Raw genomic sequence first — 41,645 nt, 5'->3', positions numbered from 1 at the left:
GCGTCGCCTCCCTCCTCCGCCTTGCGATCGCACGCACCAGACCCCGCCAGCCCCGCCCTTCGGGCGGCCGACGCGACTTTGACGACACTCCCTAGCGGGTGGTCCACTTCGGGCTCAGCGCGATCTCCTTCAGCTGCTCCATGGTCAGCAGCGGGACCTTGCGGGTGGCGGGCTTGTTCTGGTCGCCGGTGTTGAAGGCGGAGACCACCACCCGGAAGCCGTCCGGACGCAGGGTGTCCACGCTCCACCAGACCACTCCCGCGCCGCCCTTCTCGCCCTGCTTCTGCTCCACCTTCACCTTGGTGCCGTCCGGCAGCGTGGTCACGCCGGTGCCGTCCATGTGTCCGGCCAGCAAGTCCCCCATTTTCGGCTGCGCGTTGACCTGGACCAGCGATTTGCCCTTGCCGTCGTCGAGCACGGCATAGGCGTAGCCGCCCTCGCCACCGGTGGAGATGACGTTGACCCCGTCCTTCGGCAGCAGGGACCGCAGGATGGGGCCGGCGTCCGGGCCGGTGCTCGGCGGGGTCTGGTCGGCCGGACGCGGCTTGACCGCCGGCAGGTCGTTCAGCGCCGGGTGCCACTTGTCGGAGGTGACCAGGGCCGTCAACTGGGCGTTGGTCAGCGGCGGGTTGGTCCGGGAGACGGCCGCGCCCTTCTCGGCGGGGGCGTTCCACTCGGACGCTTCGACCTGGAAGCCCTGCGGGGTCACGAGCACGGCCCGCCAGAGCTTGGTGTCCACCCGGCGGTCCGGGTACTCGTACCCCTTGTAGAGGAGCACCTCGGAGCCACCGGCCAGCTGCTCCGTCTTGCAGTCGTCGTAGTCATGGATGTTCTTGTCGGGGCACTGGGTCAGCTGACGGGCGTTGCTGCCGTTCGGGTCCACCCGGGAGAGGGTGACACTGATCGCCGCCTTGCCCTTGCCGTCGTCGTACACGCCGGACACGAACGGGGGCTCGTCGGTGCCGCGCGCCGCAGTGTCGGTGAGCGTCCCGCCGGGCAGCAGCTCCTTGAACACGGTGACCATCTGCTCCGCGGTGACCGCGCCCGTGCCGCCCCCCGGCACCTTCGGCTCCGGGCTCTCCCCGGGCTGGCCGCTCGACAGGGTCGGCGGCGCAGCGACGTGGACCGCGCCCGAACCGTCGGAACCGTCGAGCAGGCCGCCCGAGTAGGCACCCACCGTCCCGATCAGGGCCAGGGCGAGCACGGATCCGCCGACCATGGCGGCCCGGCGGCGCGCCACCAGCTGCCGGCCGCGCTGCTCGCCGCCGGCCGTGAGGGCGTGCTGGTCGGCCGTGAAACCGTCCCCCGCACGCCGAAGGGCTTCTCCGAGTTCATCTTCAAAGGGCATGGGGAACCAGACCTTCCGTTTCAAGGGTGAAATGAATCAAGGGAACGGAGCACGTCCGATCAGCGCGGCACGGCGGCCCGAGCGACCGCAGCGGCCTCAGCAGCCTCAGCGGCCTCAGCGGCCTCAGCAGCCTCAGCGGCCTCAGCGGCCTCAGCGGCCAGCGAACTCCGCGAGGCTGCCGCCCAGTTCCTCCCGCAGCCGGGCCAGCGCCCGCGAGGTCCGGGTCCGGACCGCCGCCGAGCTGACGTTCATCGCGTCGGCGGTCTCCTCCACGCTGCGGTCCTCCCAGTAGCGCAGCACCAGCACCGCCCGGTCCTTGGGCGCCAACCGCCCCAGCGCCTCGAGCAGCGTCAGCCGCAGCACCGGATCGGTGCCGCGGGCCACCGACGCGCCCGACTCGGGGAACTCCCCGACCGGGCGCTCTTTCGACGACCGGCGGCGCTGGTGCGTGAGGAAGGCCCGTACGAGCACGGTCTGCGCGTACGCCGCAGGATTGTCGATACGGGAGACCCGCCCCCAGAGCAGGTACATCCGCCCCAGGGTCTCCTGCACCAAGTCCTCCGCGAGGTGGGTGTCCCCGCTCGCCAGCAGACATGCCGACCGGTACAGATGGCCCGACCTGCCCGCCGCGAATTCGCGGAACCCGTCTCTGCGACCCTGCCGCATTTACTCCCCCTCGACGCCGTCTCACCCCATTGACGCGACGGCAGTACGGAAATGTTTCACCCCAGGTCGTGGAAGTACATGTGGAACTCCTCGCGGACGAAGCCCTCCGCCTCGTACAGCCCCTGCGCGACGGTGTTGTCGTACGCCGTCTCCAGCTGTACGCCGACCACCCCGGCCTCGCGGGCCCGGCGCAGCACCTCGCGCAGCAGCGCCCGTCCGGCGCCGGTGCGGCGGCCGGACGGCGCGACGTAGAGGTCGTTGAGGACCCAGGCGGTCCGCAGCGAGAGCGAGGAGAACGCGCGGTAGACCTGCGCGAAGCCGACCGTCCCGGCCCCCGGCACGTCGGCGAGCAGGACGAGGGACTCGTCCTTCGCGATGCGCTCCGCCAGGAAGGCCCGCGGGGCATCCGGGTCCTCGACGTCCACCTCGTAGAAGTCGAGGTACCCACGGAACAGCGCGGCCGCGGTCTCGACGTCCGCCTCACCGGCGGCGCGGACCTCGACCACAGAATGCTGCGCTGCTGCCTGACCGTTCATGTACGTCTCCCTGGCTCCTGATCCCGCACGACGAAAGCCATTGTGCGGTTGCCCGCCCGGCGCCGGGCCGGGCGGGGAAGCCTGAAGGAGTCGGCACGTACGTACCCAACCACCCCCAGGACACCGTGCGCGGTTACGGGTAGTCAGCACGCCAATCTGCTGATCACTCTTCGTACTGGACTGCCGCTCGGGGCAGCACCCCGAGCGGACGAGCAGGAGTTCCAGTCCCCAGACACACTCCGTCAGAAGGGGACACAGATGGGCAAGCTCCTCACGGCCCGCGTCATTGCCGCTCTCACCATTGCCGCGGCCGCGACCGCCTTACCGTCCACCCAGGCGCACGCCGGTGCCATCGGCTCGACGCCCGTGGTCACCTTCGACTACCAGGTGGGCGGGGTCACCATGAAGGTGCCGACCGGCTGCATGTTCACCCACATCATCCGCGGCGAGGGCAAGAACATCACCTACCAGAACGCAGGGGTCGACTGCGGCTTCGTAGGAGCCCTCAACACCGGTTTCTGCAACGGGCGCATCGACTTCACCTACGCGGACACCGACAGCAAGATCTACCGCACCTCCCGCGGCAAGGCCCACACCGAATGCAAGATCAACCCGATGCGCGACAACGCGCCCCAGAAACTGCCCCGCTACGGCAAAGCGTGCGCGCACCTCAACATCAACGGCGTGCGACGGGCCAGCCAGTGCCACCACATCACGAAGTGAGCCGCACATGAGCACCCAGCCCACACCCGAAGACCCCGCTTGGGAAACCAAACTCCGCCGGGCCGGCATCAGCGCCTTTCTGGTCGGCGCCGCTGCGGGCTTCGCCTTCTTCGCCCTCTTCCCCGGGCTCCCCCACGTCATCGACTGGGGCGCCATCGCCGTCTCCCTCGCCATCGGCGCCCTCGCCCGCTGGGCCTACCGGGCTCGCCTCACAAGAAGGCGGGATCAAGGGGCTCGTACGTGAGCACCGCGCGGTTCTTGCGGTGCAGGAAGCGCGCGGCGGCGGCGCGGACCTCCGCCGCCGTGATGGTGAGCATGTTGCCCAGTGCGCTCCTGACGAGCTGGGCGTCACCGTGGAGCACGGCGTAGCGGCAGAGCTCGTCGGCTCGTCCCATCACCGTCGACACCCGGTCCAGCCATTCGCGTTCGAGCTGCGCCTGGGCGCGCTCCAACTCCTCCGGCAGGGGACCCTCGGCGGCGAAGCGGGCCAGTTCCTCGTCGACGGCCGCCTCGATGGCCTCGGTGGTCGCGTAGCCGCTGGCCTTGATGTCCAGCCAGCCCATGGAGGGCGCACCGGCGAGCCTGAGCAGCCCGAACCCGGCCGAGACGGCCGTTCGGTCGCGGCGCACCAGGCGGTTGTGGAGCCGCGAGGACTCCCCGCCGCCGAGGATGCTCAGGGCCAGGTCGGCCGCGTCGCACGCGCGCATGCCGTCGCGCGGCAGGCGGTAGGCGGCCATCACGGCGCGGGCCGGCACCGCCTCCTCGACGACCTCGCGCAGCTCCGTGCCGATGATGTCGGGCAGCGAGCCGTCGCGCCGCGGCGGCTTGCCCCCGTACGACGGGATGGAGCCGAAGTACTTCTCGATCCAGGCGAGGGTCTGCTCGGGGTCGATGTCACCGACCACCGAGAGCACGGCGTTGTCGGGCGTGTAGTACGTCCTGAAGAACGCGCGGGCATCCTCCAGCGTGACCGCATCCCGGTCGGCGCCCGACCCGATGGGAGTGTGGTGGTAGGGGTGGCCCTGCGGATAGCACATGGCGGTCAGCTTCTCGAAGGCCGTGCCGTACGGCACGTTGTCGTAGCGCTGGCGGCGTTCGTTCCGGGTGAGGTCGCGCGCCCACTCCATCGACTGCTCGTCGAGGGCGACGAGCAGCGAGCCCATCCGGTCGGCCTCCAGCCAGAACACGAGCTCCAATTGGTGGGCGGGCACGGTCTGGAAGAAGTTGGCGCGCTCGAAGCTGGTGGTGGCGTTGAGGGAGCCGCCGGCTCGCTGGACGTACTCGAAGTGGCCGTTTCCGTTCACCGAGGCGGAGCCGAAGAACATCAGCTTGCAGAAGAGGTGCGTCAGGCCGGTGCGCCCCGGGACCTCGTACCGGGAGCCGACGTCGTACCAGAGGTTCACGGCGGTGACCGGGGTGTTGTGGTCCTCGGAGAGCACCACCCGCAGGCCGTTGGCGAGCCGGTGCTCGGTGATGTCGATGCCCCGCAGGTCCGCCGGGACCGGTTCGTGCGCCGCGCGGGCCGGCGCCCCCCGCGCCCTTCGCAACTCGTCCAGTTCCTTGCGCAGTCGGGCGAGTTCTGCGACGGGGTCGAAGACCGTTTCGGGTGGAGCGGCGTTGCGGGCGAAGACGAAGTCCCGGGCCGCGTCGACGCTGCGTTCCTGGGGGACGGGCCGACGGTCCCGGGTGAGGTCGTCGTGCAGCCTGGTGAAGAGCGGGTGCAGCTTCAACCCGGCCGGCTGGCCGGGGATCCCGGCCTCGACCAGGTCGGCGAGGTACTTGGTGAAGTAGGTCTGCGGCGCCGGCAGGTCGGGGTCGGCCTCGAACCAGGCGGTGGCATCCGCGCTGCTGGCGGTCATCGTGTACGCGCCGGTCCGGGACGCCCGCTCCACCACATCCTCGAGCGGCCCGGCCAGGGCGTGCTCCCGATGGGTGGCCAGCCCGGAGAAGCAGCAGTCGAGCATGACCACCTTGGTGGCGGCGGAACAGTGGGCCAGGGCCCGGCGCACGGCCGCGAACGGCAGGCTGGTGGCAGCCCGGCGGTGCGGCTCGGTGCGGGAGCCGACCAGGCCCAGACACAGCTGGTCCTCGTCGTCGATCTGGCCGTGCCCGACGTAGTAGAAGAGCGCCACGTCCGTGGTGTCCTCGAAGAGGTCGAGCAGCCGGTCGTACAGGTCGCCCGGTCCGGTCTCGTTGCCGAGCACCGTCACCCGGTCCTGCGGCCAGCCGCACCACGGCCCGGTGAGCGTCCGGTACATGCGGTTCAGGCTGTGTTGCGCGGCAGGTACCGGGGTGAGGTGGCGGTAGTCCCACGTGCCGATCAGCACCGCCCGCGAACGGGTGTAGTCGCGCAGCGACAGCAGGTCAGTCATCGAGGAGCCGCTCCAGGATCGGCATGACCTCCTCGACGTTGCGGGCGTCAACGGTGATCTTCTTCCCGCGCACCGACACGGTGATGGACAGATCGCTGCGCTTCGCCCGCAGGTACTGCGGAAGGATCTTGATCGCGGTGACCAGTCCGGTACTGGCCGCCAGCACGCTCAGCACGTCGAACGCACCCTGCTCCCCGGGACCGGGGGTACCGGAGACCTGGCGGACCTCCACACCCGGCACCGAGGCCAGTGCGAGCCACTTCCGCAGCGAGCTCAGCTCGCCCTGCTGGGAAACGGCCAGCTCCACGCTGCGAAGCTCCTCGGCGCCCATGGTGACCCCCACATCCGAGTGATGCCCGCCGACACCGACGGCACCGACTTCACCTCGGAGTCGATCACCCGACCAGATCAAATGTCAAGCAGATCAGACGAGTTGAGGATCGAAGGACGACACGATCCCGGCCACACGACGGCCACACTCACACCGGCCCCGCAACCCCCGCCGACCACCGCGCGGCATGAGGACATGAAAAAGCCCCAGGTCACGGCGAGTGAGTCCTGGGGCTGATCCGAGCCGCCTTCGGGATTCGAACCCGAGACCTACGCCTGCGGTCGGCGTGGTCCCGGATTCTGCCTGTTTCCTTGCCTGTGTGGGAGAACGCAGGTCAATTGGGGGGGACGGGTTCTACCCTCGGAGGTTCAATGCGGTGGCTGGATTCGGGGGATCGGCATGAACGGCGTTGAGGTGTCTGACGGGGCGTGGTTTGTCAGTCATGCGGGGGCGGATCGGGCCTGGGCGGAGTGGGTGGCGTGGCAGTTACTCGATGCCGGTTTCCAGGTGGAGTTGGACTACTGGGACTGGGGTGCGGGTGACAACTTCATCCTGAAGATGAACGCCGCGTTGGAGCGAGGACGCTTTCTGGCGTTGTTCTCCCCGGACTACTTCGAACCGGACCGGTTCACCACGCCGGAGTGGTCCTCCGTCGTGGCGATGAAGGAGAAGATCACCCCCGTTCGTGTGGCCCAGGTCGTCGCGCCGGCGATCCTGCGCCCCCTGATCGCCCGGGACCTGTTCGACATGGGCGAGGAGGCCGCCCGCCGGGCCCTGTTGGCGGCGGTCAACGGCCCGTCCCGTCCGACCGTTGCGCCGGCCTTTCCCGGGGCGTTGCGGCAGCTGGGCGGCAGTGGGCCCCGACTGCCCGGGTCACTGCCGCGGGTGTGGAACCTGCCCGCCCGCAACGCCTCCTTCACCGGCCGCGACACCCTTCTGGTCCAGCTGCGCCAGACCCTTGCGGCCGACAGCCGGGTGGCCGTGCAGGCGCTGCACGGCCGCGGCGGGGTCGGTAAGACCCAGCTCGCCGTCGAATACGCGCACCGTTTCGCCGGCGAGTACGAGCTCGCCTGGTGGATCGCGGCCGAGGATCCCGCCCTCATCCCCGACCAGCTCGCCCAGCTCGCCGCCCGTATCGGCGCCGCACCTGCGGGTGCCCCATCCGCTGAGGCCGTGGACGCGCTGTTGGGTGAGCTGCGCACCCGGTCTCGCTGGCTGCTGGTCGTCGACAACATCGAAGACCCCGCGGTCCTCGCCCCCTATCTGCCGGGCGGCGGCGGCCATGTGCTCATCACCTCCCGCAACCCTCACTGGCACGCCCACGCCAGCCCGTTGAATGTCGACGTCTTCAGCCGCGCCGAATCCGTCGCCCTGCTGCACGGCCACGGTGCCGTCCTGGACGAGACCTACGCCGACCACCTCGCCCAGGCCCTCGATGACCTCCCGCTCGCCCTCGCCCAGGCCGCCGCCCTCCTCACCCACAGCTTGTCCGCCGCCGACTTGATCGCCGAACTGGCCAGGAGCACCGCCGAGGTGTTGGCCGAGGGCCGCCCCGTCGGCTACCCCGTCTCGCTGGCCGCGCAGGTGCGTCTGACCACCGTCCGCCTGGAATCCGACCACCCCGGCGCGGCCGCCCTACTGTCCGCCCTGGCCCTGCTGGCTCCCGAACCCTTCCCCGTCACCACCTGCGCCGGCCACCTTCCCGACCACGCCTCCACCCCCCTGACGGAGGCCCTGGCCACCCGCTTGACCGGCAGCACCACGCTGCATGCCATCACCCAGCACAGCCTGGCCCGAACCCAGGACGGCACCATCCAGCTCCACCGCCTCACTCAGACCGTCCTGCGCGACCAGCTCACACCCGACCAACGCCACCAGGCAGGTCAGGACGCCGAAGCCCTCCTGACCGCGACCGCTCCCGGGCATGCCGAGCAGCCCTCGACGTGGCCCGCCTGGCGGGTGCTGCTGCCCCACCTCCTCGGTGTGGACCCGGCCCTCATCACGACTCAGGCGGGGCGGGACAGTGTCCGCAACGCCTGCTGGTACCTGCTGGACCGCGGCCAGGCCCGCACCGCCCGAGACCGCCTCCAGCAGCTGTACGAAACCTGGTCCCGGCAACTCGGCCCCGACCACGAAGGCACCCTGGCGACCGCTCACTGCCTCGCACGCGCCTACGACGACACCCAGGACCACGCGCGTGCGCGCGCCCTGGACGAGGACACTTTCCAGCGCCGCCGCCTCCGCCTGGGCGAGGACCACCCCGACACCCTGGCCACCGCCTGCAACCTGGCCATCCGGCTGGCGGCGCTGGGGCAGACGCAGGAGGCCCGCGCCCTAGGTGAGGACACCCTGACCCGGCAGCGACGGGTGCAGGGCGAAGACCACGCCAACACACTGCGTACCGCCTCCAACCTGGCCATCCGGCTGGCGGAGCTAGGGCAGACGCAGGAGGCCCGCACCCTCGGTGAAGACACCCTGACCCGGCAGCGGCAGGTGCAGGGCGAAGACCACCCCGACACCCTGACCACCGCCTCCAACCTGGCCATCCGGCTGGTGGAGCTAGGGCAGACGCAGGAGGCCCGCACCCTCGGTGAAGACACCCTGACCCGGCGCCGACGGGTACTGGGCGAAGACCACCCCGACACCCTGATCACCGCCTCCAACCTGGCCATCGATCTGGCGGAGCTAGGGCAGACTCAGGAGGCCCGCACCCTCAGTGAGGACACCCTGACCCGGCGCCGACGGGTACTGGGCGAAGACCACGCCAACACACTGCGTACCGCCGCCAACCTGGCCATCCTGCTAGCGGATCTAGGGCAGACGCAGGAGGCCCGCACCCTCAGTGAGGACACCCTGACCCGACAGCGACGGGTACTGGGCGAAGACCACCCCGACACCCTGATCACCGCCTCCAACCTGGCCATCGATCTGGCGGAGTTAGGGCAGACGGACGAGGCCCGCACCCTCAGTGAGGACACCCTGACCCGACAGCGACGGGTACTGGGCGAAGACCACCCCGACACCCTGATCACCGCCGCCAACCTGGCCGTCCTGCTGGCGGATCTAGGGCAGACGCAGGAGGCCCGCACCCTCAGTGAGGACACCCTGACCCGGCAGCGGCAGGTACCGGGCGAAGACCACCCCGACACCCTGTTCACCAGAAGGTTCTTGGAGCGGTTGGATGAGATGCGAGAGGATCCCGGCCTCGGCGAGTGATCAGTCAGGGCACCGACGGTCCCCAAATTACGAGTTGTCAGATTTCGTTCCACGGTCCGTAGCCCTACGCGCCGCCCCTTCCGCTGCTGCTCAGGGCCGGTCCCGTACGCGGGGTGGACGCTGCCGCACGATCGTGGATTCAGCATCAATCGAGCCCGTAACTGAGACCGTCCCTTCGCCATGGAGGAGGGCTCGGAGGATCTCGAACCGCTGCCGTCTGCCTTGCGAGTTCATAGCCTTGAGGGCGTTGCTCATTCACGCCGTTGGAGCCACCGCCTCCTACTGCGGGACCACCAGCTCATGACTTTTCCGGCGCCCGCACCGTCCCCATGCACCAGGTGCGGCACGAGGTTGAGCCGAGCGACTCCGCGACCTGGAGAAGCTGCGCGACGGGGGCCGGGCCACGAAAGCTGGGCGGAAGCGGACACGTACCTGACCACGATCGCGAGTCTGAAGCTCAAGCCGCGGTCCCTCGACGCCTACTGGTCGAAGACCCGCAGCGACATCATTCGCGGTGTCGGCAAGCACCGCCTCGACAAGCTCGCCCCGGAGCACCTGGAGGTGATGTACGCAGCCATGATGGAGGAGAGGTACGCCCCGTCTCACGTGGTCAAGGTGCACCGGATCCCGTCCCGCGCCGTGAGAATCGCCCACCGCCGCAGGCTCATCAACGAGAAGGTCGCCACGCTCGTAGATCCGCCGTCCGTCGACGAGACAGAGGCGAACCCCTTCTCGCGGGAGGAGTCAAGGCGTTCCTCGCAGCCGCAGCGAAGCGCCCCACGTTCATGCGGTGGGCCATCGGCGTCGGCATGGGCTTCAGGCAGGGCGAAGCCCTGGGTCTGCGCTGGCAGTACGTCGACCTGGAGCAGGGTTTGTTCCACACCCCTGGCAGCTCCAGCGCCTCACCTGGAGGCACGGCTGCAGGAACGCGCACGCTTGCGGAGCCCGACTTCACCGCTTCGAGCCCTGCCCCGGCCCAAGACGAAGAAGAGCCAGAACCCTGTGCCGATCCCGCCGGCCTTCCTGCCCTACCTCCTGGAGCACAAGGCGAAGCAGGACGAGCAGCGGCAAGCCGCCGGCGAGAAGCCATGCACCGGATGGGCGAGGCCTTCATGCCTGGCCTCAATCCGCCGTCTGAGACCAGAATTGAGACCGATAGCACCCGGGCAGCCCGTGCGCGGCGCCGTCGCAAGATCCCGGAAATAGCAAAAGCCCCAGGTCACGGCGAGTGAGTCCTGAGGCTTCTACAGAGCCGCCTTCGGGATTCGAACCCGAGACCTACGCATTACGAGTGCGTTGCTCTGGCCAACTGAGCTAAGGCGGCACCGCTGGTCAGACAAGTATTCCCTCGAAGAGGGGCTCTCATCAGCAGCGGCGCCAAGTCTACAGGGTGTGAGGGGGTGCCCTGAACCGGGTTCCGTGCGGGTGAGGTACACATCACAAATCCGGGTACTCATCGCATATCCGGCACGTGTCGGCTACCAGGCCGGGCGCGGGTCCCGCAGGTGTTCCGGGGTTTGCTCGGGCAGCCAGGAGTGTCCGACGTCCGTGCGCCACAGGTACCCGGGGCTCGGCGCGAACCTCTGCGTCGGCGGCGCCGGCTCGTGGAAGCGCTCGGTACCCGGCAAGGGCACCTCCACCAGCGCCCCGTCACGGAACATCCACAGGCCGAAGCAGTCGTCCTCCTCGTCGTGGAGCATGACCTGCACGCACTCCGGCTGGTTCCACGGCAGCGCCTCCAGGTCCTTCAGGACCCCGGTGCGCTGACCCTCGCGGATGAACTCGATGTACCAGCCGCCGATGAACCAGTCGGGTATCTGCTCGAACCGCCCGCGCCAGCTGCGCGACGCGTCGTCGCGCGTCAGCGGCTCCATCACCTCGTCCTCGTACCGGGCCAGCACGAGGACCTGCGCCATTCTGCTCATGCCCGCATGTGATCGCGCACGGCCGCCTTCGGGCAAGCGGTTTACCGCCGCCGCCTCAGCACTTCTTGCCGTCCTCCGGTGCCCTGCCCTCCAGCAGGTAGCGGTTGATCGAGGAGTCGATGCAGTCGCTGCCGCGCCCGTACGCCGTGTGGCCGTCGCCGTCGTAGGTGAGCAGGGTGCCCGATTCCAGCTGGGCCGCCAGCGCCTGCGCCCACTTGTACGGGGTCGCCGGGTCGCGGGTGGTGCCCACCACCACGATCGGCGCGGCTCCCTTCGCGCTCAGCGCCTTCGCCTGGCCCGTGGCCTTCACCGGCCAGTACGCGCAGTTCAGCGAGGCCCAGGCCAGTCCCTCGCCGAAGACCGGGGAGGCCTTCTCGAAGGAGGGCAGGGCGGCCTCGACGGCCTCCGGGCCGGTGAAGGCCGGGGGCTGGTCGAGGCAGTTCACGGCGGCGTTCGCGAACATCAGGTTGGCGTACTTGCCGTCCGCCTCGCGCTCGTAGTAGCTGTCGGCCAGGCTCAGCAGGCTGGACCCGTCGCCGTTCATCGCCGAGGTGAGCGCCTCGCGCAGCTGCGGCCAGGCGCTCTCGTCGTACAGCGCCGCGATCACCCCGGTCGTCGCGAGGGACTCGCCCAGCGGGCGGGCCGCCTCCCCGGTCGGCACGGGCTGCGCGTCGACCTTGTGGAAGAACTCCTTCAGGCGCGCGGCCACCTCCTGCGGGCCGCCCTTGCCCAGCGGGCAGTCGGGCTGCTTCACACAGTCCTCGGCGAAGGCGGTGAAGGCGGTCTCGAAGCCCTCGGTCTGGTCGCGGTTCAGATCCACCGCGGACCGGGCGGGGTCCATCGCCCCGTCCAGGACCAGCCGGCCGACCCGGTTCGGGAAGAGGTCCGCGTACGTCGCTCCCAGGAAGGTGCCGTACGAGGCCCCGACGTACGTGAGCTTCTCGTCGCCGAGCACGGCGCGGAGCAGGTCCATGTCCCGGGCGGCGTCGACGGTGGAGACGTGCGGCAGGATCCGCTGCGAGCGGGTCTGGCAGCCCGCCGCGAACTCCTTGAAGGCGCTCACCAGCAGGGCCTGCTCCGCCGGGTCGTCCGGGGTCTGGTCCACCTGCGTGTACTCGTCCATGGCCGGGCCGGTCAGGCACTCGACGGGGCTGCTGCGGTCCACCCCGCGCGGGTCGAAGGAGACCATGTCGTACCGGGCGCGGACCGGCGCGGGATAGCCGATGCCCGCGTACGCCTGGAGGTAGCCGATGCCGGAACCCCCCGGGCCCCCCGGGTTGACCACCAGCGAGCCGAGCCGCTTGCCGGGACCCGTGGCCGCTCGGCGCGCCACCGCGATGTCGACGTCCTGACCGGAGCCGGGGTTCGCGTAGTCCAGCGGGGCCTTCATGGTGGCGCACTGGAAGCCGGGGACACCGCAGTCGCGCCAGGCCAGCTTCTGCTCGTAGTACGGGCGCAGCGCGGCCTCGTCGGGGGACGGCTGCGGCGACGGCGCGGCGGACCCTCCCGCGGAAAGCGCGGCGGCCCGGGGTCCCCCCGACCCGCCCGAGGTGCACCCGGAGAGCAGCAGCCCGGCGGCTGCGATCACGGTCCCGGTGGTACGCAGCAGGCGACTGGTGTCCATCCCCGGAGCGTACGGCCTGCCGGAGCGGGCCAGGAGGCCTCTCTGCACCGGACGGCCGCGCGCCTTCCGTGGCCCGCGCCGGGCAGGGCACGGACCGGGCCCGTCCCGGCCCGGGGGCCGGTCCGCCCGTACGGGTGAGCCCGTCAACCGGGTGTGGACCCGGTCGGGGCAGCCCGAGCGGGACAGACCGAGCGCGGGCAGCCCGCGCCCAGTCAGCCCGCGCGCAGCGACATCGTCATCGCCTCGACCGCGAGGAGCGGAGCCACGTTCCGGTCGAGGGCGTCCCGGCAGGCGATGATCGCCTCGATCCGGCGCAGGGTCCGCTCCGGGCCCGAGGCCCGGGCGATCCGGTCGAGATCCGGCCGTATCTCCTCATTGGCGATGGCCACGGACGAGCCGAGCTGCAGCGCCAGCACATCCCGGTAGAAGCCGGTGAGGTCGGTCAGCGCCAGGTCGAGGGTGTCGCGCTGGGTACGGGTACGACGGCGCTTCTGCCGGTCCTCCAGCTCCTTCATCACGCCCGCCGTGCCGCGCGGCATCCGGCTTCCGGCGCCCGCTCCGGCGCCGAGCGCGGCCCGCAGCTCCTCGGTCTCCTTGGTGTCGACCTCCTCCGCGACCTGCTTGGCGTCCTCGGCGGCGGCGTCGACCAGCTCCTGCGCGGCCTTGAGGCAGCCGCCCACGTCATCGACGCGCAGCGGGAGTTTCAGTACGGCGGCTCGGCGGGAGCGGGCGGACTCGTCGGTCGCGAGCCGACGGGCCCGGCCGATGTGGCCCTGGGTCGCCCGGGCGGCGGCCGCGGCGACGGCCGGCTCGATGCCGTCGCGCCGGACCAGCACCTCGGCGACGGCGTCGACGGACGGGGTGCGCAGCGTCAGGTGCCGGCAGCGGGAGCGGATCGTCGGCAGCACGTCCTCCAGCGAGGGCGAGCACAGCAGCCACACCGTCCGCGGAGCGGGCTCCTCCACTGCCTTCAGGAGCACATTGCCGGCGCCCTCGGTGAGCCGGTCGGCGTCCTCCAGGACGATGACCTGCCAGCGGCCGACGGCCGGCGAGAGCTGCGCCCGGCGGACCAGGTCGCGGGTCTCCTTCACGCCGATGGACAGCAGATCGGTGCGGACGACCTGCACATCGGAGTGCGTGCCGATCAGGGCGGTGTGGCAGCCGTCGCAGAACCCGCAGCCGGGCTCACCGCCGAGGGCGCGGTCGGTACTCGTGCACTGCAGGGCGGCCGCGAAGGCCCGGGCGGCGGTGGACAGCCCGGAGCCGGGCGGTCCGGTGAACAGCCAGGCGTGGGTCATCTTGGACGCCGCAGGCGGTGCGGTCCCGTCCGTGATGGCCGTGACCAGCGCGTCGGCATCGCGGGCGGCGGCGGCCAGCTGCGTCTGGACCCGCTCCTGTCCCACCAGGTCGTCCCATACGGGCATCCCGCCCACCACCTTTCACTCTCCGTGCACCCATTGTGGCGGGCGCCACTGACAATCCGGTCCCGCCGAGATCAGCGGCGGCGGCGCGGTCCGCGTTCGCCGTGTCCGGCGTCGTCGCCGTCCTCGTCGTCCCGGTGGCGGCCCAGCAGCTCGTCCGCCAGCGTCGGCAGGTCGTCCAGCGGGGTCTCCTCGGCCCAGTCCGGGCGCGCGCGGCGCGGGCGGCCGTCCTCGCCGAGGACGGGGAGCTCCCGCGTCCGGTCGTTGCCGGAGTCCCGGAAGATGTCCGACGGCACCCGGTCGGCCGGGTTCTCCTCGGGGCGCCGGGCCGTCGGCCGCGATGCGGACCGGGCCTGAGCGGTGCCGCTGCCGCGCGGGCCCGCCTGACCGCCGGTCTGCGGGGCGGCAGGGCGTACGGGCGGCAGGACCGCGGTCTCATCGGTCGGGCCGACCCGCGGCAGCACGGAGGTCTCCTCAGCGGCCGAGGTCTCCGCGGCGGCCGCCGGGTCGGCCTTGGGCACCGGCACGGTCTGGGTGACATCGTCCGGCCGGACGACCCGCTTGACCAGCGGGGTCTCCACCGTCACCGCGTCGTCCGGGTGCGGGTGCTCCGGTTCCTTCGTCATGCCGACCTTGGCAGCAGGCGCAACCGCGGGAGCGGGCGCCACCACGGGAGCAGCCTCAGCCGCCGCTGCGGCAGCTGCGGCCGCCGCGGCCGCAGCAGCGGCCTTCGCCGCCGCCTCCGCCGACGCGGCCTCGACCAGCCGGCGCGCCTCCTCGGCCTTCAGCAGGGCCTCCTCGGCCCGCCGCTGCTTCTCCAGCCGCCGCTCCTCGGCCTCGGCCCGCAGCCGGGCCTCCTCCTCGGCCTGCTTGCGCAGCCGCTCCTGCTCTGCCGCGCGCGCCTTCTCCTCGGCCTCCAGGCGCAGCCGCTCGGCCTCGGCCCGGGCCCGGGCCTCCTCCTCGGCCCGCAGCCGCTCCTCTTCCGCCTTGCGGGCGGCCTCGGCCTCGGCCTTGATCCGCGCTTCCTCGGCCTCGCGGGCCTTACGTGCCTCCTCCTCGGCCCGCAGGCGTTCTTCCTCCGCCTTGCGCGCCGCCTCTTCCTCGGCCCTGCGCCGGGCCTCCTCCTCGGCGAGGCGCCGGGCCTCCACCTGGGCGGCCACCTCGGCCTCGGAGAGCGGAAGCATCCGGTCCAGCCGGTGCCGTACGACGGTGGTCACCGACTCCGGGTCCTGGCCCGCGTCGACCACCAGATAGCGGCCGGGGTCGGACGCGGCGAGGGTCAGGAACCCGAACCGCACCCGCTGGTGGAACTCCGCCGGCTCCGACTCCAGCCGGTCCGGCGCCTCCGTGAACCGCTCCCGCGCCGCCTCCGGCGATACGTCGAGCAGCACGGTCAGGTTCGGAACGAGCCCGTCGGTGGCCCAGCGCGAGATCCGGGCGATCTCCGTCGGGGAAAGGTCGCGGCCGGCGCCCTGGTAGGCCACCGAGGAGTCGATGTAGCGGTCGGAGATGACGACGGCGCCGCGCTCCAGGGCCGGGCGCACCACCGTGTCCACGTGTTCCGCCCGGTCGGCGGCGTACAGCAGCGCCTCGGCGCGGTTCGAGAGTCCGGCCGAGGACACGTCGAGCAGGATCGAGCGGAGCCGCTTGCCGACGGGGGTCGCCCCCGGCTCCCTGGTCACCACGACCTCGTGGCCCTTGCCCCGTATCCACTCCGCCAGTGCCTCGACCTGAGTGGACTTGCCGGCTCCGTCGCCGCCCTCCAGGGCGATGAAGAACCCGGTGGCGGACGCCGCCTGTACGGGCTCCCCGCCGCGCAGCGCATCGCGCAGGTCACGCCGCAGGGGCACGCCGCTGCGGTCGTCGGCCTTCGTCAGCACCACCACGGCGACCGGCAGCAGCAGGGCGCCGACCAGCATCAGGGTGAAGGCGGCGCCGCCGTGCGCGAAGACGATCTCGGCGCCGGTCAGCCGGTGCGGCCCGATCACGGCGGCCAGGACCGGGGCGAGGACGGCGCCGAGCGCGACGGCCACCCGTACGGCCGCCTGGAGGTGCTCGGTGACCCGGGCCCGGCGGAACTCCTCGGTCTCCTGGTCCAGCAGGGTGTGGCCGGTGTTGGCCGCGACGCCCGCGGCGGTGCCGGCGAGCAGCGACAGGAACAGCACCGTCGCCGTGTCCGGGACGAGGCCCGCCAGCAGCAGCGCGAGCCCGGCCACCGCTATGGCCAGCGCCAGCAGGCGGCGCCGGGACAGCCCGGGCAGCACCTTGCCGGCCTGGCTGGCGCGGATGCCGGCGGCGGTGCCGCCGACCAGCGCGAGGACGAGCAGCGCGAAGGTGGCCGGGCCGCCGCCCAGGTCGAAGGCGTGCAGGACGGACACGGCGACGGCGCTGGACACCGCTCCGGCGACCGCGGCGCAGGTCAGCACGAGGAGCGGGGCGGCCCCCGTACGGCCCTTGTCCGGCCGGTCGCCCGCCTTGGGGGCGCGCAGGCCCTCCAGCGGGGACCGCGGCCGCGGGGTCGTCGCGGCGGGCAGCACCAGCGGGAGCAGCAGCGAGACCGACGCGGCGAAGAGGCCGGAGGCCACGTACGAGCCGAGCGCGGCCTGGTTCGCGGCGAACCAGGCCACACCGAGCCCGAGGGCCTTGCCGACCAGGGTCGCGGCGAGCAGCGCGGCGGCCGCGACGGGGAGCGCCGCGAAGGCCGTACGCAGCGTCAGGCGCCGCAGCGTGTCCAGGTGGTCCGGGAGCGGCCGTACGGTCGCCCCCTCCAGCGGCGGCGCGGGCAGCAGGGCGGGCGCCGCGCTCTCCTTGGCCAGCGTCCACAGCCGCTCGGCGGCGCCGGCGACGAAGATGGTGCCCAGCAGCGCGGTGAGCGCGTGGGCCGGGATCCAGTCGAGCCACAGCGGGGCGACGACGAAGAGCCCGAGGCGGACCCCGTCGGCTCCGATCATCGTCCAGCGGCGGTCCAGCTTGCCGCCCGGGGCGAGGAGCCCGGCGAGCGGGCCGAGGAGGACCGCGCCGAAGAGCAGGGTGGCGAGGATCCGGACCCCGAAAACGGCGGCGACGGCGAGGGCCGCGCCGCGGTATCCGCCGCCGAAGGCCCCTTCCGAGGCCGCTGCCTGGAGTGCCAGGAGTACCAGCACCAGCAGGGCGAGGGCATCGCCGATGCCGCTCACCAGCTGGGCGCTCCACAGCCGGCGCAGCCGGGGGGTGCGCAGCAGTGCGCGCACCGCACGCTCGCGGGAATCCGCGGCTAGGGCGTCGTCGTAGGTGGGGTTCGCCGGGGCGGTCACGACCGCTGGCTGCTCGGCTCGCGTCATCCGCCCAGCCTATCCGCTGCGCTTGGCGGCTGCGGAAGCCTGTGGACAAGGTCCGGTGTGACCCCGCACCCACCTTCCGGGGCTCCGCCCCGGACCCCCCAACGGGTTGCGGCTGCGCGGCACCCCCGAAACCTGGAAGTGCCGCGCCGTTGCGGGGGCGCTGCCCCCGAGCCCCCGCGCCTCAAACGCCGGCGGGGCTGAAATGGCTACTCGTCCGTCGAGGACGCCGCTGCCTTCTTGGCCACCGTCTTCTTGGCGGTCGTCTTCTTGGCGGTCGTCTTCTTGGCCGCCGTCGTCTTCTTCGCGGCGGCGGTCTTCGTCGCCGTCGCCTTCGTTGCCGTCGCCTTCTTCGCCGGGGCCTTCTTGGCGGGGGCCTTCTTCGCCGTCTTCTTGGCCGGGCCCTTCGCGCGCTTCTCCGCGAGCAGCTCGTAGCCCCGCTCCGGCGTGATCGTCTCGACGTCGTCGTCCCGCCGCAGCGTCGCGTTCGTCTCGCCGTCCGTCACGTACGGACCGAAGCGGCCGTCCTTGACGACCACCGGCTTCTCGCTCACCGGGTCCGTGCCCAGTTCCTTCAGCGGCGGCTTGGCCGCGGCGCGGCCCCGCTGCTTCGGCTGCGCGTAGATGGCCAGGGCCTCGTCCAGCGTGATCGAGAAGAGCTGGTCCTCGGTCTCCAGGGACCGCGAGTCCGTGCCCTTCTTCAGGTACGGGCCGTAGCGGCCGTTCTGGGCCGTGATCTCCACGCCCTCGGCGTCCGCGCCCACGACCCGCGGCAGGGACATGAGGCGAAGCGCGTCCTCCAGCGTGACCGTGTCCAGGGTCATCGACTTGAAGAGCGAGGCCGTCCGCGGCTTGACCGCGTTCTTGCCCGTCTTCGGCGTGCCCTCGGGCAGGATCTCCGTCACGTACGGCCCGTAGCGACCGTCCTTCGCGACGATTTCGTTCCCGCTGATCGGGTCCTTGCCGAGCTCGAACTCGCCGCTCGGCTTCGCGAACAGCTCCTCCGCGTACTCGACCGTCAGCTCGTCCGGAGCCATGTCGTCCGGTACGTCGGCCCGCTGGTGGCCCTCCGCGTCCTTCTCGCCCCGCTCCACGTACGGCCCGTAGCGGCCGACCCGCAGCACGATGCCCTCGCCGACCGGGAAGGAGGAGATCTCCCGGGCGTCGATCGCGCCGAGGTCCGTGACCAGCTCCTTCAGACCGCCGAGCGCGTCACCGTCGGCCGGCACGACCGCGGTGGCCTCCTCCGAGCCGAAGTAGAACCGCTTCAGCCACGGCACGGACTGGGCCTCGCCCCGCGCGATGCGGTCGAGGTCGTCCTCCATCTTCGCGGTGAAGTCGTAGTCGACGAGCCGCCCGAAGTGCGTCTCCAGCAGGTTCACCACGGCGAACGAGAGGAAGGACGGCACGAGCGCCGTGCCCTTCTTGAAGACGTAGCCGCGGTCGAGGATCGTGCCGATGATCGACGCGTACGTCGACGGGCGGCCGATCTCGCGCTCTTCGAGCTCCTTGACCAGCGAGGCCTCGGTGTAGCGGGCCGGCGGCTTGGTCGAGTGCCCGTCCGCCGTGATCTCCTCGGCGGCGAGCGCGTCGCCCTCCGCGACCTGCGGCAGCCGCTTCTCGCGGTCGTCGAGCTCGGCGTTCGGGTCGTCCGCGCCCTCGACGTACGCCTTCATGAAGCCGTGGAAGGTGATCGTCTTGCCCGAGGCGGTGAACTCGACGTCGTGCCCGTCCGAGGCGCGGCCGCCGATCTTCACGGTGACGCTGTTGCCGACCGCGTCCTTCATCTGAGAGGCGACGGTCCGCTTCCAGATCAGCTCGTACAGGCGGAACTGGTCGCCGGTCAGACCCGTCTCGGCGGGCGTGCGGAAACGATCACCCGAAGGCCGGATCGCCTCGTGCGCCTCCTGCGCGTTCTTGACCTTGCCGGCGTAGACGCGCGGCTTCTCCGGCAGGTAGTCGGCCCCGTAGAGCTGCGTGACCTGCGCCCGCGCCGCCGACACCGCGGTGTCGGACAGCGTGGTGGAGTCCGTACGCATGTAGGTGATGAAGCCGTTCTCGTACAGCTTCTGCGCCACCTGCATCGTCGCCTTCGCACCGAAGCCCAGCTTGCGCGAGGCCTCCTGCTGGAGCGTCGTCGTACGGAAGGGGGCGTACGGAGAACGGCGGTACGGCTTGGACTCGACCGACCGGACCGCGAACGAGGTGTCGGCCAGGGCGGCGGCGAGCGCCCGCGCGTTCGCCTCGTCGAGGTGCAGCACCTCGCTCTTGAGCTGCCCGTTCGAGCCGAAGTCGCGGCCCTGCGCGACACGCTTGCCGTCCACCGTGTTCAGGCGGGCGACCAGGGTCGAGGGGTCGGAGGCGTCACCGGCACGCCCGGTGGAGAAGGTTCCGGTCAGGTCCCAGTACTCGGCGGAGCGGAAGGCGATGCGCTCGCGCTCCCGCTCGACGACCATGCGGGTGGCCACGGACTGGACGCGACCGGCCGACAGCCGCGGCATCACCTTCTTCCACAGGACCGGCGAGACCTCGTAGCCGTAGAGGCGGTCGAGGATGCGGCGGGTCTCCTGGGCGTCGACCATGCGCTGGTTCAGCTCGCGCGGGTTGGCGACGGCGTCGCGGATCGCGTCCTTGGTGATCTCGTGGAAGACCATCCGGTGGACGGGGACCTTGGGCTTGAGGACTTCCTGCAGGTGCCACGCGATGGCTTCGCCCTCGCGGTCCTCATCGGTGGCGAGGAAGAGTTCGTCGGAATCGGCCAGCAGCTCCTTGAGCTTCCTGACCTGGGCCTTCTTGTCCGCGTTGACCACGTAGATCGGCGCGAAGTCGTGCTCGACGTCCACGCCGAGGCGGCGGACCTCGCCGGTGTACTTGTCGGGAACCTCGGCCGCGCCGTTCGGGAGGTCGCGGATGTGCCCGACGCTCGCCTCGACGACGTATCCGGGGCCGAGGTAGCCCTTGATCGTCTTCGCCTTGGCTGGGGACTCGACGATGACGAGTCGGCGGCCGCCCTTTGCGGTCTCGCTAGTCGGGGACAACTTGGCTCTTCTCTCCGGTCGGCACTCGGTCGCGGTACGGCGACGCTGCGGAGTGTGACGGTACAACCCGCCCCCGTGTCAAACGGCAGAAGCCCGCAACGGCCACTCGAACGGTAACCCGACAAGTGCCGTTTCTGCCGCCCGGATGTCGCGGCGGAGCCTTCCCGATCACCGGGCCGGGTGGCCGGGGGGCCGTCTGGCCCCGCCCCCGCACCCCGCCCCGCGCCGGCTTTTCCCGGCCGGATCCACGCCGGTCAGGGCCCCGTGTCGGAGCCGCGCGGAGCGCCACGATCCGAAGGGCGCCGGCGTCCCGCCGCCGGGCCGGACCGGCGGTACGACCACGACGGGGCGCGCGCCCTCGGCCACCGGTGCACGGTGTGGGGCGCGCGCCCCCGTCCTGGCCTGCAGAGCGGCCCCGAACAGCGGGAACACCGTCGCGGCGAAGATCGCCGGACCGTTTTCCCCGCGGTTCCCCTTTACCCCTGGGCCACCCTCGGGATCCCCCCGGATCCCGCTGCACAGGACACTGCCAGCCGGTGGGATACACCGGGCGAACCCCGGGTTACATTCCGGTGCCGGCTACTGCCCGGGGCCCGCCACGGGCTCCAGGAAGCCCTGCTCGACCAGCATCCGGATGGCCTCCGGAGTCCGGTCCCGCAGGACGACCGGGTCCTCCTGCATCAGCTGCGCGATCGCGTCCAGGATCCGGCCGGCGGTCAGTGAGCCGTCACACACTCCGGCGAAGCCCGCGCCGACCGTGTCGACCTTGGTGGCGCGCCGCATCCCGCGGTGCTGCCGGAGCACGACATGCTCCGGATCCTCCGCGCCGGGCGCGCCGACCTGCTCCTGGACCACTTCCGCGGCCAGGGTGAAACGAGCCTCCAGCAGGGCCGCGTCGTCGTGCTCGCGCAGGTAGTCCTGGCGGGCGAAGTGGGCCAGGACGGTCTCGCCGAGCGGCTGCTCCACCGTGTGCGGCCATTCCTCGATCACGATCGAGGGCTCGGGCGTGTCCGACCGGCGCAAGGTGATCCAGCCGAAGCCGACGGACTTGGTCTTGCGGGCCTCGAACTCGTCCAGCCAGTCCTCGTACCGCTCCGCGTACTCGGCGGGGTCGCTCCGGTGGTCGCCCGCATCGCGCAGCCACAGCTCCGCGTACTGCGTCACGTCCTGCACGTCGCGCTGCACGATCCAGGCATCGCAGCCGCGCGGCACCCAGGAGCGGAGCCGCTCGTGCCAGTCCTCGCCGTCCACGTGCTGCCAGTTGCCGAGGAACTGCGCGTACCCGCCCGGGTTGAGGCGGGCTCCCGCCTCCTGGACCAGGGTCCGGCACAGGTCGTCGCCGCCCATGCCGCCGTCCCGGTACGTCAGCCGGGCGCCGGGGGAGATCACGAACGGCGGGTTCGACACGATCAGGTCGTACGTGGCCTCGCCGACCGGCTCGAAGAGCGACCCGGTGAGCAGTTCGGCCTCCGCGGCGCCGGACAGGGCCAGCGTCAAACGGGTGAATTCCAGAGCCCTGGGGTTGACGTCGGTGGCGGTGACCCGGGTGGCGTGCTGGGCGGCGTGCAGCGCCTGGATGCCCGAACCGGTGCCGAGGTCGAGGGCGGAGCCGACCGGGGTGCGGACGGTGATCCCGGCCAGGGTGGTGGAGGCGCCGCCGACTCCGAGGACCACGCCCTCCTCGCGGTTGCCGATGCCGCCGGCCCCGCCGACGGCGCAGCCGAGGTCGGAGACGATGAACCAGTCCTCGCCGTCCGGGCCGCCGTACGGGCGTACGTCGACGGTGGCGTGCACCTCGTCGCCCTCGCTCCGCAGCCAGCCGTCGGCCAGGGCCGCCTCGACGGGCAGCGCGGCCGTGGCGTGCACGTACGGCACGGGCTGCTGGAGCAGGAACAGCCGGACCAGGCTCGCGAGCGGGGTGTCGCCGGCGCCACGGGTGGCGCGCAGGGCCGGGACGGTCTCGCTGCGGGCCAGGGCGGCGTAGGCGGGGGCGCCGAGCAGGTCGAGCAGGCCGTCGGCGGTGAAACCGGCGGCCAGCAGGGCGCTGCGGAGCTCGGCGGCGTGGTCGGGCGTGGGAAGGCTGGTGGTACTCACGGGTCCATTGTGTCCGCTGGGGCCCGTCCTGCCGGTCAGCCCGGGCCCGGACGTGCGAAAGGGCGGCCGCGGTCCCCTTCCGGGACCCCCGGCCGCCCTGACGGGCGTTTCGGCTCGCCTGGGTCGGCGTACCGGCTCGCCTGATCGGCGTACCGGCTCGCCGCGTTACTTCGGCGAGGGCGACGGCGCCGCGACCTGGCAGCCCTTCTGACTGTTGATCGCCTTGTCCAGACCGCCCGCGTTCAGCGTGGACACCGCGTCCTTGCCGCCCTTGGTGGCTTCCTCGAGGCCGCCCGCGACCTCCTTGAGGCCGTCGGCGAACTTCGTCTGGTCCTTGGGGTCGAGGGCGTCCATCTTCGTCTTCAGGTCGGCGTAGCCCTTGGAGGCCGCCTCGAAGCCCTTGACCGCCGAGTCCAGGGTCGCCTGGCCGTTCTTGACCGGCGGAACTCCCGCCTCCTGCAGGGCGCTCCCCATCGCCTTGTACGACTCCGTCATGGTCCCGAAAGCCGCCGAGTCGGCCTTCTGGACCTCGTCGGGCTTACTGCTCTCGGTCGCCACCCGCTTGATCTCGGCGTTGGCCGTCTCGATCTTCTTGAGTTCGGGCTGCCACTGGTCGCAGACCTTCTTGGCCCAGGCGTTGGCCTTCTCGTCGCCGTCGTCCCCGCCGCAGCCGGACAGGACGAGCATCAGCACCGCACCGCCCGACAACGCGGCCGCAAGCTTCTTGTTCACCGGATTGGTCCCTTCGAAGGCTCTCGGCCCGGAAGATACACGGCTCCCATCCGGCCACGCACAAAGGCGGACAGACGGCGCGTCAGTCCGCGCCGCCTGTCCGCCGTTCGGGCGTACGGCCGGCCCTGCCCGGCTCTGCCCGTCCCGCTGCCCGACCTCCGGTCAGGAGACCGTCGCGGGGTCGGCCTGCTGGGCCACCCGCTCGGCGGCTCCGCCCTCGGTCTCGTCGCCGACGGCGATGCCGCGGCGCTTGGAGACGTACACCGCGCCGACGATGACGCCGATCGCGACGATCGCCACGACCGCCCGCACGGTCGGGTTGGTGTCCGCGCCGTAGCTGAACTGCACGACGGCCGGGGCGATCAGCAGCGCCACCAGGTTCATGACCTTGAGCAGCGGGTTGATGGCCGGACCGGCGGTGTCCTTGAACGGGTCGCCGACCGTGTCGCCGATGACGACCGCCTCGTGCGCCGCACTGCCCTTGCCGCCGTGGTGGCCGTCCTCGACCAGCTTCTTCGCGTTGTCCCACGCGCCACCGGAGTTGGCGAGGAAGACGGCCATCAGCGTGCCGGTGCCGATGGCGCCCGCGAGGAAGGAGCCGAGCGCGCCCACGCCGAGGGAGAAGCCCACGGCGATGGGCGTGAGGACGGCGAGCAGGCCGGGCGTGGCGAGCTCGCGCAGCGCGTCCTTGGTGCAGATGTCGACGACGCGCCCGTACTCGGGCTTCTCGGTGTAGTCCATGATCCCCGGGTGCTCGCGGAACTGGCGGCGCACCTCGTAGACCACGGCGCCCGCGGAGCGGGAGACCGCGTTGATCGCGAGGCCGGAGAACAGGAACACGACGGCCGCGCCCAGGATCAGCCCGACGAGGTTGTTGGGCTGTGCGATGTCCAGGCTGAGGTTCATCTCCCCGGCCTTGGCACCCACGTCCTTGACCGCCGTGGCGATCGCGTCGTTGTACGAGCCGAAGAGCGCGGCCGCGGCCAGCACGGCCGTGGCGATGGCGATGCCCTTGGTGATGGCCTTGGTGGTGTTGCCCACGGCGTCCAGGTCGGTCAGGACCTGCGCACCGGCGCCCTCGACGTCGCCGGACATCTCGGCGATGCCCTGGGCGTTGTCGGAGACGGGCCCGAAGGTGTCCATGGCGACGATGACGCCGACGGTGGTGAGCAGGCCGGTGCCGGCCAGGGCCACCGCGAAGAGCGCGAGCATGATCGACGTACCGCCGAGCAGGAACGCCCCGTAGACGCCGAGGCCGATGAGCAGCGCCGTGTAGACGGCGGACTCCAGGCCGACGGAGATGCCGGCGAGGACGACGGTGGCCGCGCCGGTCAGGGAGGACTTGCCGATGTCCCGGACGGGACGGCGGTTGGTCTCGGTGAAGTAGCCGGTCAGCTGCTGGATCAGGGCCGCGAGCACGATGCCGATGGCGACGGCGACGACGGCCAGGACGCGCGGGTCACCGGAGTGGTTGGTGATCGCGGGGTTCTCGACGCCGACGAGCTCCTTGTAGGTGGCCGGCAGGTAGGCGTAGACGGCGATCGCGACCAGCACGAGGGAGATCACCGCGGAGATGAAGAAGCCGCGGTTGATGGCGGTCATGCCGCTGCGGTCGGACCGGCGCGGGGCGACCGCGAAGATGCCGATCATCGCCGTGATCACGCCGATCGCGGGGACGATCAGCGGGAAGGCGAGGCCCAGGTCGCCGAAGGCGGCCTTGCCGAGGATGAGTGCGGCCACCAGGGTGACGGCGTAGGACTCGAAGAGGTCGGCCGCCATTCCGGCGCAGTCTCCGACGTTGTCGCCCACGTTGTCGGCGATGGTCGCGGCATTGCGCGGGTCGTCCTCCGGAATGCCCTGCTCGACCTTGCCGACCAGGTCGGCGCCGACGTCGGCGGCCTTGGTGAAGATGCCGCCGCCCACGCGCATGAACATCGCGATCAGGGCGGCGCCGAGGCCGAAGCCCTCCAGGACCTTGGGGGCGTCGGCGGCGTAGACCAGGACGACGCAGGAGGCGCCGAGGAGGCCGAGGCCGACGGTGAACATGCCGACCACGCCGCCCGTACGGAAGGCGATCTTCATCGCCTTGTGGGAGACCTCGGTCAGGTCCTTGGCGGGTTCGCCCTCGGCCGGGGTGGCCTCGCGGGCGGCGGCGGCGACGCGGACGTTGGCACGGACCGCGAGGCGCATGCCGATGTAGCCGGTGGCCGCCGAGAAGATGGCGCCGACGAGGAAGAAGGCGGACCGTCCCGCCCGCTGGGTCCAGTCGTCGGCGGGGAGCAGGAAGAGCAGGAAGAAGACCACGACGGCGAAGACGCCGAGCGTGCGCAACTGCCGGCCGAGGTAGGCGTTGGCGCCTTCCTGGACGGCCGCGGCGATCTTCTTCATGCTGTCGGTTCCCTCGTCGGCGGCGAGGACCTGGCGGACCAGGATCTGCGCGACGACGAGTGCGGCGAGTGCCACGGCCGCAATGACGATCACGATGAGCCGATTGTCATCGGTGAGTACTGCGGATGCCAGATCAGTGGTGCGATCCGACGCGATAGGGGTGAAGAGCCCCGTCATTCGTCCTCCTTGACGTGATGAGCTCAAGATGTGGACGGATTGTAGGGAGCGCGCCCTGATCAAAACAGTGCGCAGGAACCGGAATTGGCGCGCTCTTGCTCCTCAGCAATAGATCGCGTCACTCCATTACCCCCGAAAGCGGTAACGGGGCAAAAGCATTGACGCCTGATCATTGATCTAGGGAAAATGAAAAAGGCCCTGCTCGGCAGGGCCTTGATAAAGATCGGAAGATACGATGTTCGTGCGCGCGGTGGATCTTACGGAAGCTCGGAAGCCCCGGAGACGGGCCAGCTCATCCGGATGGTCCCGCCCGATTCCCCACTGGTCACCTCGACGTCGTCGACGAGCCCGCTGATCACGGCGAGACCCATCTCGTCCTCGGCTTCGACATCGGCGTCCAGGACGGCGTCGATGCCGGACACGGTGTCGGCCGAGCCGCCGCCCGGGCCGGGAACCTCGTCGCCGACCTCGATGGAGAACAGCTTGTCCTCCTCGGTCAGCACCACCCGGACGGGCGCGGTCAGCCCGTTGCTGCGGTGGAGCCCGACGGCACGCGAGCAGGCCTCGCCCACGGCGAGGCGGACCTCGTCGAGGACGGCTTCCTCCACGCCGGCCCGGCGCGCCACGGCGGCCGCGACCAGGCGGGCCGTCCGGACGTGTTCGGGCTGGGCGCTGAAGCGCAGTTCAACGGTGGCCATGCGCGTCCCCCTCGGACTACGGGCGTGCCTTGACAGGGGCCCGGGCCATCCATGGCCCGGTGCCCCATATCTCCTCGTCGGCTCCGTGCGGCCCGGAGGCTGCCGGAAGACCGCCTGGAGCCGTCAGTCGGTGGCGTTGACGGCGTCTTCCACAGTGGTGTGGATAGGGAACACCTTGGTCAGACCGGTGATGCGGAAGATCTTCAGGATGCGCTCCTGGTTGCACACCAGACGCAGCGAACCCTCGTGCGCGCGGACGCGCTTGAGGCCTCCCACGAGCACACCAAGTCCGGTGGAGTCGAGGAAGTCCACTCGCTCCATGTCGACAACCAGGTGGTAGCTGCCGTCGTTCACCAACTCGACCAACTGCTCGCGCAGCTTGGGCGCGGTATACACATCAATCTCGCCACCGACCTCTACGACCGTACGGTCGCCGACAGTGCGAGTCGACAGGGACAGGTCCACGGATCCTCCAGCACCTTGCTATCGAGCGGCGCCCCCCAGGGGCCTCCCCACCCGAAGGTAGGCGAGGGATTGGCTGCCGCGATGGCATTCAATCACTTACCGGCAGGCGCGCACGACGCCTTCGGACCATTGTCCCGCACGCCGGTGACACACTCGGTTCCGATGGCCAATACTCACCGTCCCGGTCGGCCCACGGCAACCGCGGACCCTCGACCCACCCCCGGCACGGTCCTGGACCGCCTGTCACGGGGGCCTTCCCGAGCTGCGCGCATCACCCATACGGAGCACTTGCCCCCTCGGGAGGGCCGTCATGCAGTCTGGCCCGACCGCATCCGAACGGATGTCGCAGCCGCCATCCGGTCCGCCGGAATCGAACACCCGTGGGAACACCAGGCCGCGGCCGCCGAGCACGCCCTGGACGGCGAATCCGTGGTCGTCGCCACCGGCACCGCCTCCGGCAAGTCCCTGGCCTACCTCGCGCCCGTGCTCTCGGCCCTGGCGGACGGCGCGGAGGCCCCGAACGGCAGGGGTGCGACCGCCCTGTACCTGGCCCCCACCAAGGCCCTGGCGGCCGACCAGCGGCGCGCCGTACGGGAACTGGCCGCCCCGCTGGGCAACGCCGTCCGCCCCGCGGTCTACGACGGGGACACGCCCGTCGAGGAACGCGAGTGGGTGCGCCAGTACGCGAACTACGTCCTGACCAACCCCGACATGCTGCACAGCGGGATCCTCCCGGCCCACCCGCGCTGGGCCTCCTTCCTGCGGGCCCTGCGCTACGTCGTGATCGACGAGTGCCACACCTACCGCGGGGTCTTCGGCTCCCACGTGGCCCAGGTGCTGCGCCGGCTGCGGCGGCTGTGCGCCCGCTACGGCTCGGAACCGGTCTTCCTGCTGGCCTCCGCCACCGCCAGCGACCCGGCCGCCGCCGCGTCCCGGCTGACCGGCGTACGGGTGATCGAGATCACCGACGACGCCTCACCGCGCGGCGAGCTGGTCTTCGCCCTGTGGGAGCCGCCGCTGCTCACCGAGCTGCGGGGCGAGAAGGGCGCACCGGTGCGCCGCACCGCCACCGCCGAGACCGCCGACCTGCTGACCGACCTGGTCGTCCAGGGAGTCCGTACGGTCGCCTTCGTCCGCTCCCGGCGCGGCGCCGAGCTGATCTCCGTGATCGCCCAGGAACGGCTCGCGGAGGTGGACCGCTCCCTCGTCCGGCGTGTCGCCGCCTACCGGGGCGGCTACCTGCCCGAGGAGCGCCGGGCCCTGGAGCGGGCCCTGCACTCCGGCGAGCTGCTGGGCCTGGCCGCCACGACCGCCCTGGAGCTGGGCGTGGACGTCTCCGGCCTGGACGCCGTCCTGATCACCGGCTACCCGGGCACCCGGGCCTCCCTGTGGCAGCAGGCCGGCCGGGCCGGGCGCTCGGGCCAGGGCGCCCTGGCCGTGCTGATCGCCCGGGACGACCCGCTGGACACCTACCTCGTCCACCACCCCGAGGCGCTGTTCCGCCAACCGGTGGAGGCCACCGTCCTGGACCCCGACAACCCGTACGTCCTGGCCCCCCACCTGTGCGCGGCGGCGGCGGAGCTGCCGCTGACCGAGGCGGACCTGGAGCTCTTCGGCCCGGCGACCGAGGACCTCCTGCCCCAGCTCGAAGCGGCGAAGCTGCTGCGCCGCCGGGCGACGGCCTGGCACTGGACCCGGCGGGAGCGGGCCTCGGACCTGACCGACATCCGGGGCGGCGGCGGCCGCCCGGTGCAGATCGTCGAGGCCGCGACCGGCCGGCTGCTGGGCACGGTCGACGAGTCCGCGGCCCACACCGCCGTCCACGAGGGGGCCGTCCACCTCCACCAGGGCCGCACGTATCTCGTGAAGCACCTGGACCTGGAGGACTCGGCGGCCCTCGTGGAAGAGGCGAACCCGCCCTTCTCCACCACCGCCCGCGACACCACCTCCATCTCCATCCTGGAGACCGAGACCGAGATCCCGTGGGGCTCGGCCCGGCTCTGCTTCGGTTCCGTCGAGGTCACCAACCAGGTCGTCTCCTATCTGCGGCGCAAACTGATCACCGGCGAGGTCCTGGGCGAGACCAAACTGGACCTCCCGCCCCGCACCCTGCGCACCCGGGCCGTGTGGTGGACGGTGACCGAGGACCAGCTCGACGAGGCCCGAATCAACCCGGAGATCCTCGGCGGCGCCCTGCACGCCGCCGAGCACGCCTCCATCGGCCTGCTCCCGCTGTTCGCCACCTGCGACCGCTGGGACATCGGCGGCGTCTCCGTGCCGCTGCATCCCGACACCCTCCTCCCCACGGTCTTCGTCTACGACGGCCACCCCGGCGGCGCCGGCTTCTCGGAGCGCGCCTTCCACACGGCCCGCGCCTGGCTGACGGCGACCCGGGACGCGATCGCCTCCTGCGAGTGCGAGGCGGGCTGCCCCTCCTGCATCCAGTCCCCCAAGTGCGGCAACGGCAACGACCCCCTCCACAAACGCGGCGCCATCCGCCTCCTCACCCGCCTCCTCTCGGAATCCCCACAAACCCCTCCCATCGGGCCCTGACCGTGCCCTGGCCCGCCCGCTGACCCGTGCGCTGCCTCCGGGCCCTGCCCCGAGCTCCTGGGCCCTGAGCCGGGCGCTCAGGGCGGCGCCGCCCGGGGCGGACCCGCGGGCGCGGGCGCTCAGGGCGGTGCCGCCCGCGGCGGGCCCGCGCGGGCCGCGATCGTGGCGGTGAACGGACCCGCCGCGACCCGGGCCCTGACCTCGGCGACCTCGCCCCACAGATGGCACCCGCCGAGTTCCGCGCCCTGCGCCCGGGCCACCCGCAGCGCCGTGGCACAGGCCGTCTGCGGCCCGTGGGCCCAGGTGGCCGCCGCCGCGAGCGCCGCCAGGTCGGCGGCCGCCGCCGCACGGTGGCGGGCCACGACGGCCTGGCCGAGGAGCAGCACACCGCCGAACACCGTGCCCAGCACCGTCGCCACCAGCGCCGCCCAGACCGTGGCCGAGCCCCGGTCCCGGCCCCCGTAAGGGCTCACGGCGGCGGCCCCACGCTGTCCTCCGCCAGCGCGACCGCCCGCGCGCCGAGCCGTACCGGCAGCCCGCCCGGACCCGGGGCCGGCGCCGCCACCCGGACCTGCCAGAGGTCGCCCACCCGCTCCAGCTCCACCTGCGACCCCGGCGGGGCGGCCGCCCGGGCCGCCGCCACGGCCCCCTCCGCCGACTCCGACCTGGACGCTGCCCGGGCACCGGCCCGGGCCGCGTCCACACACCGGATCTGCGCGGCCGCCGCCATCAGCGCCCACACCAGCAGCGCCGCGAACAGGACCAGGGCCGGAATCACCAGGGCCGCCTCAGCCGTCACATATCCCCGGTCCCGCATTTCCCGGGCGCCCCGCGACTTACCCTCAGAACGGCACATCGAGCGCCTTCCCGATGGTCGACTGAAGGGCCGTGGCCACGACTTCGCTCGTCACCACCTTGTAGAGAACGGCCGCGAATGCGCAGGCCGCGATCGTGCCCATGGCGTATTCCGAAGTGGACATCCCCGCATCGCTCCCGCGACCGCTCAGCGCCGTCCGCACGCGAAACCAGATGATCCTCATGGCAACCTCCTGTGGAATTTCCGTTGTTGATGTAGGTGGTCAATGCGACTTCAGGTGTTCGAGAGAAGTCCCGAGGCCATACCGATCACCACCGGCGCGACCCCGATCGCGAGAAATGCGGGGAGGAAACACAACCCGACCGGTGCGGTGACCAGCACCGCAGCCCGCTGCGCCCGTGCTCCCGCCCGGCGGGCCCGGTCCTCCCGGAGCCCGGACGCGAGCCGGGAGACCGGTTCCGCCGCGGGCGCCCCCGTCCAGGCGGCCCGTTCCAGGCATTCCGCGAGCTCCCGGGCGCCCGGTATCTCCGCCAACCTCCCCCACCCGGCGCCCGGTTCGCCGCCGAGCCGCAGCTCCGCCCCGGCTCGCGCCAGCCGCTCGCCCACGGGGCCGCCCAGCGACTCCCCCACCACCTCCGCGGCCTCCACCGGGCCCGCCCCGGCCGCCAGGCACGCGGCCAACAGATCCGCGGCGAACGGCAACTGACGCTCCGCCTCCCTCGGATCCACCCCGGCCGGGGGTCGCGCCCGGGCCTGCCACCGCCGCACCCCGAGCGCGGCCAGGACTCCGACGGCCACACCCGCCATCCCGCCGACGAGCACCCAGCCCGCCAGCAGCGCCCCGGCGGGCCCGGCCCACACCGCCGCGACACCCCGCGCACCGGCGCCGAACACCGGCCCACGAAGGCCCCCCTCCGCCCCCAGCAGGGCCCCGATCCTGCGCCGGGCCGCCCGTGCCCGGATCCGCGCCGTCACCGCCGAGAGCGCGCACAGCGCCACCGCCGCCAGGCACAGGGCGATCCCCAGCCTGTGGACGACGAAGCCGCCCATCACCGCTCCCCCGCCCGCACGATCTGCCGGCACCACAGCAGCCCCAGCGCCTCCAGCACCGCACCCACCAGGAGGCAGCCCCACCCCATCGGGGTGTGCAGCAGCACCCGCAGGGGATCCGCGCCCAGCCCGGTCCCGATCAGCAGGCCCACCAATGGCAGCAGGGCCAGCACCACCACCGTCGACCGCGCTCCCGCCAGCTGGGCCCGCAGCGACTCCTGGCGGTCCCGCTCGGCCCGCAGCGCTCCCTCCAGCCGGTCCAGTCCGGCGGCCAGTCCCGCACCGCCGTCCACCGACACCCGCCAGCAGGCGGCCATCCCGGCCAGCCCCTCCGCGCCGGGCTCCCGCGCCGCCTGGCGCAGCGCCCCGGGCACGTCCCCGCCGAACGCGGCGGCGGCCAGCACACCCGCCTCCACCGCGCCCGGCCCGCCCGGGCCGGCGGCCGTCCGCCGCATCGCCGCGGTCAGCGCCTGGCCGGGCTGGGCTCCCGCTCGCAGCTCTCCCGCCGCCGCCCCGCACAGGGCCACCACCTCGGTGGCCCGCGCCGCCCGGGCCCGCTCCCGCGACCGTGCCCGCAGCCACCGCCGCACCAGGGGCATCGCGGCCGCTCCCGCCAGCAGCGGGACCACCGAACCGCCCAGCGCCGCGACCACGAGCCCGGCCCCGAGGCAGGCCCACTCCCGCCACCGCGCCGCCCGCACCCGTACCGCGACGAGCAGGCGCTCCCGCTTCGCCGGTCCGCCCGCAATCCCCGGACCGCCCCCGGCGAGCACCATCCGGGCCCGCCGGGACACCCGGTCACCCCCGGAGAGCCCCCAGGCAGCCGCCCCGGCGCACAGCACCCCGGCGAACACCGGCACCGGCAGCCCCGCCCCGGCGCTCATCGGGCACCCCGCAGCAGCGGCCGAAGCCGTTCCCAGCCCCGCTCCCGTACGAAGCCCCGAGCGGCCCAGCGCAGCGCCGGTACGGTCACCACCAGTCCGGCGGCGTCCCGTTCCAGCACGTGCACCTCGGCCACCCGGCGCCGCCCCTCGCGGTCCCGGACCAGGTGGAGCACCAGGGTCAGCGCGGCCGCCAACTGGCTGTGCAGGGCCGCCCGGTCGAGCCCCGCGGCCGTCCCCAGGGCCTCCAGCCGGGCCGGGACATGGGCGGCGGCATTGGCGTGGACCGTGCCGCAGCCCCCCTCGTGCCCGGTGTTCAGGGCGGCGAGCAGGTCGGCCACCTCCGCGCCCCGGACCTCGCCCACCACCAGCCGGTCGGGCCGCATCCGCAGCGCCTGCCGGACCAGATCGGCCAGCGTGACCAGGCCCGCCCCCTCCTGATTGGCCGGCCGGGTCTCCAGCCGCACCACATGCGGATGGTCGGGGCGCAGCTCGGCCGAATCCTCGGCCAGTACGATCCGCTCACCGGGGCCGACCAGCCCCAACAGGGCACTGAGCAGGGTGGTCTTCCCGGTCCCCGTCCCACCGGAGACGAGGAACGACAGCCGGGCCTCGACCATGTCGCGGAGCAGCCGGTGCCCACCGGGCGGCAGCGTCCCCGCTGCGACGAGCTCCTCCAGCGTGAACGCCCGCGGCCGCACCACCCGCAGCGAGAGGCAGGCCGAACCGACGGAGACCGGCGGCAGCACGGCGTGCAGCCGGGTGCCGTCCGGCATCCGGGCGTCCACCCAGGGCCGGGCGTCGTCCAGCCGCCGCCCCGCCACGGCGGCCAACCGCTGGGCGAGCCTGCGCACGGCCTCGGCGTCGGCGAAGGTGACCCCGGTCAGCTCCAGCCCGCCACCGCGGTCCACCCACACCCGGTCGGGGGCCGCCACCAGCACGTCGGTGACCTCGGGATCGGCGAGCAGCGCCTCCAGCGGGCCGGCGCCGACCAGCTCGGACCGCAACTCGGCGGCCACACCCAGCACTTCCGCGTCCCCCAGCAGCCGGCCCTGGGCCCGCAGGGCCGCCGCCACCCGCGCCGGGGTCGGTTCCGCCCCGCTCTCGGCGAGCCGCCGGCGCACCGCGTCCAGCAGTACCGCGCTCATGCCGGCACCCCCTGCGCGGAGCCGAGCGCCCGCTGCCAGAAGCCGTCGCAGAAGCGGGCCAGCGCGCCCCGCCCCTGCGCCCCCGGCGGCTCCCCCTCGGCCACCCGCCCCGGGAGTCCCACCTCGACCGGCACCTCGCCGGCCAGCGGCGCCCCCAGCAGCCCGGCCACGGCCTCCGCATCGAGTCCGCCCGGGCAGCGGCCCCGTACGACGACACGCACGTCCCGGGCCACCATCCGCACTCCGGCCGCCACCCGGCCCGCGGCGGCCACCGCCCGCAGCTCGCCCGGCACGACCATCAGCACCAGGTCGAGCTGCGCCAGCACCTCGGCCACGGCTTCGTCCACCCGCCGCGGGAGGTCGACCACCACGACCCCGCCCCGGCGGCGCGCGGCGGCCACCACCGACCGGATCGCGGCGGGCGGCACCACCACCCGGTGGTCCCCGCGGTCCCAGCTGAGCACCCGCAGGGCGTGCACCTCGGGCAGGGACTCCTCCAGCGCTCCGGCCCCGACCCTCCCCCGCGAGCCCGCGAAGTCCGGCCAGCGCAGTCCCTCGGCGCTCTCGCCCCCGAGCAGTACGTCCATGCCCCCACCCAGCGGGTCGCCGTCGATGAGGATGGTCCGCTCCCCGGCGCGGGCGGCCCGGACCGCGAGTGCGCAGGCCAGGGTGGAGGCTCCCGCCCCGCCGCTGCCGCCGATCACCCCGACGGCGAGGGCGGGCCGCCCGGCTCCCTCGACGACATCGGCGATGCGGTCGACGAGCCGGCTCTCGGCGTCGGGGAGCCGCAGCACCTCCTCGGCGCCGATCTCCACGGCCCGCTGCCATACGAGGGGGTCGTCCAGGTCCCGGCCGACGAGGAACACCCCGGCCCTGCGCGGCGCCCCGCACACCCGCCGTGCGGCGTCGTCCCCGACCAGCACGAGCGGCGCGGACTCCCACCCAACACTTCCGACTTCCCCGGCACTTGCGACATCCCCGGCACTTGCGCTGTCCGCACCGCCTGCCCCGCCCTGCTCGGGCAGGTCATGGTGCACATGCGGCTCGGCTCCCGCGGCGGCGCACAGCCTCAGCAGGTCGTCGAGCAGCAGCGGATCCTCGGTGATGATCAGCGGCCGGCCGCCTCCCGGAGCGGATCCGGCCGCCGTCCCGATCCCCGCTCCGGCCCCCGGACCCCGTCCGGCCACCACGGACTCCGGCGTTTCACACGACTTCGATCGAGCCACGATCTCCGCCTCCTTCTCACTGCAAATCCAGCACCACGGACTTCGCGGCTGGAATCACCGTGCAGCGATCAGGAAAAAGAAGTGGATCTTGCTCGATAACTGTGGACAACCCATCGATTGTGAATAACCCGGTCACCCTCACAGGTGAGTTCCGGAGCGCGGCGGAACCACTACGCACCGTCACGAGTCTGATGTGGTGAGGGCCTTCGCCGCGTCGGCCCGCACAAGAGGAAGGGCCAAAGGGATGGTCACTTGGAGCCGAAGGCAGGGACGCGAACCGCGTCCGGACATGCGACGACCCCCGCCGGGGGGGAGAGCGGGGGTCGTCCCCACGGTCCGACTCGGGGGGGGAGGAGCCAGACCGGGTTAGCACGGTCGCGAACGATCCGTGACTTCCATGGTGTACCCGAGAGCCTTCTCAGGCAAACCCACGCGCCACACCTTACGCCGAATGGTGGGCGCATATGCTCGGGGCGTGGAAAATCAGCCCTTGCCGCACTCCTCGCCTCGCACCGCAGCCTTCTTCGACCTGGACAAGACGGTCATTGCGAAGTCGAGCACCTTGACGTTCAGCAAGTCCTTCTACCAAGGCGGCCTGATCAACCGGCGAGCCGTGTTGCGCACCGCGTACACGCAGTTCATCTTCCTGGCCGGCGGCGCCGACCACGATCAGATGGAACGCATGCGGGAGTACCTGTCCGCCCTCTGCAAGGGGTGGAACGTGCAGCAGGTGCGGGAGATCGTCGCGGAAACCCTGCACGACCTCATCGACCCGATCATCTACGACGAGGCCGCGTCCCTGATCGAGGCCCATCACACGGCGGGCCGCGACGTGGTCATCGTGTCGACCTCCGGCGCGGAAGTGGTCGAGCCGATCGGGGAGATGCTCGGTGCGGACCGGGTCGTCGCCACGCGCATGGTCGTGGGCGAGGACGGGTGCTTCACCGGCGAGATCGAGTACTACGCCTACGGACCCACCAAGGCGGAAGCCGTGCGCGAGCTCGCGGAGTCCGAGGGGTACGACCTCGCCCGCTGCTACGCCTACAGCGACTCGGCCACCGACGTCCCGATGCTGGAGGCGGTCGGACACCCGCACGCCGTCAACCCGGACCGGGCACTGCGGCGCGAAGCGGTGGCGCGCGAATGGCCGGTACTGGTCTTCAACCGGCCGGTACGGCTGAAGCAGCGGCTGCCCGGGCTGTCGATGCCGGCGCGTCCGGCGCTGGTCGCCGCGGCGGCCGTCGGTGCGGCTGCCGCCACCGCCGGCCTGGTCTGGTACGCGAGCCGGCGCAGGGCCAATGCGCTGGCCGCCGCCGCGTCCGCCTGAATGTCCTGACCTGCGGAGATATGGCCTGTCCGGTTCGCCCGGACTCGCACCGGAAAGTAAAAAGTGGAGCCAGGGGTTTCCCTTGGCTCCGAAGCGGAGTACAAATAAAGCAACGGCCCGCGAGACCAAAGAACATCCGAGAGGATCATCTTTAAAACGCAGTAAGGCCCACGGACCGAAGCATGAACGCCGAGCACCCACGCGACGTCGACCCGTCGATTACGGGCCAGCCGCACCAGGTAACGGGCAAAGTCCCCGACCTGATGGGCAACTATCGAGGACGCTTGGTAACTGGGCGTAAATGCCAGCGGCGACACCAAAGCAGTACGGTGTCGCCGCAACCCATGTCCGGGCACAAACGGACGGAAACGTACGAGAACCTCAGGCCGCGCCGCGCTGCAGGGCTTCGCAGACCGCCGTCGACTCACGGACGCCGAGCTCGATCGCGCGCCCGCAGTGGGCGATCCAGGCACCCATCCCCTCCGGAGTGCCGGAGACATAGCCCTCGAAGGCGGCCAGGTACGCCTCGCGCCCCTGCTCCGCGTGGCCGACCTCCGCCGGGCAGATCGCCTTCGGGTCCAGTCCGCTGTTGATCAGGACGATGCGCTCGGCCGCCCGCGCGACCAGCCCGTTGTACGAGGCGAACGGGCGCAGGGCCAGCAGCTCGCCGTGCACCACCGCCCCCGTGATCAGCGCCGGGGCGGAACCGCCCGCGATGATCAGGCGCGACAGGCCGTCCAGCCGGCCCGCGACCTCCTCCGCGCTGGGCAGCGGAAGCTCCACCAGGGGCTCGACCACCGGCTCGCCCGCCAGTCGGGGGCGGCCCACCACGTCCCCCTCCGCCGTCGACCCCGACGCCACGAGGTGCAGCCGCGCCAGCACTCGTAGCGGCGACTGGCGCCAGATGCTCAGCAGCTGCCCGGCCTCCGCCGTGAGCCGCAGCGCGGCGCCCACCGTCAGGGCCTCCGGCTCCGACCCGAAGTCGGTCCGGCGGCGCACCTCTTCCAGCGCCCAGTCCGCACCGGACAGCGCCGCGCTCCCGCGGGCACCGCGCAGGGCGGCCTCCGAGGTGATCTCGCCGCTGCGGCGGCGCATCACCCGGTGTCCGTAGACCCGGTCCACGGCCTTGCGTACGGAATCCACGGACTCGGCGACACCCGGCAGCCCGGCCAGTGCGGCCAACGGGTCAGAAGCGCTACTCATAAGTAGGGAGCCTACGCACTGCGCACCCATAGCACCGACCCCTCCTTGGAGTGGTCTTCTTCACTCACCTTGACAACACCCTGCTACCGACCCGCTACGCTTGGTGAACATGAAGATCGCTTTCGTGGGAAAGGGCGGCAGCGGCAAGACCACGCTGTCCTCCCTCTTCATCCGCCACCTCGCCGCCAATGAGGCCCCCGTCGTCGCGGTGGACGCCGACATCAACCAGCACCTGGGCGCCGCGCTCGGACTCGGCGAGGACGAGGCCGCCGAACTGCCCGCCCTGGGCGCGCACCTGCCCCTGATCAAGGAGTACCTGCGGGGCTCCAACCCGCGCATCGCGTCCGCCGACACGATGATCAAGACCACCCCGCCCGGCCGCGGATCGCGCCTGCTGCGGGTCACCGAGGACAACCCGGTGTACGAGGCCTGCGCGCGCACGCTGCTGCTCGACGGGGAGCCCGTACGGCTCATGGCCACCGGGCCGTTCACCGAGGCCGACCTGGGCGTGGCCTGCTACCACTCCAAGGTCGGAGCGGTCGAGCTCTGCCTCAACCACCTGGTCGACGGCCAAGACGAGTACGTCGTCGTCGACATGACGGCCGGCTCCGACTCCTTCGCCTCGGGCATGTTCACCCGCTTCGACGTGACCTTCCTGGTCGCCGAACCGACCCGCAAGGGCGTCTCCGTCTACCGCCAGTACAAGGAGTACGCGCGGGACTTCGGGGTCGCGCTCAAGGTCATCGGCAACAAGGTGCAGGGGCCCGAGGACATCGAGTTCCTCCAGGACGAGGTGGGCGAGGACCTGCTGGTCACCGTCGGACACTCCGACTGGGTACGGGCGATGGAAAAGGGCCGCCCGGCCCCGTTCGAGCTGCTGGAGGCGACCAACCGGCTCGCCCTCCAGGGGCTCCAGGACGCCGCCGACGACTCCTACGCGCACCGCGACTGGGTCCGGTACACCGAGCAGATGGTGCGGTTCCACCTCAAGAACGCGGAGAGCTGGGGCAACGCCAAGACCGGGGTCGACCTGGCGGACCAGGTCGACCCCGATTTCATCCTGCGCGAGGATGCCGAAGTCGCCGAAGGGACCGAGGGGATGGAAGGTACGGAGGGGATGGAGGCGGTCGTCAGCCCTCGTCCGCACCTTCAGCAGCCGGCTCCGCAGCCGGCTTGACGCCCGCGGGGGCGGCCGGCGACGCCGGCGGCCCCGCGGTCAGGAACTTCGTCCAGCCCTCCTTCGGCGTCTCGCCGACGTCGAGGCTGCGCATCCACTCCAGGGCCTTCGGGTCCTGGGCGTCCAGCCAGTCCACCAGCTCCCGGAACGGCACGCAGCGGACCTCCTTCTGGGTGCACATGCCCTTGATCGACTCTTCGACGGCACGCATGTAGGTGCCGCCGTTCCAGGACTCGAAGTGGTTGCCGATGATCAGCGGTGCGCGGTTGCCCTGGTAGACGCGGTCGAAGGCCTGCCGCAGGCCGTCGCGCATCTGGTCGCCCCAGTACTTGTGCTGCGAGGGGTCGCCCTGGGAGGTCGTCCCGGACTGGTTGACCATGTAGTTGTAGTCCATGCTCAGGGTGTCGAACGCGCGCCCCGGCATGGGCACCAGCTGGAGCGGCAGATCCCAGAGACCGTCCGTCTTCTTGGGCCAGATCTGCTTGCTGATACCGCTGGAGTCGTAGCGGAAACCCATGTCCTTCGCGGCCAGCATGAAGTTCTTCTGGCCTTCGAGGCAGGGGGTGCGGGCGCCGATGAGCTCCTTGTCGTAGTCGAAGGGGAGCGCCTCCATGCTCTTCAGGCCCGCATTGGTCTTCCAGTTCTTGACGAAGGACTTGGCCTGGTTGATCTCGCTCTTCCACTCGTCCACGGACCAGGTGCCGACGCCGCCGTCGGGTCCGCAGAAGTGGCCGTTGAAGTGGGTGCCGACCTCGTTGCCCTCCAGCCAGGCCGCGCGGACCTGGGTGGCGGTGTCCTTGATGCCCTGGAGGTCGCCGAAGCCGATTTCGGAGCGGCCGGGCGAGTGCTGCGGCGCGGTGTAGAGGGAGCTCTTCTCCTCCGGGAGCATGTAGACGCCGCTGAGGAAGTACGTCATGCGGGCGTTGTACTTCTTGCCGACCTCGCGGAAGTGCGAGAAGAGCTTCTGGCTGTCCTCTCCCGCCCCGTCCCACGAGAACACCACGAACTGCGGCGGCTTTTCGCCGGGCTTCAGCTTCTGCGCCTTCTGTACGTTCGGCTGCGGGCCGGTGTACGCGGTCGAGCCGTCACCGATGAGCCGGTTGACGCTGCCAGGAGCCTCCGGAGCGGCGGCGCCCTTCCTCGCGTTCGGGGCCCCGGGAGCCGGGGACTTGGCGGGTTCCGAAGCGCTGCACCCGGCGGCTCCCAGGATCAGCGCCGTGGCGACCAGGCCGCCGGCGATCTTCTTCGTGGCGGCGATCATCCGCCCCACCTCTCCCTCGCAGTTCCATCGCAGGACTTCCGCGCCGCAACGTCCCACGCGGTCCGCTTTGAGGAAGGTATGACAAGCCGGACAAAGTGCTTAATCACTCTTGCGCGTTAATTTGTAGGCCATTTGCCCGCATTATTCACCGCTTGCCTTTACTCTCCATTACCATCCATTTACTGAGTGTTGAGACTCCCGCCGCTTCATCCCTCCCCCAGAGGAGACGGGAACCTATGACAGACACCTCCCACAGGCGCACGACCGAGAAGCTCCGCAAGGACCTCCCCGCGGACCTCTCCGCTTCCATCGCCGTCTTCCTGATCGCCCTGCCACTCTCCCTCGGCATCGCCCTGGCCACCGGCGCCCCCCTCCAGGCGGGTCTGGTCGCCGCGGCGGTCGGCGGGATCGTCGCCGGGCGGCTCGGCGGCGCCCCGCTCCAGGTGAGCGGGCCCGCCGCCGGACTCACCGTGGTCACCGCCGAGTTGATCCAGCACTACGGATGGCGCACCACGTGCGCCATCACCGTGTTCGCCGGTCTCTGCCAGCTCGGCCTCGCCGTGCTGCGCACCGCCCGGTCGGCGCTCATGGTCAGCCCGGCCATCGTGCACGGCATGCTCGCGGGCATCGGCGTGACCATCGCGCTGGCTCAGCTCCACATCGTGCTCGGCGGCACACCGCAGAGCTCCGCCGTGGCCAACGTCCTGGGCCTGCCCGCCCAGTTGGCCGACCTGCACCCGGCCGCACTCGGCGTCAGCGCGCTGACCCTGCTCGTCCTCCTCGGCTGGCCGCGCCTGCCCGGACGGGCGGGCCTCGCCCTGCGCAAGGTGCCTGCGGCGCTCGCCGCCGTCGGCACCGCCACCGTCTTCGCCTCGCTGGCCGGACTCACACTGCCCCGGGTGGACCTGCCGTCCTGGCGCAGCCATGCCCTGCCCGAACTGCCCGAGGGGCCGGTCCTCGGCCTCATCGCCGCCGTACTGACCATCACCCTGGTCGGGAGCGTGGAGTCCCTGCTCTCCGCGGTCGCGACCGACAAGCTGATCGCCTCCGAGCGGCGCACCGGGAACCGTCCGCCGCGGGCCGACCTCAACCGCGAACTGCGGGGGCAGGGCGCCGCGAACATCGTCTCCGGGGCGCTGGGCGGACTGCCCATCACGGGTGTGGCCGTCCGCAGCGTGGCCAACGTCAAGTCCGGTGCGGCCAGCAGGAAATCGGCCATTCTGCACGGGCTCTGGGTCCTGCTCGCCGCCGGACTGCTCGTCCCGGTCCTCGACCTGATCCCACTGGCCGCGCTGGCCGCCCTGGTCATGGCGGTGGGCGTGCAGATGGTCAGCATCACGCACCTGCGCAGTGTCACCCGGCACCGGGAGATCCTGGTCTACGCCACGACCATCCTCGCCGTGGTGCTCGGCGGGGTCCTGGAGGGCGTGGCGATCGGCATCGCGGTGGCCGTCGCGCTGGCCCTGCACCGGCTCGCCCGGACCCGGATCACCGTGGAGCGACTGGACAGCGGGGTCCACCGGGTGCAGGCGCGCGGGCAGTTGACCTTCCTCGCCGTGCCGCGGCTGAGCCGGGTGCTGAACCAGATTCCGCACGACGGGCACGCGGTGGTCGAGCTGGACGGCTCGTTCATGGACCACGCGGCCTACGAGACCCTGCAGGACTGGCGCGATTCCCACCTGGCGCACGGGGGTTCGCTGGCGGTCACCGGCCGCTCCGGGTCCGCGGTCCGGCTCTCCGAGGACGAGCCGGCCGACGGGGCGCACCCCGCCGACCAGCCCGCCGACCGCCCGGCCGACCACCCCACCGACCGGCCCCGGCGCGGGACCCAGCGCGGGGTGCACCAGTGCTGCCGGCCCTGGACCCCGTGGCAGAACCACTGCGACCACCGCCCCACGAGCACCCGTACGACCACTGCCGCGGCCATGGCG

31 protein-coding genes, 1 tRNA gene and 2 pseudogenes (1 of these 34 running past the window's edge) are annotated in these 41,645 nt (G+C 71.9%); 8 read left to right on the top strand and 26 right to left on the bottom strand.

The window, feature by feature from the left end; genetic code table 11:
• Window positions 1-91 precede the first annotated feature (91 nt).
• From ACZ45T_RS21275 to ACZ45T_RS21265, 3 genes are all read right to left on the bottom strand, one after another.
• Window positions 92-1,348 (bottom strand): hypothetical protein, encoded by a 1,257-nt coding sequence (locus ACZ45T_RS21275; RefSeq protein WP_468443486.1) that lies wholly within the window; start codon window positions 1,346-1,348, stop codon window positions 92-94.
• A gap of 150 nt (window positions 1,349-1,498) precedes the next feature.
• Window positions 1,499-2,014: a SigE family RNA polymerase sigma factor gene (locus tag ACZ45T_RS21270; RefSeq protein WP_468443484.1), complete on the bottom strand. Its 516-nt coding sequence runs from the start codon at window positions 2,012-2,014 to the stop codon at window positions 1,499-1,501.
• A gap of 56 nt (window positions 2,015-2,070) precedes the next feature.
• A complete protein-coding gene (locus tag ACZ45T_RS21265) occupies window positions 2,071-2,550 on the bottom strand; it encodes a GNAT family N-acetyltransferase (RefSeq protein WP_468443482.1) in 480 nt (159 codons plus the stop codon).
• Window positions 2,551-2,808: 258 nt separating this feature from the next.
• Between ACZ45T_RS21265 and ACZ45T_RS21260 the strand changes: the two genes are divergently transcribed.
• Together ACZ45T_RS21260 and ACZ45T_RS21255 are read left to right on the top strand one after the other, a co-directional pair.
• Window positions 2,809-3,273, top strand: a complete 465-nt coding sequence (locus ACZ45T_RS21260) for a hypothetical protein (RefSeq protein ID WP_468443480.1) — start codon at window positions 2,809-2,811, stop codon at window positions 3,271-3,273.
• Between the two features lie 7 nt (window positions 3,274-3,280).
• Window positions 3,281-3,517 (top strand): hypothetical protein, encoded by a 237-nt coding sequence (locus tag ACZ45T_RS21255; RefSeq protein WP_468443478.1) that lies wholly within the window; start codon window positions 3,281-3,283, stop codon window positions 3,515-3,517.
• On the opposite strand, the gene ACZ45T_RS21250 is transcribed toward ACZ45T_RS21255, so the two are convergent.
• From ACZ45T_RS21250 to ACZ45T_RS21240, 3 genes and pseudogenes are all read right to left on the bottom strand, one after another.
• Window positions 3,483-4,763: a M16 family metallopeptidase gene (locus ACZ45T_RS21250; RefSeq protein ID WP_468443500.1), complete on the bottom strand. Its 1,281-nt coding sequence runs from the start codon at window positions 4,761-4,763 to the stop codon at window positions 3,483-3,485. The two genes, ACZ45T_RS21255 and ACZ45T_RS21250, sit on opposite strands and share 35 nt — an antisense overlap.
• A gap of 153 nt (window positions 4,764-4,916) precedes the next feature.
• Window positions 4,917-5,645, bottom strand: a pseudogene (locus ACZ45T_RS21245) (caspase family protein); the annotation flags it as partial.
• The gene (locus ACZ45T_RS21240; protein ID WP_468443476.1) at window positions 5,638-5,988 is read right to left on the bottom strand and encodes an effector-associated constant component EACC1; all 351 of its coding nucleotides are present in this window, start codon (window positions 5,986-5,988) and stop codon (window positions 5,638-5,640) included. The pseudogene ACZ45T_RS21245 and the gene ACZ45T_RS21240, both read right to left, overlap by 8 nt.
• 387 nt (window positions 5,989-6,375) lie before the next feature.
• Here ACZ45T_RS21240 and fxsT point away from each other — a divergent pair, with 387 nt between their 5' ends.
• Both fxsT and ACZ45T_RS21230 read left to right on the top strand, forming a co-directional pair.
• The gene (gene fxsT, locus ACZ45T_RS21235; RefSeq protein WP_468443474.1) at window positions 6,376-9,192 is read left to right on the top strand and encodes an FxSxx-COOH system tetratricopeptide repeat protein; all 2,817 of its coding nucleotides are present in this window, start codon (window positions 6,376-6,378) and stop codon (window positions 9,190-9,192) included.
• Between the two features lie 361 nt (window positions 9,193-9,553).
• A pseudogene (locus ACZ45T_RS21230) lies at window positions 9,554-10,356 on the top strand (tyrosine-type recombinase/integrase); the annotation flags it as partial.
• Between the two features lie 86 nt (window positions 10,357-10,442).
• Here the strand turns inward: ACZ45T_RS21230 and ACZ45T_RS21225 are convergent.
• From ACZ45T_RS21225 to bldG, 11 genes are all read right to left on the bottom strand, one after another.
• A tRNA-Thr gene (locus tag ACZ45T_RS21225) sits at window positions 10,443-10,516 on the bottom strand.
• 154 nt (window positions 10,517-10,670) lie between these two features.
• Window positions 10,671-11,117, bottom strand: coding sequence for a hypothetical protein (locus ACZ45T_RS21220; protein WP_468443472.1), 447 nt, complete (start codon window positions 11,115-11,117; stop codon window positions 10,671-10,673).
• Window positions 11,118-11,172: 55 nt separating this feature from the next.
• Window positions 11,173-12,741: an alpha/beta hydrolase gene (locus ACZ45T_RS21215; RefSeq protein ID WP_468443470.1), complete on the bottom strand. Its 1,569-nt coding sequence runs from the start codon at window positions 12,739-12,741 to the stop codon at window positions 11,173-11,175.
• A gap of 212 nt (window positions 12,742-12,953) precedes the next feature.
• Window positions 12,954-14,165, bottom strand: coding sequence for a DNA polymerase III subunit delta' (locus ACZ45T_RS21210; RefSeq protein ID WP_468443468.1), 1,212 nt, complete (start codon window positions 14,163-14,165; stop codon window positions 12,954-12,956).
• A 71-nt stretch (window positions 14,166-14,236) separates the two neighbouring features.
• The gene (tmk, locus tag ACZ45T_RS21205; RefSeq protein ID WP_468443466.1) at window positions 14,237-17,482 is read right to left on the bottom strand and encodes a dTMP kinase; all 3,246 of its coding nucleotides are present in this window, start codon (window positions 17,480-17,482) and stop codon (window positions 14,237-14,239) included.
• A 206-nt stretch (window positions 17,483-17,688) separates the two neighbouring features.
• On the bottom strand, window positions 17,689-20,517 hold the full coding sequence (topA, locus tag ACZ45T_RS21200; RefSeq protein ID WP_468443464.1) for a type I DNA topoisomerase: 2,829 nt from the start codon (window positions 20,515-20,517) through the stop codon (window positions 17,689-17,691).
• Window positions 20,518-21,096: 579 nt separating this feature from the next.
• Complete coding sequence (locus ACZ45T_RS21195) at window positions 21,097-22,611, bottom strand: DUF7059 domain-containing protein (RefSeq protein WP_468443462.1); 1,515 nt, start codon at window positions 22,609-22,611, stop codon at window positions 21,097-21,099.
• Window positions 22,612-22,776: 165 nt separating this feature from the next.
• Complete coding sequence (locus tag ACZ45T_RS21190) at window positions 22,777-23,343, bottom strand: small secreted protein (RefSeq protein WP_468443460.1); 567 nt, start codon at window positions 23,341-23,343, stop codon at window positions 22,777-22,779.
• A 162-nt stretch (window positions 23,344-23,505) separates the two neighbouring features.
• A complete protein-coding gene (locus ACZ45T_RS21185) occupies window positions 23,506-25,908 on the bottom strand; it encodes a sodium-translocating pyrophosphatase (RefSeq protein ID WP_468443458.1) in 2,403 nt (800 codons plus the stop codon).
• 257 nt (window positions 25,909-26,165) lie between these two features.
• Window positions 26,166-26,606 carry an ATP-binding protein gene (locus tag ACZ45T_RS21180; protein WP_468443456.1) on the bottom strand — a complete coding sequence of 147 codons (441 nt, stop codon included), beginning with the start codon at window positions 26,604-26,606 and terminating at the stop codon, window positions 26,166-26,168.
• Between the two features lie 123 nt (window positions 26,607-26,729).
• Complete coding sequence (gene bldG, locus ACZ45T_RS21175) at window positions 26,730-27,071, bottom strand: anti-sigma factor antagonist BldG (protein ID WP_008743037.1); 342 nt, start codon at window positions 27,069-27,071, stop codon at window positions 26,730-26,732.
• 81 nt (window positions 27,072-27,152) lie between these two features.
• On the opposite strand from bldG, the gene ACZ45T_RS21170 reads away from it, so the two are divergent.
• Window positions 27,153-29,624: a DEAD/DEAH box helicase gene (locus tag ACZ45T_RS21170; protein ID WP_468443454.1), complete on the top strand. Its 2,472-nt coding sequence runs from the start codon at window positions 27,153-27,155 to the stop codon at window positions 29,622-29,624.
• A gap of 119 nt (window positions 29,625-29,743) precedes the next feature.
• Here ACZ45T_RS21170 and ACZ45T_RS21165 read toward each other — a convergent pair whose 3' ends face one another.
• Genes ACZ45T_RS21165 through ssd form a run of 7 tightly spaced genes read right to left on the bottom strand, consistent with a single transcriptional unit; the run spans window position 29,744 to window position 34,674 of the window.
• Window positions 29,744-30,097: an Rv3654c family TadE-like protein gene (locus ACZ45T_RS21165; RefSeq protein ID WP_468443452.1), complete on the bottom strand. Its 354-nt coding sequence runs from the start codon at window positions 30,095-30,097 to the stop codon at window positions 29,744-29,746.
• Window positions 30,094-30,480: a TadE family type IV pilus minor pilin gene (locus ACZ45T_RS21160; RefSeq protein ID WP_468443450.1), complete on the bottom strand. Its 387-nt coding sequence runs from the start codon at window positions 30,478-30,480 to the stop codon at window positions 30,094-30,096. Before ACZ45T_RS21160 ends, ACZ45T_RS21165 begins: the two co-directional genes overlap by 4 nt.
• Window positions 30,467-30,664 (bottom strand): DUF4244 domain-containing protein, encoded by a 198-nt coding sequence (locus ACZ45T_RS21155; protein WP_355409974.1) that lies wholly within the window; start codon window positions 30,662-30,664, stop codon window positions 30,467-30,469. The genes ACZ45T_RS21160 and ACZ45T_RS21155 overlap by 14 nt, the downstream gene beginning before the upstream one ends.
• A gap of 50 nt (window positions 30,665-30,714) precedes the next feature.
• On the bottom strand, window positions 30,715-31,491 hold the full coding sequence (locus ACZ45T_RS21150; protein WP_468443448.1) for a type II secretion system F family protein: 777 nt from the start codon (window positions 31,489-31,491) through the stop codon (window positions 30,715-30,717).
• Window positions 31,491-32,375, bottom strand: a complete 885-nt coding sequence (locus tag ACZ45T_RS21145) for a type II secretion system F family protein (RefSeq protein ID WP_468443446.1) — start codon at window positions 32,373-32,375, stop codon at window positions 31,491-31,493. The genes ACZ45T_RS21150 and ACZ45T_RS21145 overlap by 1 nt, the downstream gene beginning before the upstream one ends.
• Window positions 32,372-33,520: a TadA family conjugal transfer-associated ATPase gene (locus tag ACZ45T_RS21140; protein ID WP_453371361.1), complete on the bottom strand. Its 1,149-nt coding sequence runs from the start codon at window positions 33,518-33,520 to the stop codon at window positions 32,372-32,374. Before ACZ45T_RS21140 ends, ACZ45T_RS21145 begins: the two co-directional genes overlap by 4 nt.
• Window positions 33,517-34,674, bottom strand: coding sequence for a septum site-determining protein Ssd (gene ssd, locus ACZ45T_RS21135; RefSeq protein ID WP_468443498.1), 1,158 nt, complete (start codon window positions 34,672-34,674; stop codon window positions 33,517-33,519). The genes ACZ45T_RS21140 and ssd overlap by 4 nt, the downstream gene beginning before the upstream one ends.
• Before the next feature lie 523 nt (window positions 34,675-35,197).
• Here ssd and ACZ45T_RS21130 point away from each other — a divergent pair.
• Window positions 35,198-36,073 carry an HAD family hydrolase gene (locus ACZ45T_RS21130; protein WP_468443443.1) on the top strand — a complete coding sequence of 292 codons (876 nt, stop codon included), beginning with the start codon at window positions 35,198-35,200 and terminating at the stop codon, window positions 36,071-36,073.
• Window positions 36,074-36,454: 381 nt separating this feature from the next.
• On the opposite strand, the gene ACZ45T_RS21125 is transcribed toward ACZ45T_RS21130, so the two are convergent.
• Complete coding sequence (locus tag ACZ45T_RS21125; RefSeq protein WP_468443439.1) at window positions 36,455-37,276, bottom strand: Fic family protein; 822 nt, start codon at window positions 37,274-37,276, stop codon at window positions 36,455-36,457.
• 109 nt (window positions 37,277-37,385) lie between these two features.
• Between ACZ45T_RS21125 and ACZ45T_RS21120 the strand changes: the two genes are divergently transcribed.
• Window positions 37,386-38,453 carry an ATP-binding protein gene (locus tag ACZ45T_RS21120; RefSeq protein WP_468443437.1) on the top strand — a complete coding sequence of 356 codons (1,068 nt, stop codon included), beginning with the start codon at window positions 37,386-37,388 and terminating at the stop codon, window positions 38,451-38,453.
• On the opposite strand, the gene ACZ45T_RS21115 is transcribed toward ACZ45T_RS21120, so the two are convergent.
• Complete coding sequence (locus ACZ45T_RS21115; RefSeq protein ID WP_468443435.1) at window positions 38,407-39,714, bottom strand: polysaccharide deacetylase family protein; 1,308 nt, start codon at window positions 39,712-39,714, stop codon at window positions 38,407-38,409. The genes ACZ45T_RS21120 and ACZ45T_RS21115 overlap by 47 nt on opposite strands.
• Window positions 39,715-39,950: 236 nt before the next feature.
• Here ACZ45T_RS21115 and ACZ45T_RS21110 point away from each other — a divergent pair, with 236 nt between their 5' ends.
• Window positions 39,951-41,645: the 5' portion of a SulP family inorganic anion transporter gene (locus tag ACZ45T_RS21110; protein WP_468443433.1), read on the top strand. It continues 729 nt past the right edge of the window; 1,695 of the gene's 2,424 nt are visible here — the first part of the coding sequence; the start codon lies at window positions 39,951-39,953; its stop codon lies off the right edge, out of view.

This window comes from Streptomyces sp. NPDC030995 (genome assembly GCF_055571215.1).
The sequence above is the reverse complement of the archived record's forward strand: the minus strand, read 5'-3'. Positions and strand labels throughout refer to the sequence as shown.

What these genes read in the sequence shown, in the direction of transcription:
- ACZ45T_RS21275 (WP_468443486.1), bottom strand. Translation starts at nt 1,348, where the DNA reads ATGCCCTTTGAAGATGAACTCGGAGAAGCCCTTCGGCGTGCGGGGGAC.
- ACZ45T_RS21270 (WP_468443484.1), bottom strand. Translation starts at nt 2,014, where the DNA reads ATGCGGCAGGGTCGCAGAGACGGGTTCCGCGAATTCGCGGCGGGCAGG.
- ACZ45T_RS21265 (WP_468443482.1), bottom strand. Translation starts at nt 2,550, where the DNA reads ATGAACGGTCAGGCAGCAGCGCAGCATTCTGTGGTCGAGGTCCGCGCC.
- ACZ45T_RS21260 (WP_468443480.1), top strand. Translation starts at nt 2,809, where the DNA reads ATGGGCAAGCTCCTCACGGCCCGCGTCATTGCCGCTCTCACCATTGCC.
- ACZ45T_RS21255 (WP_468443478.1), top strand. Translation starts at nt 3,281, where the DNA reads ATGAGCACCCAGCCCACACCCGAAGACCCCGCTTGGGAAACCAAACTC.
- fxsT (WP_468443474.1), top strand. Translation starts at nt 6,376, where the DNA reads ATGAACGGCGTTGAGGTGTCTGACGGGGCGTGGTTTGTCAGTCATGCG.
- ACZ45T_RS21220 (WP_468443472.1), bottom strand. Translation starts at nt 11,117, where the DNA reads ATGAGCAGAATGGCGCAGGTCCTCGTGCTGGCCCGGTACGAGGACGAG.
- ACZ45T_RS21215 (WP_468443470.1), bottom strand. Translation starts at nt 12,741, where the DNA reads ATGGACACCAGTCGCCTGCTGCGTACCACCGGGACCGTGATCGCAGCC.
- ACZ45T_RS21210 (WP_468443468.1), bottom strand. Translation starts at nt 14,165, where the DNA reads ATGCCCGTATGGGACGACCTGGTGGGACAGGAGCGGGTCCAGACGCAG.
- tmk (WP_468443466.1), bottom strand. Translation starts at nt 17,482, where the DNA reads ATGACGCGAGCCGAGCAGCCAGCGGTCGTGACCGCCCCGGCGAACCCC.
- ACZ45T_RS21185 (WP_468443458.1), bottom strand. Translation starts at nt 25,908, where the DNA reads ATGACGGGGCTCTTCACCCCTATCGCGTCGGATCGCACCACTGATCTG.
- ACZ45T_RS21180 (WP_468443456.1), bottom strand. Translation starts at nt 26,606, where the DNA reads ATGGCCACCGTTGAACTGCGCTTCAGCGCCCAGCCCGAACACGTCCGG.
- ACZ45T_RS21170 (WP_468443454.1), top strand. Translation starts at nt 27,153, where the DNA reads ATGGCATTCAATCACTTACCGGCAGGCGCGCACGACGCCTTCGGACCA.
- ACZ45T_RS21160 (WP_468443450.1), bottom strand. Translation starts at nt 30,480, where the DNA reads ATGTGCCGTTCTGAGGGTAAGTCGCGGGGCGCCCGGGAAATGCGGGAC.
- ACZ45T_RS21155 (WP_355409974.1), bottom strand. Translation starts at nt 30,664, where the DNA reads ATGAGGATCATCTGGTTTCGCGTGCGGACGGCGCTGAGCGGTCGCGGG.
- ACZ45T_RS21150 (WP_468443448.1), bottom strand. Translation starts at nt 31,491, where the DNA reads ATGGGCGGCTTCGTCGTCCACAGGCTGGGGATCGCCCTGTGCCTGGCG.
- ACZ45T_RS21145 (WP_468443446.1), bottom strand. Translation starts at nt 32,375, where the DNA reads ATGAGCGCCGGGGCGGGGCTGCCGGTGCCGGTGTTCGCCGGGGTGCTG.
- ACZ45T_RS21140 (WP_453371361.1), bottom strand. Translation starts at nt 33,520, where the DNA reads ATGAGCGCGGTACTGCTGGACGCGGTGCGCCGGCGGCTCGCCGAGAGC.
- ACZ45T_RS21130 (WP_468443443.1), top strand. Translation starts at nt 35,198, where the DNA reads ATGGTGGGCGCATATGCTCGGGGCGTGGAAAATCAGCCCTTGCCGCAC.
- ACZ45T_RS21125 (WP_468443439.1), bottom strand. Translation starts at nt 37,276, where the DNA reads ATGAGTAGCGCTTCTGACCCGTTGGCCGCACTGGCCGGGCTGCCGGGT.
- ACZ45T_RS21120 (WP_468443437.1), top strand. Translation starts at nt 37,386, where the DNA reads ATGAAGATCGCTTTCGTGGGAAAGGGCGGCAGCGGCAAGACCACGCTG.
- ACZ45T_RS21115 (WP_468443435.1), bottom strand. Translation starts at nt 39,714, where the DNA reads ATGATCGCCGCCACGAAGAAGATCGCCGGCGGCCTGGTCGCCACGGCG.